The sequence below is a fragment of the Betaproteobacteria bacterium genome (genome assembly GCA_016194905.1).
In the GTDB taxonomy this organism is placed as follows: Bacteria; Pseudomonadota; Gammaproteobacteria; order Burkholderiales; family JACQAP01; genus JACQAP01.
On sequence record JACQAP010000014.1, the window covers coordinates 113,160 to 169,634 of the forward strand.

Genomic DNA, 56,475 nt, shown 5'->3' on the forward strand with positions numbered 1-56,475 from the left:
CGGCGCCTTGATCCGCGCTTCGGTGGCGCTGGGCGCACGTTGTGGCAATGGGTTGAGCGATGCGCAGCTCAATCAACTGGATCATTTCAGCAAGTTCATCGGACTCGCTTTCCAGGTGGTGGACGATGTGCTCGATGCGGATTCCAGCACCGCAACGCTGGGCAAGACCGCGGGCAAGGATGCGCGCAACAATAAACCTACCTACGTGAGCGCACTGGGTCTCGAGCGTGCGCGCGAACTTGCGAGGGAGTTGCGCGACAACGCTTTGCGCGCGCTGGAATCATTACCGGAAAACGGCGGGCGCCTGCGGCAGCTTGCCGACTTTGTTGTATTGAGAAAATTCTGACCATCGAGACAACCTGACCCTGGCCGCGCCCGACGCAATCCTACCTCATGTACGAACTGCTGAAGACCATCCAATCCCCCTCCGATTTGCGCGCACTCGAGCGCAAGCAATTGCCCGAACTTGCGCGCCAGTTGCGCGAATTCCTGATCGAATCGGTCGCAATGACCGGCGGGCATCTCTCCTCGAACCTGGGTACCGTGGAACTCACGGTGGCGCTGCACTTTGTGTTCAACACCCCGGAGGATCGGCTGGTATGGGACGTGGGGCATCAGACGTACGCGCACAAGATCCTGACCGGACGGCGTGAACGCATGTCGACGCTGCGCCAGTACGGCGGCATGGCCGGGTTCCCGCGCCGTGTAGAGAGCGAGTTCGATACTTTCGGCACCGCGCATTCGAGTACGTCGATCAGTGCTGCTCTGGGAATGGCAGTGGCCGCGCGCATGAAAGGAGAGGATCGACGGGTAGTGGCAATCATCGGCGACGGCGCCATGACCGCCGGAATGGCTTTCGAGGCATTGAACAACGCCGGCGCGATGGATACCAACCTTCTTGTGGTACTGAACGACAACGACATGTCGATCTCAGAAAACGTGGGCGCGCTGAACAACTATCTTGCCCGGCTGATATCCGGACGGTTTTACGCCGCGGCGTGGAAAACCGGTGAGAAGGTTCTCCGCGTGGTGCCACCGGTGCTGGAGCTTGCAAAGCGAGCGGAGGAGCACGTCAAGGGCATGGTTACGCCAGGCACGCTGTTCGAGGAATTCGGTTTCAACTATATCGGGCCGATCGATGGTCACAATCTCGATGCGCTGGTATCGACGCTGACCAACCTCAGAAAACTCGATGGCCCGCAGTTCCTGCACGTGGTCACGCGCAAGGGCAAGGGCTACGAACGGGCCGAAGGCGATCCGATCCTCTATCACGGGGTGACGAAGTTCGATCCCGGCGCAGGCATTACACCGAAGCCGGCAACCAAGCCGACTTACACCCAGATTTTCGGCGATTGGCTATGCGACATGGCAGCCCTGGATTCGCGTTTGATCGGCATCACGCCGGCGATGCGAGAAGGTTCGGGCATGGTGCGCTTTTCGCAGGAATATCCGGATCGGTATTTCGATGTCGGCATTGCCGAGCAGCACTCGCTGACATTTGCGGCCGGACTGGCTTGCGAAGGGGTGAAGCCGGTTGTCGCGATCTATTCGACTTTTCTGCAGCGCGCCTACGACCAACTCATTCACGACATCTGCATCCAGAACCTTCCGGTGCTGTTCGGGATCGACCGTGCCGGCCTGGTGGGGGCGGACGGTCCGACACACGCGGGCAGCTTCGATCTGACCTATCTGCGTTGTTTGCCGAACATGGTGGTCATGGCCCCATCGGACGAGAATGAATGCCGGCAGATGCTCTACACCGGATATCAGATCGATGCACCAGTCGCCGTGCGTTATCCGCGGGGCAGCGGACCCGGTGTGTCCATCCAGCAGGACATGGCGGCTCTGACTATGGGAAAAGGCGAGATACGGCGCCGCGGCAGCAAAGTGGCGATTCTGGCGTTTGGCGCATTACTCAAACCCTGCTTGGAGGCCGGCGAAAGGTTGGGCGCGACGGTGGCGAACATGCGCTTCGTGAAACCGCTCGACGAAGAACTGATCCGGGAACTTGCCCGGGACCACGAGCATCTGGTGACCGTGGAAGAGAACACCATCCTCGGCGGAGCCGGCAGCGGAGTCCTGGAGGTGATGGAGAAACAAGGACTGCAGAGGCCGACGTTGCAACTCGGGTTGCCCGATCGTTTCATCGATCAAGGTGATCCCGCAAAACTATTGAAGGATTGCGGGCTGGATGCCGAAGGAATTCATCAATCCATTGCGCGATTCATAGCTGAGTAGTTTACTCGGGTATTGACGGCAGCTATAATCGCCCCTATATACCTCGCTCCAGAGGAGCAACTCTTACATGAATTCCCCGGATAGCTTCGCGATTCCAGACGTGCAGGGCTCGACGGATACCCGCCGCCTCGCAATCGACAAGGTCGGCATCAAGGCCATTCGCCATCCCGTGCGCGTGGCGGACCGCGACGGTGGTGTCCAGCACACCATCGCGGCTTTCAACATGTACGTGGGGCTGCCGCACAATTTCAAGGGTACCCACATGTCGCGCTTCGTCGAGATTCTGAATTCCCACGAACGCGAAATTTCGGTCGAGTCCTTCGAGACGATGCTGCGCGACATGGTCAAGCGGCTGGAAGCCGAGTTCGGCCGCATTGAAATGACTTTTCCCTACTTCGTCAACAAGGCCGCTCCGGTGTCCGGGGTGAAGAGCCTGATGGATTACGAGATCACGTTTGCCGGCGAAGTGTCCGGCGACGGCTATTCGTTCACGATGAAAGTTGTGGTGCCGGTGACCAGCCTGTGCCCGTGTTCGAAAAAGATTTCCGAATATGGCGCGCACAATCAGCGCTCGCACGTGACGATCACGGCGCGTACCAACTCGCATGTCTGGATCGAGGAACTCGTGCGCATCGCCGAGCAGGAGTCCTCATGCGAACTGTACGGCCTGCTGAAGCGCCCGGACGAGAAGTACGTCACCGAGCGCGCTTACGACAATCCCAAGTTCGTCGAGGATCTGGTGCGCGATGTAGCGACTGCGCTGAACCAAGACAAGCGGATCGATGGCTACGTCGTGGAATCGGAGAACTTCGAGTCGATTCATAACCACTCGGCGTACGCGCAGATCGAAAAGAATCCGAAGGCAAGTTAGGCGCGCGTCCTGCTCAAACTGAAAGGGCCGCGTTGCGGCCCTTTCAATTTACGAAGCGAATCAAGTCACGCGGCTGCGGTACCAGTCCAGCGTTTGCCCGATTGCCTGGGCCAGCGGCGTCGGCTGCGCGCCGAATGTCGATTCGAACCGGCTCGAATCCATGACGAAATCGCGTTCGAACTGGTAAAGCATTTCCTGAAGTTCCCGGACGTTTTCGTCGAATCGCCCCAGCAAAGCGATCGCAAAACGCGGGGCTGTGCTCAGCTTCGTGCGCTTTCCGAGCTCGCCGTAAACTTTTTCCACAAAGCTGCGCGTAGCAATCGCCGGGGCGCTCGGCACATGCCAGGCTTTGCCCAATGCTTCTTCACGCTCCCCGAGCGTGACCAGCGCATTGCCGAAGTCGTCGATGAAAGTGTAGGTATGCAGGCGATCGGGATCGCCGATCGCTTGCGCGGACCTGCCGGCCAGCGCCCGTCCGAATACGCGGCTGCCCATCATTGCCGCGTCGGTGGCGAAAGGACCAAAAAAATCGGATCCACGTCCGATCGCGCCCCGGACCTTACCTGCGTTGTTTGCGCTCATCAGCGACCGGGCAATGCCGGCGCGAAGGCGGCCTTTCTTCGTTGCGGCGTTCAACGGCAGTTCCTCGGTCATCGGCCTGTCCACCGCGCCATAGGCGTAGAGATTGTCGGCGTAGACGAGCTTCGCCCCTGCGAATGCCGCGCCCTCGACGATACCCGCCGCAATCGACGGAAATTCCGTCCAGCGCGGGTAGGGCAGGCCGATGCAGTGATAGACCACCACCGCCCCTTCGCAGACTTCGCGCGTCCGCCCGGGATCGGCGGCATCGATGCCGCCGACTTCCGTGTGCAGATCCTTTTCGAACCTGACCCGGCTGGAGCGGTTGATCATGCGCACATGCTTGCCGCGGCGGCGCAGCTCGCGCATTACCGCCAGTCCGAGCGGCCCGGTGCCGAAGACCACATGCAGTTCGCTCACAGCGCGCGGATGGTGACCAGGTTGTCCTTTTCCTGCGCGGCACCAAGCGGATTTCGGAGCGGGCGTCCGAACTGCACCGCGTGGATTTCGAACGCGTCCCCGACCCGGGTTTCGATCTTCTTGGTGAAGCTGCCGGTGGCGGCGCCGAAAAAATGCACATGCATGTCGCCGGGCTGGCGGAAGTCGCGATATTTGAAGTGATGATGCTCGAGGTTGCCGATCGAGTGACACATGTTTTCTTCGCCGGACAACCAGTCCTCCGCCCAGATCTCCTTGCCGTCGCGCACCAGGCGTGCCCGCCCGTTAACCGAAGCGGGCAGCGCGCCGATGAGCAACTCCGGTCCGAATGAACATTGGCGCAGCTTCGAATGTGCGAGATAAAGATAGTTCTGGCGTTCCATGACGTGGTCCGCATATTCGTTTCCGAGGGCAAAGCCGACGCGCAACACTTCACCCCGATCGCCGATGATGTAGAGGCCGACGATTTCCACCTCTTCGCCGCCGTCGAGTGCGTAGACCGGCAATTCGAGATCTTGCTCGGGCGCGACCACGCAGCGGCCATCCCCCTTGTAGAACCATTCGGGCGCCGTGCCGATTTTCCCGGTCGCGGGCTTTCCGCCTTCCATGCCCCACTTGAACATCTTCATCGAATCGGTCAGTTCGGACTCGACCTTCTGCAATTTCGCGTGCATCGAATCGCGTGCGGCGGCGCTGCCGAGATGCGACAACCCCGTCCCGGTGATCAGGCAGCGGTAGAGGTCGGGATGATCGAGCGGCGGCAGCAATCGGCGCTCGTCGACGACCTCGTCGTAGTTGACGGTTTCCGGACCAATCTTCGCCTTTGCCGCGGATTCCAGCGAAGAGTTGCCACGCGCAGCGACGAGCGCCAGATCGTAAGTTCGTGTCACGCCCGCGAGCACACGCAAAATCTTGCCATCCTCGGACGCGGCTACCCGGCGGACGCCGGAACGGTCCTTGAATTGAACGAGTCTCAAGATGTTTCCCCCCTTGGTTTTATGGTCCCGGATGACAGCGCCGGAGACGGGGATGTTACGACGAAACAACCGGGACCGGCGCGTCGTTGTGCATGCCGGACGGCCGACCTATACTTTGTCGGCTTGTGGAGGAACGATGAAAGCAAAAACCAATGGCATCGAAATCAACTACTCGATCGAGGGACAGGGTCCATGGGTGGTGATGAGTCATTCACTTGCCTGCGATCGTTCGATGTGGGACGAGCAGGCGCAGCTATTGAAGTCGCACTATCGCGTGCTTCGCTTCGATACCCGCGGCCACGGCGGCAGCGATGCGCCGGATGGCGCGTATACGCTCGACATGCTTTCCGAGGACCTGCTCGGCCTGCTCGACGGACTTTCGTTGGAGGCCCCGCACTTCATCGGCTTGTCGATGGGCGGCATGATCGGCATGACGTTCGCACTCCGGCATCCCGGGCGCTTCCGTAGCCTGGTGTTATGCGATACGTCGAGCCGGATCCCGCCGGAGGCGGGATCCATATGGGAAGATCGCATCAAGATCGCCGCCGAGCAGGGCATGGAACCGCTGGTGGAACCCACGTTGCAGCGCTGGTTCACCGAGCCGTTCTACAAATCGAATAAACCGATGATGGGGCGCGTGGGCCAGATGATTCGCAACACCAGACCGTCGGGCTACATCGGCTGCTGCAGGGCTATCCCGAAAATCGATCTTACCGATCGGCTGGGCGCGATCAAATGTCCGGCGCAGATCATCGTCGGCGATCAGGACGTCGGCACACCGGTGGCCATGTCGCGTGCGATCCACGATGCGATTCCAGGATCCGAACTCGTCGTGATTCCGTCGGCGTCGCATTTGTCCAATCTCGAGCAGCCCGCCGCATTCAACAAGGCAATCGCCGGCTTCCTGGAGCGGCACTGACCGTCATCCCAGCGCAACGATTTCGCTGTCGCGCGGCCGCGAGTTGAAATACTGCACGAGTATCCGGTAGATACCCGCATCGAACGGGGTGTCGGTGCGAGTCCGCAGAATATCCCGCAGATTCATATCGGCATCGGCGGTGCCGAGATGCCGCCAGCGATCCAGGACATGAATCTCGGTTCGCCCAGTCATCGCATCGTGTTCGCGGATGCCGATCGGACCGGGGTGCGGCCAGTCGCGCATCCGCAGCGCATGCAATGCCTGCATCATGCGCATCGAGTGCGCGATCGCGGACTCCCGGCCGACGCAGAGGCCGCGACAGCGTTTGAGCTGATATCCGAGACAGGGCCCGGGTCCGGTTTGCAGGCCGGCACCGATGTGACACAACCCGTACTCGTCGACCGTCTTGCGCAATGCGTTGAGCGCAGTGCGCCGCGATCGGAACATACCGTGCAACCTGCACGTCCGGGATAGATCCAGGCCCGCGGTGTCGACCGGCATCGGGATCGACGGACCCTGGACCGGATCCCATTGCAACGCCCAGAGTTCCTCTTCGTGCCGCGGCTTGCTATTGTGCAGCGGCTGCAGCCGCTGCAACCATCGCATGTGCCGGATCTGCATGCCCAGCTCGCCTGCGGCTACATCCCATTCCACGCGGGCGATGTCTGCGGAAGACCGCCATGCGGGCCGCTTGTCGCCGCTGAAATGCGACAGCACACGTGCCCGTAAATTCGTGCTCTTGCCGACATGCAGGGCCACATTACTCTGCGAGTGGAATGCGTATACGCCGGGTGCATCCGGAATCCGGTCGGGCAGATCCGCCGGCAGGCCTGGTGGCAGTTGCGGCTTTTTCAACTGGTCCGCAACGGCTTTGTGGATTTCGGTCTCATCGAGATCCTGGTGGATGCGTTGCGTGAAATCCCAAAGCACGCGCGCGTCGGCCAGCGCGCGGTGCCGGTTGTCGCAGGCAAGTCCATGACGTTCGATAAGGCTGTCCAGGTTGTGCCGTCGCTCCTGCGGATACAAACGGCGTGACAGCCGCACGGTGCAGAGTACGTCGGGGGCGTATTTCAGTCCGACTCGCCGGAATTCGCTTTGCAGAAATCCAAAATCGAAGCGGGCGTTGTGGGCCACCAGCGTCTTGCCGGCCAGGCGCTGATACAAGTCCTGGGCAAGCTCCGCGAATGTCGGCGCCTTGGCCACCATCGCATCGGTGATGCCGGTCAGTGACTCGATCAAGGGCGGGATCGGTCGTTCCGGGTTCACCAGCGAGCTCCATTCGCCGATGCGGCGGCCCATGTCGACCTCGACCAGCCCGATCTCGGTGATGCGATCGGAATGCGCGGTGGCGCCGGTCGTTTCCAGGTCCAGGAAGATCAGCGCGCGGTCAAGCATTGCCGGAAAGAATTCGTATCTGCACAACCGCCGATTCTAAGATGGCTGGGGCCGGCACGTTGAAAAGCCGGCATCATCGCATGCTGCCGATGCAGCCATCTGTATAATATTCAGAAAAAATCATCAGGGGGAGTCCATGTCATCGCGTTGTCTGCCTTTTCTGCTGCTGGTCGTTGCCTTGCAAGCCTTCGCGAATTCCGAGGCGGAAGCGCCGGCAGGAGGCATTCTCGATTGCGAGCATCCTCCCAGGAATCTAACCCACGCCTTACCGAAACAGGTCGCCATGGCGGCCACCCTGATATGCACGCCTTCGGCACAAATGATTGTCGCCAGGGAAGGATGGGCATGGCGGTTCCCAGGCAGTTTTTTCGACCGGCCTTCGATTCCCGCCTACTCGCCGGTCGAGTCGCGCGCCGAGGCCGGCGGCCGTTACTTCACCGGCTTTAAAGCCACGGAGTTGTCGGATGGCGAAATCAAGAAGCTCCACGAAACGTTTGCCAAAACCCTGGCCACGTATACGGATGCGTCGCCGCCCGCGCGCATTGTCAAGCTCGTTGCCAGAAACGACCAAGGCCATCCGATGGACGCGTATTTCGGATTCAAGTCGCAGAGCGAAGGCTGGGTGGCGCTGTGTGCACCGGACTGCGCGCCGGAATTCTTTTTCCTGATCAACCGCCACGATTGACCGGAGGCAGAACATGAAGTTCTCAGTCGAACAAGTCCTGCCCGCCGATGCGGATCAGGCTACGCTGGTCGGACGCGCCTGGGTGCCGGGACGCAACGCCGGACCGAGCCCCGTGTTCGTTGCCGAGGCAGAAACCTGGGATCTGTCCCGCGTCGCTCCCACAGTCAGCGAATTGCTCAACCTGCAGGATCCGGTCGGGGTCGCGCTCGATGCGGTGAAGAGCGGCTGGGCGAAGCCCGTGGGGGCGATCGCCGATCTGATCGCCAATTCGCATGCGGACCGCCGTGATCCGGCGAAACCTTATCTGCTCACGCCCTGCGACCTGCAGGCGTTACGGGCGTGCGGCGTGACCTTCGTTTCCAGCATGATCGAGCGCGTCATCGAGGAGCACGCCAAGGGAGATCAGGACAAGGCCGATGAAATTCGCCGCTCCATCGGTGTGGAGATCGGTGCGGAAATAAAAACCATCAAGCCGGGGTCACCCGAGGCGAAGCGGGTCAAAGAGTCGCTGATCAAGCGCCATCTCTGGTCGCAATATCTGGAAGTCGGCATCGGGCCCGATGCAGAGGTATTCAACAAGTCGCAACCCATGTCCGCAGTCGGCGTGGGAGCGGAGATCGGCGTGCGCGCCGATTCTTCCTGGAATAACCCGGAGCCGGAAGTCGTGCTGGCGATCAACCGTGCGGGCCGGGTGGTCGGCGCTGCGCTGGGCAACGACGTCAACCTGCGCGATTTCGAGGGACGCAGCGCATTGCTGCTGGGCAAGGCGAAGGATAACAACGCCAGTTGTGCGATCGGCCCGTTCATCCGCCTGTTCGACCGCCACTACGGCATCGACGATCTGCGCCGCACGCACATCCGCATCGAGATTACCGGTCCCGAAGGATACAAGCTTTCCGGTGAAAGCCACCTCGCCAACATCAGCCGCGACCCGCTGGACCTTGCAAGCCAGGCGGTGAATCGCACGCACCAGTATCCCGACGGGACCATGCTGTTTCTCGGTACCCAGTTCGCGCCAGTGCAGGACCGCGACCAGCCTGGCAAGGGCTTCACGCACAAAATCGGCGACGTCGTTTCAATCCGCGCCGATGCTCTCGGCACGCTGGTGAACCGCGTCAATCATTGCGACAAGGTGGTGCCGTGGACCTACGGCGTGAGCGACCTGATGCGGAATCTGGCCGCGAGGGGACTGCTTTAGAGAAAGGCGGTTGAGCGGTTAACGAACGGGTTACAGCCAGTCTTTCATCCAGCGCGCGTAATCGTCGTTGCGCGTAAACCGCTTCATCAGTTCGTCGCTTGCCGTCGTTTCGATTTTCTCCGGCGGCATGCCTTCCCGCAATGCACGCAGCGTGTCATGTACCGCACGCACCGCTGCGGTAAACGGTTGATGCCCTTGCAGGCAGATGCGTACGCCGCGCTGCGCGAGCCAGTCGCGATCCATGAGCTCCTTGCCGGCTCCACCGAGGATCAACGGCAACTTCACTTCCGCCGCAATCGTGTCCAGATCGCTGCGGGACTTGACGCCGACCAGAAAAATCGCGTCCACGCCCGTCGCCCCGTAGGCCTTGGCGCGAGCAATGGTGTCGGCGATGGAAGTCATCGAAGGCGCGCTGGTTCGGCCGGCAATCACCAATCCCGGGTCCCGGCGCGCGGTAACCGCTGCGCGCATCTTGCCCACGCCTTCTTCGATGGAAACCAGGCGTGGCTTGCCGCCGCCGAAAGGAGCGGGCAGGTCCGTGTCCTCGATGGACAGTCCGGCCACGCCTGCCGTTTCGAGTTCTTCGACGGTGCGCATGACGTTCAGCGCGTTGCCATAGCCGTGGTCCGCGTCGCACAGCAACGGCAGGTTGCTCGCGCGACAGATGCGATGCGCCTGCTCTGCGAATTCGGTCAGCGTGAGAACAATGAGGTCCGGTGCCCCGAGCACGGTCATCGAGGCCACGGATCCGGCGAACATCCCGACCTCGAAGCCCAGGTCCTCGGCGATACGGGCTGAGATCGGATCGAACACTGACCCCGGATAGACGCACTTGTTGCCGGAAAGGTCCGAACGGAAACGCTCGCGGCGTGCTTGCCAACGCGACATGAATAAATCTCCCTTAGATTTACAGCCTACAGACTGTCCATGAACGCCACCATTTTTCTGCGCATCGCCGCATCGGGCAAGGCTCCGATGCCCGCCATCATGTTGTCGAGTAAATGGTTCGGTTTGGCGGTCGCGGGAATCACGCAGGTCACCGCGGGATGGCTGAGGATGTACTTCAGGAAAAACTGGCCCCAGGACTTGCAGTCGAACTCCTCCGCCCACGCCGGTACGTCCTTGCCGCGCACGCGGGAGAACAGGCTCGCCTGCGCGAACGGCCGATTGACGATCACGGCAATGCCGAGTTCGCGCGCGAGCGGCAGGATGCGTTCCTCGGCTTCGAGCTCCGCGATCGAATAGTTGAACTGTACGAAATCGAAATCTTTCGTTTTCATCAGGCGCTCCAGCTCGGCGTAGGCGCCGGAATGGTAATGCGTGATGCCGATGTAGCGGATGCGTTCGGCGTCCTTCCATTGCTTCAAGGTACCCAGATGCGTCTTCCAGTCGAGCAGGTTGTGAATCTGCATGAGATCCATGCGCGAGACTTTCATGCGCCGCAGAGATTCCTCCATCTGGCGGATACCGGCTTCCCGGCCGCTGGTCCAAACCTTGGTGGCCATGAACAGCCGTCCGGTGATGCCGAGCTCGGTGGCGAGATCGCCGACGACGGATTCGGACGGCCCGTACATCGGCGAGCTGTCGACCAGCTTGCCGCCTTGCTGCACGAACAGGCGCAGCACGTCCTTCAAGGGATCTCGCTCCGACGCGCCGCCGACGTCGAAGCTCTGGTAGGTGCCGAGGCCGACGATCGGCAGCATCTCGCCGCTCGCCGGAATCGGCCGTGCGGCCATGGCAGGGGCTTCAGCGAACGACCGGTGCATCGCTGCCGATAGCCCGGTCGTTGTCAACGCTTGCAGGACCAGGCGCCGCAGCGGGTTGCGCGGATTGTTCATCTGTTCTCCTCATGACTTCGCTCCGGTTGCGCAATTCGTCCTGGTTGCGCCCGAGCAGCCAGCCTGCGCCCGCCCATAGCAAGGCGATCGGCACGCCGGCGAATGCGATTCCGGCAAATCCCAGCCCGAGCATTCTGAGGCCTTCGAACAGCCAGCCGCTCGCCGCATCGCCGCCGCGAAATACGACAGTGTCAATGAAGTTCTTCGATTTGTATTTCTCTTCCCGGTTCAATACCGTGAACAGGATCTCGCGCGCTGGCCGCGTTATCGCGTATTCGCCGGCGCGCCTGATCACCTGGAATACGACCAGTACCATGAGCGTCGGCATCAATCCGATGGCGAAAAATCCCGCGATCGCCACGATCGGAAACAGCGTGAGCGCGAAGCCGACACCGAAACGACCGATCAGCCGGCCGACGACGAACAACTGGCAGATGAAGGTCAGCACGTTGACCGCGAAGTCGATTTTCGCGAACAGCGCCGTGCGTTCGCCGGAGGACGGGACTTCAACGGCGACGATATTGGCCTGATGAAAATAAAGGAAGGTGCCGAGCAGGGTGCCCAGTACGACGTACACGCAGATGCCGAGCAGATAAGGCGATTTCAGCGCGAGCGTGACGCCGCCAAAGATGCTGCCGCCGATCGCGTCTGCCGATTTTCCCATCGATGACGGGTGTGCCGCCGGATTGCGATCCGACCACGCCGTCAGGCGATAGATGCAAAGGACTGCGGCAAACAGCATGACGGCGGAAAGCGGCAGCAGATTCGCGGGGCCGATCGCCGGCGCCAGCGTTGCCGTGATGATCGGCCCGGCCAGCGCGCCGGTACTGCCACCCGCCGAAATGAAACCGTACAGCCGGCGCGCTTGTTCGTTACGGAACAGATCCGCCATGAAACTCCAGAACACCGACACCACGAACAGGTTGAATACGCTGACCCAGATGAAAAATGCCTGCGCGGTGCGCGCCGGCGCGATGCCCGACTCCAGCAGCACGTGGAACAGCAACAGGTTCGCGGCGAAGAACAGATAGACCATCGGCAGCAGTTTGCGGCGGGGAAACCGCGACGACACCCAGCCGAACAGCGGCACCGCGGCGACCATGGCGAGAAACGTTCCGGTGAACAGCCATTGCAGGTTTTCGACACCACCCTGGATGCCCATCTCGTCGCGGACCGGCCTGAGCACGTAGTAACTGCACAACAGCCAGAAAAAATACGCGAACGACCACAGCATCGCCGCGATTTCCTCCCGGCGGACTTGCACCAGACGATGCAGGGACGGTTGGAGGACGAAAGTGCTCATCGGCTGTGCCGCACTATCGTCATCACGGGGGCACTGGCGAGCGTCATACGTCGGGGCCGACGCCCCGGGGAAATCCCGCACTTTCCACATATTTTTGGCGTATCATGCGCGCGTGTTGAAGGTTTGCGCCTGGAATCATCGTATTGCCGCGCTAACCAGAGTGAAAGTGTTCGGTATTGGTCCTGCCATACGCGGTTCACCTGTAACTCCAACATCGGGTGGTCCCCGTTTTCGCAACTCTACAAGGAAACAAGATGGCAACCGGTACCGTCAAGTGGTTCAACGACTCGAAAGGTTACGGCTTCATCACCCCGGACGACGGCGGCGATGATCTGTTCGCGCATTTTTCGGCAATCAACATGCAAGGCTTCAAGACGCTCAAGGAAGGCCAGAAAGTCAGCTTCGAAGTGACAACCGGTCCGAAGGGCAAACAAGCTTCGAACATCCAGAGCGCGTAATTACTTCGCGCCGGGACAGGAAACCCGCTGCGGCGGGTTTTTTGTTGCCTGTGCCAGACCCGTCAATATAGAGTGCCGCTAACTTTACGGGCTCAAGCGATGCCGGTTTCCCTGCAGGATGTTCGCGATGCCGCGGCCGCCATTTCCGGTGCCGTACTCGATACCGCCTGCCTGCTGTCGCGCACGCTGTCCGGCATTGCCGGCGCACAGGTCTACCTCAAGTTCGAAAATCACCAGTTCACGGCGTCGTTCAAGGAACGCGGCGCGCTCAACAAGCTGCTGTCGCTCGATGCCGCGCAGCGCCAGGCCGGCGTGATAGCAGTCTCGGCCGGCAACCATGCGCAGGGCGTCGCCTATCACGCCAGGCTTCTGCACATTCCTGCGGTCATCGTGATGCCGCGCTTCACGCCGCACGTGAAGGTCGAGCAGACCCGTGCCTTCGGCGCGGAAGTCGTCCTGCATGGCGAGAATTTCGACGCAGCGAAGGCCTATGCGCTGCAAGTGACGGCGCAACGGCGGCTCACGCTGGTTCATCCCTACGACGACGAAAAGATCATGGCTGGCCAGGGCACGATTGCGCTGGAAATGCTCGACGCGCAGCCGGACCTCGATGTACTGATCGTGCCGGTCGGCGGCGGCGGCATGATCGCGGGCATGGCGAGCGCGGCAAAGGGCGTGAAGCCCGGCATCGAAGTGATCGGCGTGGAGACCTTGCGATTTCCATCCATGTACTCGGCATTGAAGGGATCGAAGCCGGAATTCGGCAGCAACACGATCGCCGACGGCATCGCGGTCAGGGAGCCGGGAAAGCTGACGCTCGAGATCGTCCGCAGGCAGGTTGACGACATCGTCCTGGTCGACGAGGGCGATATCGAAGAGGCGATGCTGCTGTTGCTGGAAATCGAAAAGACGGTTGTCGAAGGCGCCGGCGCAGCAGGACTCGCAGGTCTGCTCCGGAACCGAGAAAGACTTGCCGGAAAGAAAGTGGGTGTGGTGCTCTCCGGCGGGAACATCGATCCGCTCACGCTGGCCGACATCATCGAACGCGGCATGGTGCGCGCCGGCCGGTTGACGCGATTGCAGGTTCAGCTACGCGATCTGCCCGGCTCGCTGGCGAAAATCACCGCGGCTCTGGCCGAGGCCAACGCCAACATCGAGGAAGTCCACCACGAACGCGCTTTTACGCAACTGCCGGTGCAGTCCGCCGTGGTGGATTTCGTCCTGCAGACGCGGGGACACGATCATGTGCGACAGATCATTGTCGCGCTGGAAGCGGCGGGGTTCAAGGCCCGCCTTCACAACGCGGACTAGGGGCTAGGGGAAGAGCAGGGGCTAGGGACTAGGATGAAAGGCTTAGGACAGAGAAGCAACGCGCCTTCTGCTTTTGAATTATCTAGCCCCTAGTCCCTGGCGGAGCAGCCTCAGCCGCTCGCCAACGCCCTGTCCAGAAACTCCAGCCGGTCCTGTCCCCAGAATAATTCGTCCTTGTAGACGTAGGTCGGCGCGCCGAATACCTGGCGCGCGATGGCTTCATCGGTGAAGGCTTCGTAGCGTGACGCGGTTTCCTGTGCGTTCGCCTGCTTGAGCAATGCGCTGCTGTCCAGTCTGGCACCGCGAATGACAGCAGCGATTTCGGCTTCGTCGGCCATGTTCCTTTCTTCGGCCCAGCATCCACGCAGAAAGGCACCCGCCAGCCTCATGGCTTTATCCGCATCGCCGGCCGCAATGATGACCAGCGTCGCGAGCCTGGTGTCGTAAGGAAAATACTTCGGCTGGATATGCATCGGCACCCCGAGGTAGTCGCGCCAGCGCGCGAGTTCGACCAGGCGATAGGCTTGCCGCTGCGGTGGGCGTTTGGCAACCGGCAAGCCGCCGGACAGCGGAAAGATGCGCCCGTAGTCGACCGGCTTCGGCGCTACCGTGGCACCGTGGCGGCGGGCGATTTCCGTAAAGCGCCCATGGCCGAGATAAGTCCAGGGTGACACCGGGGAAAAGTAATAGTCGATGATCTTTGCCACGCGCAACTCCTCTTGCTATCGTTGTGGGTATTGGAGCGAAAGTGGCGGGGAGTTTACCATCGGCGCTTGCACAAGCGTTCCGGCTGCACTGCAGCATGCCGACGCGGCCGTCCGGTCGCAGGCGCGGATTCTGAACGGAGGAGAACAACAATGAAATGGTTGCGAGTGCTCGCGGGTTCGGCGGCATTGCTGTGCGCCTGTTCTGTCCAGGCGCAGGAAATCATATTGAAGGTGCACCATCCGCTGCCGTCGACTTCGACGGCCCACCAGAAAGTGCTGGAACCCTGGTGCGCGAAGCTCGCGCTGGAATCGAAGGACCGCATCAAGTGCCAGATCTATCCGTCGATGCAGCTCGGCGGTTCCGTGCCGCAGCTCTACGATCAGGTCAAGGATGGCGTAGTGGATGTCATCTGGACGGTCGTGGGTTATTCCGCGGGCCGCTTCCCGCTGGTGGAAGTCTTCGAATTGCCGTTCTGCATGAACAACGCCGAATCCGCCAGCAAGGCGCTGTGGGATTACGTGCAACAGTACGACGCGGATGAATTCAAGGACGTGCACCCAATCGCATTTCATCTGCACGGGGGCGGTGTCTTCCACATGATCAAGAAGCCGATCGTGCATCGTTCGGACTTGCGCGGAATGAAGGTGCGTGCACCGACGCGCCAGACGACGAAGATGCTGGCGGCCCTAGGGGCCACGCCGGTCGGTATGCCAGTTCCGCAGGTGCCGGAAGCGTTGCAGAAGGGCGTCATCGACGGCACGATCCTGCCCTACGAGGTGATGCCGGCGCTCAAGGTCGACGAGCTCACCAAGTACCACAGCGGACCCGAAGCGTCGCAGCCGATGATCTACAACTCGGTGTTCATCATCGCGATGAACAAGGCAAAGTACGAATCCCTGCCCGCCGACCTGAAGAAGGTGATCGACGCAAACAGCGGCATCGGCCTGTCGGCCCAGATCGGACGCTTGTTCGCGGAAGTCGAGGTCATCAACAAGCAGAAGATGACCGGCGGCATCATGAATGTCATCTCGAACGAAGAAATCGAGGAATGGAAGAAGGTTGTGCAGCCGGTGACGGAGGGCTGGGTTCAGGAAGCGAACAGCAAAGGCGCGGACGGCAAGGTGTTGCTCAAGGCGGCGCACGACCTGATCGCCAAGTATAGCAAGTAGACCAGCATGCCCGGCAGCCCGGCGGGGTCGCCGGGCGTGCCGTGATGCTCAGGCGTCGCCCCAGACTTCCCGGGCGGTCTCCACCACGAGGCGCAGCTTCGCGGCCTGGCTTTCGCGTACGATGTCGTTGCCGTGCACGGTGCTGGAAAAACCGCACTGCGGCGACAGGCAAAGCTGTTCCATCGGGACGTGGCGGGACGCCTCGTCGATGCGCCGCTTGAGCTGATCCTTCGATTCCAGTTCGCCGACCTTGGTGCTGATGAGCCCGAGCACGACGGTCTTGCCTTTCGGCACGAAACGCAGCGGCGCAAAACTTCCCGAACGCACGTCGTCGTATTCCAGGAAATAACCGTCCACGGCCAGTTCGTTGAACAACACTTCAGCCACCGGCTCGTAGCCGCCTTCGGCCGCCCACGCGCTGCGGAAGTTGCCGCGGCACAGATGTACGCACACGGTCATGTCCGCAGGCCGGTCGGCAATGGCGGCATTGATCAGCCGGGCGTAACGGCGCGGCAATTCATCCGGATCGTCGCCGCGCTGGCGCGCGCCTTCGCGCATTTTCGGATCGCACAGATAGGCGAGGTTGGTGTCGTCCATCTGCACATAGCGGCAGCCCGCGTCGCCGAGTGCTTTCAGTTCGGCGCGATAGCAGCCCGCCACGTCGTCGTAGAAAGCCGGTTCCAGTTCCGGATAGGCCTCCTTGCTGATGGCACCGCGGCCACCGCGGAAATGCAGCATGGTCGGCGACGGGATGGTGACCTTCGGCAACTGCTTCGTCGCGGACTTGAGGAATTCGAAGTCGGCGAGCTGGATCGGGCGAACGTGGCGCAGCGGGCCGGTGACGTGCATGACCGGCGGCGAGAAATCGACGTCGCCGCCGGCGCTGCGAAAGCTTACCGCGATGCCGCCTTTGGTTTCCACACCCTGCAATTGTTCCAGGAAATCGATGTGGAAATAAGTGCGCCGGAACTCGCCGTCGGTGACGCCCTTCAGACCCAGGTCTTCCTGGAAGCGCACGATGTCGCGGATCGCGGCGTCTTCGACCTTGCGCAATTCGGCGCGCGACAGGCTGCCGTTCTTGTTCTGCTCCCTTGCGTCGAGCAGCGCTTTCGGGCGCAGAAAGCTGCCGACGTGGTCGGCACGGAAGGGCGGCTCGGTTCGTTTCGTCGCGATTGGTCTGGACATGGCGGCCTCGGTTGGTTTCGTTACTTGACGCGTTCGAAACGCTGCACGCGTTTTCCCGTGTCGACGTCGCCGGTAAAGATGTTGCCGCGCGAATCGATCGCGATTGCATGCACCCAGTGGAATTCGCCGGCGTAGCGGCCCTGCCGGCCGAAGGCGCCGACTTCCTGTCCATTGCTTCGAAGCAGGATATGGATCTCATTGTTGGTGCCGTCGGCGACGAAGAGATATTTTTGCTCCGGATCCACCGATAACGCAATGTCCCACACCGAGCCGACGAAGCGCGTGTTCGGGTCCAGCACATACTCCGCCACGAAGCTGCCGTCCTTGCGGAAGACCTGAAAGCGGTTGTTGACCCGGTCGCAGACGTAGACCAGTCCGTCGTGTGAGATGCGAACGCAATGCACAGGATTGCGGAACTGTTTCGCAAGCGGCGCGCCGGGGTCGTACTTGCCGGGATCGGTGTCGTCGGGCTTGGTACCGTAGGCACCCCAGTGGCGCCGGTATTCGCCTGTGTGCGCGTCGAACACCACGATGCGCTTGTTGCCATAACCGTCGGCCACGTAGAGCTCGTGCGCCGTTTCGTCGACGACGGCGAGCGCCGGGCGGCCCAGATAGCGCGTGCTGTTGCTGCCTTCGGTATGACGCGCCTCGCCGATCTGTTTGACGAACTTACCCTCGCGCGTGAATTCGAGCACCTGGGCGTCGTTGTCCTTGTCGTTGCCGGCGATCCAGACATGATCGTTCGCATCGACGAAGATGCCGTGCTCGGTGCGCGGCCAGTCGTAGCCACTTCCGTCTCCGCCCCAGGCCTGCACGAGATTCCCCTCCGCGTCGAACTCCAGCACCGGCGGCGCGGGCTTGCAGCACTTGGATGTCGGCGGATCGACCGCGGCGCCGCGCTCGTCATCGGTCAGCGTGCGCGGCCGCTGATAGACCCAGACATGGTCATGACGATCGGTCGCGATTCCGCCGATCTGCCCGAAGATCCACTTGTTCGGCAGCGGCTTCGGCCAGAACGGATCGACGCGGAATTCAGGAATGTCCGCAGCCGCCACAGGCGTTGCGAGTAAAACGAACAATGCCGCAAGTGCCGCGGCGTAGCGAACTGGTTTCATTGCTCCTCCCTCGTTGGGAATCGGGGACAGGATTTTCCTGGCGAGTTCGTCAGGTCCGGCTCGATGTTCTGAGTCATATCAAGCGACCAGCGGGGCCGCAGAGTTTGTCGCGACCCGGTTTGCCACGATTCGGCAACGCCGGAGTGGATGGATGACAGGCGAAAGTCTACCATCGGCGTCCGAAAGCCGGCACACAAGGCCGGAAAAAACAAAATGAGTCTTGCAGTCATTTCTTCGTTGGCCTTGCACGTTGTGGTCGCGGTGGGCAGTATTCTGCCAGTGAACCTCGGCGTGCTGTTGATCACGCCTGCCGGCTGGCTGTAATACTCGCGTCATATCGGCGTGATCCAATGCGCGTCATCATGACGACGAGACGCATGTCCTGAATCAGGGCGCTGCCCCCGCCTCCCGGGTGAACCGATACCGGTCCATCTGGATCTCCGACATCCACCTGGGAACACCCGGCTGCCAGGCCGATTATCTGCTGGACTTCCTGCGGCACAACGAGTCCGATCATCTCTACCTGGTCGGCGACATCATCGACGGCTGGCAACTGAAGCGCGGCTGGTACTGGACGCAGGCCCACAACGACGTGGTGCAGAAAATCCTGCGCAAGGCGCGCAAGGGCACGAAAGTTCTCTACATCGCGGGCAACCACGACGAAGTCCTGCGCCAGTTCCTCGGGCTTGCATTCGGCGGCATAGAAATCTGCGACGAGGCGGTGCATACCCTGGCCGACGGCCGTCAATTCCTGGTGGTGCACGGCGATCTCTACGACGCGGTCGTCCAGCAGGCGAAATGGCTGGCGCTGCTCGGCGACCAGCTTTACACGCTCATCCTGGAACTGAACCGCTGGTTCAATCACATCCGCGCCAAACTCGGGTTCGGCTACTGGTCGCTTTCCCAATACCTGAAGCACAAGGCCAAGAACGCCGTGAACTTCATGACGGCCTTCGAAAACGCGGTTGTCCGCGAGGCGCGCAACCGGGGTTTCCATGGCGTGGTGTGCGGCCACATCCACAAGCCGCAGATCAAGACCATCGACGGCGTCGTCTACTGCAACGACGGCGACTGGGTGGAGAGCCTTTCCGCCCTGGTGGAAACCTTCGAAGGCGAACTGAAGATCGTCGAATGGCAGCGCCGCCTGCTGCCCGCCCCATTTACCCCATCCATCGAACACGAGGAGGAATCTCTCGCATGAAAGTCATGATCGTCACGGACGCCTGGTCGCCCCAGGTCAACGGCGTGGTCACCACGCTGGCCAAGATCAGCGAGGGACTGAACCAGCTCGGACACGAAACCCGTTTTGTCACTCCGCAACTGTTCAAATCGATTCCCTGCCCGACCTATCCGGAAATCCGCCTGAGCCTGCTACCCTATGCCGGCCTCAGCCGGGAGATCGAGGCCTTTGCGCCGGATGCCCTGCACATCGCCACCGAAGGCCCGCTCGGACTGGCCGCGCGGCGCTATTGCCTGAAACGGAACATCGCGTTCACCTCCGCCTTCCACACCCGTTTTGCGGAATATGTCCACGCCCGCATTCGCATCCCGGTCGATCTGACATACCGATGGCTGCGCAACTTTCATGCGCCCTCGCGCGCGCTGATGGTCCCCACGCCGAGCGTGCGGCGCGACCTGGAAGCCCGTGGCTTCACCAACACCGTAGCCTGGACGCGGGGCGTGGATACGCAGACGTTCTCCCCGGGCGCGCGCGATGCACTGGTGAATCGGCGTCCCATTTTCCTTTACGTGGGGCGCGTTGCGGTCGAAAAAAACATCGAGGCCTTCCTGAAGCTGGACCTGCCCGGCACCAAGTGGGTGGTGGGAGAAGGCCCGATGCGGGCACGCCTGCAGCGCCGCTATCCGCATGTGCACTTCGCCGGCATCATGACCGCCGCGGAACTGGCGCGCTACTACCGCGCCGCCGACGTGTTCGTCTTCCCCAGCCTGACCGACACCTTCGGGCTGGTGATGCTCGAATCGCTGGCCTGCGGCACGCCGGTCGCCGCATTCCCGGTGCTCGGGCCGGTGGACGTCATCGGCGAAAGCGGTGCCGGCATATTGCACGACGATCTCGCGACCGCCTGCATCCAGGCGCTGGATATTCCCCGTGAGAAGGCACGGCATTACGCAGAGCAATTTTCCTGGGGAAAATCCATCGACCAGTTCGTCCGGAACCTGACCCCCGCTACGGCTGCCTGACGACGCTCAGACACTACAGCGCACGTAACACGTAAAGGGGTCTACCATCGAAATCATGCGGCTGACGGTGTCCTGTCGGAGGCGTAGGATAAGTCTCCGACGGGGGTGTGGCTCATGGGGTCCGTGGCGGTCTCGGTGAGTGACGATGAGGAATAGTGGTCCAAGCTTGGAATATTGCATTATTTATACAGCATACCAAGCCTGACCCGCATTGCCCCACTCAGCATCGAACTCCAGAACCGGAGGCGCGGGCTTGCAGCACTTCGATGTCGGCGGATCGACCGCAGCGCCTTTTTCGTCATCAGTCAGTGTCCGCGGCCGCTGATAGACCCAGACATGGTCATGCCGATCGGTCGCAATGCCGCCGATCTGCCCGAAGATCCACTTGTTCGGCAGCGGCTTCGGCCAGAACGGATCGACGCGGAATTCAGGAATGTCCGCCGCCGCCACAGGCGTTGCGAGAAAAATAGTCAGGGCCGTGAGTGCTGCCAGCAAAACACGATGCCGCTGTTCCGTACGTTCCCTGCATGATCCTGAAGACCATGGGCGCATAGCTGATCAGCATGTGCGATTCAGGGGCTATCGAACTACCTCTTGCGCCTGAAGCAGAACGTCGGGAGGTATCCTGATCCCCAGTTCCCTGGCTGTGTTCAGGTTGATGGCCAGTTCAAACTGCGTTGGCTGCTCTATGGGCAGTTCCGCCGGGTTGGCGCCTTTGATGATCCTGTCAACGAACCCGGCGGCACGACGATATACCTCACGCAGATTAGGTCCGTAGGACATCAGGGCGCCCGCTTTGGTGTATTCGCTCCAGGCGGCCATGGTGGGTAGTCGAGCCTTGATAGCGAACCCTGCGATCCTTCCTCGTTGGCCCAGGGTGAGCGCGTCGGGAATGACAAAGATACCGTCGACACGGTTTCGGGTAATTTTGAGGCGCGTAATTTTGAGGAAAGCTTCGTCAAAGTCATCGGGAGTTCTGACAGCGACATACTCTGGCGTGATGTCCAGCTTCCGGGCCCCCGTCTGGGTCTCTTGCCAGTCAAGGCGCTCGCCGGGATGATTGGGATTCGAGAGCACCGCTACCCGGGATAATTTCGGAACGACCGCTTTGAGCAACTCGAGGCGTTTCCCGGCTAACTCGGAAGAAAGCAGGCTCAAGCCAGTGATGTTTCCGCCAGGATGCGCCATGCTTGCGACGAAGCCGGCCGCGACCGGGTCGCCGCTGTATCCCATCACGATCGGGATCCGCTGGGTGGCGTTCCTTGCCGCCGCAGTAGCTGCCCCGCCAACGGTGACGATCACGTCGACGTTGCGCCGGACGAGTTCGATTGCCAGGTTGGGGAGGCGGTCTGATTTCCCATCGGCGAACTGTGGCACCAGAACGATCGTCACTCCCTCGACATATCCCAGCTCGCGTAACCCTTCTTTGAATCCCTCGAAGTAGGGAGAGGACGGGGCGCTCGGGTCGAGGAAACCAATCTCCGGCAGTTTCCTGGGCTGCTGGGCCTCCGAGGCGGGAGAGCCCAGTACGAGGTGGAGAAAGACACAAATTGCCAGGGCAAGCGACGTGCGTTTCATCGTAGATCCCCCTTTGTGTCATTGCGTCGAAGGCAGCGTCGGAGATGCCTGTCGTGACCCGGTATGCCACGAACCGGCGCGCTGGAGTGGATGGATGGCTGCCGAAAGTCTACCATCGGCGTCGGGGAGCCGGCATACAAGGCCGGAAAAAACAAAATGAGTCTTGCCGTCATTTCTTTGTTCGCGCTGTTCGTCGTGGTCGCGGTGGGCAGTTTTCTGCCGGTGAACCTCGGCGTGCTTTCGATCGCGTTCGCGTGTCTGGTCGGCGTCGTACTTGGCGGGATGAAACTGCCGGCTGTGTTGGCGGGATTTCCGGCCGGACTTTTCCTGACGCTGATCGGCGTCACGCTGTTCTTCTCGCAGGCGCGCGTCAACGGCACGCTCGAACGCATGTCGGCAGTCGCGGTCGGGCTGGTGCAGGGCCGGGCCGGCGCGATTCCGATCGTGTTTTTCTTCCTGGCTTCGGGTTTCGCGTCGATCGGGCCGGGCAACATTGCCGCCGTCGCGCTGCTGGCGCCCCTGGCGATGATTGCCGCGGGGCGGGCGGGGGTGCCCCGCGTTCGCGATGGCGATCATGGTGTGCAGCGGCGCCAATGCCGGCGCGCTGTCGCCGTTTGCACCGAGGGGGATCATCGCCAACGGACTGATGACCAAAATAGGACTGGAAGGCGCGCAGTGGACCAACTACATCAGTCTGCTGGTTGCGCGATCGTTGGTCGGGTTCGCCGGCTATTTCATGTTCGGCGGCATCCGACTGCTGGCGACCGGAAACACGGCGGAGGCCGTGCAGCATATTGGTGACAACGTGGTGCCGTTCACCGGGCAGCAAAAACTTACGCTGGTAGTGATCGCGGCGTTGATCCTCTCGGTGCTGGTCTTCCATCTGGATATCACGATCGGTGCATTCACCGGCGTTGCAGTGCTGTCGCTTGCCAGGGCTGCCGATGAAAAGGAAGCGCTCAAGGCGATCCCCTGGAGCGTCGTGCTCATGGTCTGCGGCGTGACAGTGCTGATCGGCGTTGCGGAAAAGACCGGCGGGATGGAATTGCTGACGTCGATGCTGTCGTCGCTGTCCACGCAGCGAAGCATTACCGGTGTCATCGCGCTCGTCACCGGCGTGATTTCGGTTTACAGCAGTTCTTCGGGTGTGGTCCTGCCTGCTTTCCTGCCGACCATTCCGGGGCTGATCGAGAAGCTGGGCGGCGGCAATGCGCTGGCCATCGCCTCCTCGATCAACGTCGGTGCGCACCTTGTCGACATTTCACCGCTTTCCACGCTGGGCGCGCTGTGCATCGCCAACGCCGCACCCGATGTGGATCGCAGGCAGTTGTTCAACCAGATGCTGGCCTGGGGCCTGTCGATGTGTGTCGTCGGCGCGGTTATCTGCTACGTATTTTTCGGCCTGATGATGAAAAGCGCTTGATCGCAGAGATTCACAGGTGAGCGGGGAAGCATCATCCTGAAGCCTCGTCCAAAACAGCAGGGTTCGTGTGTCACCCCTCGGCTACAGGGAACGCAGAAAGTTGAGAACGTCCTGCTTCTGGTTCTCCCGGAGGTGATTGAAGCTCCTGATCACTGCGTTCGCTTCAGAGGCGTCACCGGCAAAGACGCTCCCGCTCTTGTGCGCCCGAATCGCCTCCAACAGATCCGACGTTCGTCCATCATGCAGGAAGAAAAGCCGTTGTCCCAGCCCCCACAGCGGGGCGGTCCGAAACTCTCTGGGGCCCGCCTGTCCCTGAGTGACCCCATCGGCCAGCCCCGGGCCCATGTCGTGGACCAGGAGGTCGGAAAAGAGATTCACGGCCTGGTTGCGTAGTGCGGCGACCGCGGCATTGCCGGTGTTGAGCGTCGGCGTATGGCAAAGCGCGCACCCGGTATCGCCGAACAGGTTTCGGCCTCTTGCGATTGAATCGACCCCTCCCGGCGTATCGGGCGAAGGCGCCGGCGGCGCCAGGAAACGCATCAAGAAGGCAAACTTTTCGATCGGACTGACGGCGTCAACAGGCGTCGCGCTGGCGGTGTCGGTGACGGTGTTGGGAACGGTCGCAAACTGGCAAGTCGGGGTTTCATCCCGCTCGGTTTGAAAGAGCTCGTTGCTGATACCCATTTCGACGTTGTACGCCTCGCCGGAGAACAGCAGGAGAGATTTGTTCTGGGCCTTCCATCCGAACCGGGCGACCGTGCCGTCATTGCCGTTGTTGTTCGCCTGACCGGAGATCGTATGGCCGGCGAGGATCATATTGGGCCGGCCGAAAATCTTGAGCGCTCTCTTCTTGGGGGCATCGTCGGCCTGGTTTGCAAGGATCACATTGTCCGGGATCTGCTCGACCAGGCCTGCGCCAAACACCGGAGTGGGAATCCGGAAGATCACGTTGCGGCGCGCGAGCTCCTTCTCGAAGTCCGGCTGCGCGAGCACACATCCCGGCGCGTTTGCCCGACCGGCAATGGTGAATAGATCGTGGACGCCGCCGTCCGGCGTTCCGTCAGGGTTCCTCACGAACCTCGCCTCGCGCACCGGCCCGTTTGCGGTGATGAATGACGGAACGCTGTTGGCCGCGCCGTTCAACTTGGCGAACGCAACCTGAGGATTCACCGGCGGGCTCGTCCCACCGACTGCCGGCTGCAGATGGCAACCGCTGCAGCTGCCAAGGTTCATCGTCGGTCCCAGGCCGTCGCCGACCTCTTCCTCTTCCGTGAACTCGTCCGTGCCGGCGTTGAAAAACGCGAGCTCGGTCTCGGTCAGTCCCGCGATGGGCGCGCCGGCGCCCGCGGCTCCGCCGCGCACCCCAGGATCCCGGGCTGCAGACGACGCATCGACCGGGGACGGAGCTTCAGCGCAACCAGCGCAGAAACAGACGGCCGCCAGCGTTGAAAGCAGTTGAAAAACAGACTCTTTCATAGCCACTCCTTCTTCGCCAGCAAACTGAACTCCGAGAAAGGAACCGAAATCGGTGCTTAGTCGACGCGCTACTTCGCTTGCCGAAGAGCCGGTCGCATAAGATGTCGATCACCAGCCAGATCGCGAGAAACGCGAAGCTCTCGAGCGCGAAGCTGTGGAACTTGTAGAGGAACTCGGCGATGACGATCGCCAGGAACAGGCCTGGCACTCGGGCGACGAAGAAACGATCACGGCGCAACGCACGCATTCGAGCATTGATTTCTCCTTTTGGCTGCAGGCATCGGGAGTGGCCGTGCAACGCGATCGAATCAAGGCGGGGATGCGTCGCATCGATGCCCCTGCTCAAATACGGGCGAACTAACCCGATGGCCCATACCGCGCCGAGTACCCTGGCCCGAGCGACCGATGAAACCGTGCTTGACCCCGGAGATACGCCGCGACGACACAATCCGCGAGTACGCCCCGTTCGACTACTGGCCGCATTGTGGGCGCCCGAATTCGTGCATGCAAGCCGTCCTTGGGTCAGTGGCCCGCCCGACTTCCGTAAGCGCTTCTTGGCTGCCGTCTCCTCGGCAAGCGCTTGTTCTATCCATTGACGATGAGCCCGCTGCAAGTTCTCCACTTTCGAAAATCCGCACAATGCGCTGAACTGCTGCAGGTCGATCACGGTGTAGCGCTTGGGTGGTTGTTGAATCTCGCGCTAGCCGCTGTGCGTCCTACAAGCTAATTCCTACAAGAAAAGCGAAGATCGGGAGAGGCCCTCTGCAGTAATCGAAGGTCTGTCGGAATTGTTCCGGCACTGTGACGGCATGGAACCTATCGCGTGGACCCGCCCCGGTTACTGCGGATCATGTACATTCACAGAACCTGGGCAGTGAGTCGAACGCCAAGTGCACGTGCCACTTTCAGTACCGTGTCGAAGCGTGGTTTCGCTCCGGGGGCGAGTGCCTTGTAAAGACTCTCGCGTCCGAGGCCCGCGTCCTTCGCTACCTGCGCCATGCCTCGTGCACGTGCCACATCGCCAAGTGCCAGCAGAAGGTCGGGATCTTCGGTTTCCAGGACCGCGGTCATGTACTCTGCGACCGCCGCATCGTCGGTGAGATAGCGCGCCGCGCGTTATGCCGGAACTAAAGTGGTGGTTGGCGCGAGGCATCGCTTCTCTCCTTGAAGCGTGCATTCCTGGTTCAAAATGGCCCCGCTAAGCGCCTGGGAAGACCCTGTTTTACGGTCTTATGTCACTGGATCAAAACGTTGCGGAGGTCCGACCTCGTTATCGTTACAATTTGACGCGGCTGAGCTTGGTGCCCTCGAGACCCAGCACGTAGTCTGCTCCGAACGCCATCGACGGCGTGTATGCACCCGGCGCAAGGCGGCCATCCATGACTTTCTGAGTGGCCTTGACGCCCGATTCGGCGGTCAGCGTGTAGCCTTCGCGCGTGCGCAGGCGCATCGCGACCTTGTTTCCGGCGTCATCCCAGGCTTCGCCGTAGATAACCATCTCGTCGCGGGCGCGCTGCTCGTCGGTCGGGCCTTTGACGCGCCTGGCAATCTGCGCCTTCATGAACACCTGCACGGGCGCGAGCCCGAGGATCCAGCGCATGAAGGCAGGCATTTTGATTCTCTTGATCTGCTTTTCCGGCACGCCTACGAAGACTTCGATGTTGGGAATCCCGGTCGAATAGTACGCGGTGGCGACGTCGCCCCACGGAATGGTGACTGCGGTTGACGATTGATCCTCCGTGAATCGGATGGTCTCGACCTTGTACGCGGCGGGAACCTTCACGATCCTGCCGTCCTTGCGGATTCTGCCACCCTCGGGCAACCCTTCGACCATGGTCTTGGCAGTGCCGGGACTGAGCTTGCCGTAACGCGACTTGAACGCGATCTTGAGATGGGTCGCCGACGGCAGCTCGCGTTTCAGCATGGCCGCCAGGCAATCCGTGGGAACCACGTCGAAGCCGACGCCGGGAATAGCAGCGATACCGGCGTCCCTGATTTCCTGATTGCGCGAGTGGATGTCCTCGAACACCGCGATTTCGCCGGTGATGTCGAGATAATGTGTCCCGGCGCGCAGGCACCCGGCGAGCATCTGCCCGCTGGTTGCGGAGAACGGGCCCGCGCAGTGCAGGACCGCTGCGACGCCTTCGAGGTTCGCTGCGACCTTCGCCGGATCGGCGAGATCGAAGATGCGCGATTCGTAGCCAAGTTCGCCGGCAAGCGCCCGGACGGATTCGGCGTGGCGGCCGGCAAGGATCGGATCGAGATTGAGATCTTTTGCAAGGCGTGCGGCGAGCTTGCCGGTGTAGCCGTTCGCGCCGTAGATCATCCACCTCTTGCGCATTCATTCCTTCCCGGCTTGCTGCGCCGTCGCATCGCGCGATGGTGTGGCATTAGGAGTGGGGTCCGCCCCACCCCGTGACCGGTGCGGCTTCAGTTCTGCGCAGGGAGATTCGTCGCCTGGCGCGCGACCAGCACCCAGCCGCTTCCCCGCTTGACCCACACATTCAAGTAGCGCAGATGAAGATTCCTGTTCTCTCCTTTGATCGTAGCGTCGACATGCACGATGCCGCTCACGAGTGCCGTATCGCCGTAGACGCGGATATCCCTGCCTTCACCCACCGCTTTGTTGACCTTCAGTTCGCCTAACGCATACATCGGCAGGTATTCCGATCTGGTCAATGAGTCCCCGCGGGCACGGTTGTAGAAGAAGTCGTCGGCGTAGATCGCGTAGAGCGTTGGCATGTCGGCATTCAGAATGGCTTGACCCCGCTGCTGCTCCAGCCGCTCGATATCGTCCGCGGTGTCCGCGGTTGCGGATGTCGGGACAAATGCGACTAACACCGCAAAAAAGAATCCGCTCAAGGCTGACTTGCTCATGGTCAATCCTCCCAATGATGGTTTTCTCCGAACCTTCCCGGACGCCACCCCGGCGTTGAAGCATCTCGCCAAAGTCTGCGTCCGCATCATCGTAGTCCCAAAGCGCCACTGCGGGCAGTCAATTCCAATTGAGCTATGAATCTGAGCGAGGAGGGGTACGGAGGGGTGCGCTTAAGACGCATTGTTGGCTCGACGTTGAATGGATTGAAATAGTCTTGCTCGTGCCTGGTTTATCTGGTGCACTTGGATATGGAATTCAGCCCATTACCTACTTCAAATCACGATCGCGATGGCGAACGTGGATCTACCGCAATGTTAATGTGCCGGTACGCCACTTCGCCTTCTTTTACATCGTCAGGTATCGAGATCTGCTGGCGTGAGACAACAATCGCATATCGATAGGCGGTTAGCTCCGTTCCGGCGAGCGCCCCTTGCGCGTAACGGCCCGCTTGCAAACGCGCTAGCTCAAAGCGTGACCTTGGATCGTCGGCGGGGCTCGCTCTCTTCCATTCCGTAAGTACGAACCCATCAACGTATCGTTGCTCGTTGGCAAGATTGCCCGCAGGCTCTTGAAACACGAGGTCTGTACGCGCGCCGACTGCGTCGACCTTAAATGCCCAAATGCCGTGGAGCAAGAGGTGCACAGCGCCGAGTTTCTCGCAGGCAACCTCACCCTCCTCAAATGCGGCTTGCCATTTCTCTCGAAATGTCGAATCGACAACTATCAAGCGCTGGAGATGCGCGAACGCTCGCTCCGAGCGAGCGCGGATGGACTCTTGTGCGTCAGACAGGAGAAATGATATTTCCGTCTCAAAGGCGGCGAGCACGACCAATGCCGCCCACACGCGCTCCTGGAATGCGTCCGGGCTGCCGTTCGCGTCCCGAGTCAACTCATCCGCGTTCCGTACGAACTCATCGATAGAAGCTAAGGCATTCGGAGGGAGTGAATGCTGGAATTGATCTCGGAACTGACGTATGGCCAAGAGAACAGCGATGCAATGTTCACGGAGACGCTTTGCCCTAGAGTAGGTATCGCTCGACCGAACAGCAAGAAACTGCGCGTGAAGCTGTCCGGCTTGCATTAAACCGAGGATGCGACTCGATAGCGCCTTCCATTGATCGGCATAGATCATGGATCGTTTCCGTTACCTAGTCATGGCGTATAACGTTCGCGTTAAACGGCGAGAGCAAGCGTGCGCAGCCGCGCTTGCGAGCGTCCGGTTTCGAACGCGTTGTCATGCCGCGGATGCAAGACGGGCGCCAGCATGTCAAGTTGTCTCAGAACTGGGTGATGCCCTAATTTGGTTTCCAACATGGGAAAGTCTCAACGATTATGGCGCCGACGAACCCGGATGCGTCCAGCTTACGGTCATCGGGAAACACCATCAAATCCTGCCCCATTTTCATTTTGACCGCTAACTCCAAGGCTGCGCCGGAAATATTTTCCGGAACACAGGGACGACCGCTTTGGGTTTTTCCGTCGGCGATGTTCATCCCCAAGTCAATCCCTTGGGTAATTCCCAGGACATAGAATCGGCATGCGGCTTTGCTTTCTGCATTAGAGCCGAGGCAAATCTGTTGAAGGTCACTAGCGGTCATTGCGTTATCTGCGGCAAAAGCGCTAGCTGATATGAGGAGCATACATATGTAGGCTGAAAACGTTACGAGTAACTTCATCGTTTAAGCTCCCAACTAAATTAGGACACTACCCAGAACTGCGGCATAACCCGTTAACCCAGAAGTCCTCTGCGTCCTTTGCGCCCTAAAAGGGTACTCCACGCTAGAAGGGTACCCCGACGTGCTATGCACGTAGGGTATTCGCGAGGGTATCTGCGCCCTTTGCGATGGGTGTAGAGGTTTAGGCAGCCGAAGGAAAACAAGCCGGGCCGATGGGTTCGAAGCTCTTGTAGGTCAGAATGAATTCCTGATGCCCGAGCATTTCGGACTTGGTCTGTTCGCCGTTGCAGACTCTCAAGATCAGGTCGTAGATCTCGCGGCCGACTTCGTCGAGCGTGGCGCGGCCTTCGAGGATGCGGCCGGCATCGACGTCCATGTCGTCGGACATGCGCTTGTAGGTATGCGGGTTGGCGCAGACCTTGATGACTGGCGCGATCGCGGAGCCGACTACCGAGCCGCGGCCGGTGGAGAACAGACTCAGGTGACTGCCGCAGGCCATGAGTTCCGCGATCTCGGCGTTGTCGCTGATGTTGGGAAAACCGAACAGTGGTTCGCCGTCCGGCACGACGTCGAGCAGATACAGTCCGCCGCGCATCGGCACGTCGCCCGGCTTGATGATGCCGGAGATTACGGACTGGCCTGACTTGGCGTAAGCGCCGAGGGACTTTTCCTCGATGGTGGTCAGGCCACCATCGGCGTTGCCCGGCCCGATGCTGGCATGGCCGTAGGTCGCGTAATACTTCGCGGCCTTCGCGACGGTCTTGACGATTTCTTCGCCGAGCGCCGGATTCTCCGCACGCTTCGCCATCCAGTGCTCCATGCCGATGAGTTCGCCGGTCTCTTCGAATATGCAAGTAGCGTTCTGCTCGACCAGGAAATCGAAAGCGCGACCCATCGCCGGATTCGCGGTCAACCCGCTGGTCGCATCCGAGCCGCCGCAGATCGTGCCGACGATCAGTTCGTCGAGCGTCATGTTCGTGCGCGGCGTGCTTTCGAGTTGCTTCAACGTCTGCTCGATCCACGCCTTGCCTTCGGCGATGGTCTTGCGCGTGCCGCCGGTGCTCTGGATTTCGATCAGTTTCACCGGGTGCCCGGATTTGCGCACGGTCTCCTGCAGCTTGCCCTTGTTGAAACCTTCGCAGCCCAGCGAAACCAGCAGCGCGCCGCCGACGTTCGGATGCGTGCACAGCTGCTCCATCATCTTGTGCGAATAGACGTTCGGGAAGCAGCCCGGGAAGCCGATCAGGTGCGCGCCCTGTTCGCGGAACGGGTAGTAGATCTCGCGCGAGACGTGATGCGCGCACTCGACCAGATAGGCAACGACGATGGTGTTGCGGATACCCTTGCGGCCGTCGGCCCGGAGATAGGCATTGATCATGATCAGTGCTCCTTGAAGAACTGGTGGCCCTCGTCGAGGGTGTAGGTCGGGATGTAGTCGCTGGTGAGGTTGTGGATGTGCATCGAATCGCCCGGCAGGATGTCCTGCGTCGCCACACCGATCGGCGCGCCGTATTTCGTGATGCGCTCGCCCTTTGCGACTTTCTTGAACGCGAACTTGTGGCCAACTTCCATCGCGGCCTTGACGGTCACCGTGACGCCCATGACCTGCAACGTTGTGCCCGCCGGGATGTCCGATTTCGCAATCGCGACGTTGTCACCGGGGGCGAGTACCAGGACTCGCGAATCGGTTTTTGTGTCGACCATGTTCACAACCTCAATATACATACTGGATTTAATGAGCACCACGAAGGCACGAAGACACAAAGAAGGGCGAGGAGGAATGAAAATATGAAGTCCATATGATGCTTCGGTCGTTCCACTCCAAAGGGTTTTCTTCGTGTCTTCGTGGTAAAAATTCCGGTTTGCCTTGAAATTATTTGCCCAATTTCGAAATCCGTCGCGTGACATCCTTGCGCTTGAGCACGGACGGCTGCAACTTGGTTCCGAGCCCTGGTCCCTTGGGCGCGGTAATGCAGCCGTTCTTCACCGGCGGCAGTTCGGTCACCAGCTTGCCGTACCAGTCATAGTAGAACGCCCGCACCATTTCCTGCACCAGCGTATTCGAGCAGTTCAGCGACAGGTGCACCGACGCGGTCAGCAGGATCGGGCCGGTGCAGTCGTGCGGTGCGACCGGCAGTTGATAGGCTTCCGCCATGGTGGCGATTTTCTTGGCCTCCGACAAGCCGCCGGTCCAGCCGACGTCCAGCATGCACACCGAGACGGCCTGCTTTTCGAACATCTCGCGGAAGCCCCAGCGCGTGCCGAGCGTTTCCGACGCAGTGACCCAGACGTTGGTGCGGTGCGCATAATCGGCAACGGCATCGATGTTGTTCATCTTGATCGGGTCTTCGTACCAGAACGGATCGAACTGCTCCAACGCTTCCGCGATGCGGATCGCGGCGGGGAGATTCCACATCGAATGGAATTCGACGTGGATGTCCATCTTGTCGCCGACGGCCTTGCGGATCTGCTCGAACGGGCGCATGGCCTTCTTCAGGTCGGCATTCGAGATGTAGCTGCCGTTGGAAGCTTCCGCGGCTTCGTCGAACGGCCAGATCTTCATGCCGGTGATGTTCATCTCCAGCAGCGACTTCGCCAGTTCGCCGGCATCGGTCTTGAACGCCATCAGATCTTCGTAAGGCCGGTTCTTCTTGTCGACTTTCGCCGGCAGGCCGAAGTTCGCGGTGCCTTGCGTCGGCTTGGCGCGCACGTACTGGTAACCGGCGCAGGTGTTGTACACCCGCACCTTGTCGCGCGAGGCGCCGCCGAGCAACTGGTAGATCGGCTGCCCGGTCACCTGGCCGAACAGATCCCATAGCGCGATGTCGATCGCCGAGGCCGCGCGCATTTCGACGCCGACGCTGTTGAAACCCAGATAGGTGTTCAGGAACTGCCGGCTGTGCTTGTCGATCTCAAGCGGATTCTTGCCGAGCAGGTAGGCCGCGCAGGTCTGATGGATATGTTCCGCGACCGGGGCGACCGCATAGAAGGTTTCGCCGAGGCCGACGATGCCTTCGTCGGTGTGGATGTGCACCCACAGTACATTCGGGAATTCCGCGAGGTTGATGGTTTCGACGGCTGTTATTTTCATCTTGTGGTCCTTCCTCCCTGACGTGACGCCGATTCTAGCAGCCGCCCGGGTCGAGATGATAGCCTGGCATATAGTAAGCCAGGCTACCATTTTGAGGTAGAATCCGCATCATGTTTCGCGAAGACCTGTCCCGCAATTTCGGCTTCATCCTGAACGATGTCGCCCGGCTGATGCGCACCACTTTCGACCGGCGCGTGAAGTCGCTCGGCCTGACGCGCTCGCAGTGGTGGGTGCTGAACCACTTGTTCCGCAATGACGGCGTGACCCAGTCCGAACTGGCCGACATCCTCGAAGTGAAGAAGGCGACGCTGGGCCGGCTGCTCGACCGCATGGAACAGAAGGGCTGGGTGCGCCGCGAGGGTCATGCCGGCGACCGCCGCGCCAAGCGCGTGTTCCTGACCGACGAAGTCGAACCCGCGATCAAGACCATGCGCGCGGCCGCAGCCGAAGTCCGGCGCGACGCCTTGTCCGGACTTTCGGCCTCGCAGCAAGAGCAGTTCGTCGACACGCTGCTCGCTATCAAGGGCAACTTGTCCAAACAGGACAACGGCGCGAACGGCAACGGCGCCAAGAAGCGCAAGCGCTGACATGTCCGAAGCAGCCAACAAAGCAGTGATCGTCGTGCATCGCGCAGTGCGCATCCTGCTGCTGGTCGTCGTGCCGCTGGTCGCGGTCGTGGCCGGTCTCTATGTTTATTCCACCGGCGGGCAGGAGGTCGAGACCGACAATGCCTACGTCAAGGCGAACATCGTTCCGATCAGCGCGGCGGTGACCGGCCGCGTGATCGAAGTCGTGGCGCGCGACAACCAGCCGGTCGAGGCCGGGGCCTTGCTGTTCCGGCTCGACCCCGTGCCCTATCAGATCGCCGTGGCGGGCGCGCGTGCGCAGATGGACGTGGTGCGAACCAATGTGCAGTCGCTGCGTGCCGAATACCGCGTCACGCTGCAGGACGCGGCAGAGGCCCGCAGTCGCATCGACTTTCTCGAGAAGCAGCTCGCGCGCCAGGAGTACCTCAAGGAAAAAGGCATGACCCGCGGCGATACCTACGACGAAGCGCGCCACAACGTCGAGGCAGCCAAGCGCCGGCTCGACAGCATTCGCGAAAAGACCAACCGCGTGATAGCGGAACTGTCGGGCAATCCGGATATGCCGGTCGAACGCCTTCCGCGTCATGCCGAGGCCCGCGCGGCCTACGACGCGGCCATGCTCGACCTGTCGCGCGCACTCATCAAGGCGCCGTTCGCGGGTGTGGTGAGCAACATGAAGTTGCAGGTCGGCGAATTCGTGGAGAAGGGCGCGCCGATGTTCAGCCTCATCGAAAGCGGGCCGCTCTGGATCGAGGCCAATTACAAGGAAACGCAGCTCACCTACATGACGGTCGGTCAGCCCGCAACGGTGGTAGCGGACGCGTATCCGGATCAGGAATGGCCGGCCAGCGTCGAGGCCATCGCGTCGGCCACCGGCGCCGAATTCGCCGTTCTGCCGCCGCAGAACGCGACCGGCAACTGGGTGAAAGTCGTGCAGCGTGTGCCAGTGCGCATCAAGGTCGAGCAGCCACCCGGAAAACCTCAGCTTCGCGCCGGCATGACGGTCACCGTGGCGGTGGACACCGGCCGGCCGCGCGGGCTGCCACGCGTCGTACAGAAACTCGTCGACAACGGCTGGCTGCCGCGCTTCCTCGTGCCGTCTTCCGTCATCGCAGGCATCCGCCGGTAACGTGACCGGTCCGTCGAAACATCCGACCCTGATCACCGCCTCGGTCGGGCTGGCGAGTTTCTTGTATTCGGTGGACTGGACCATTGCCGCCGTGGCGCTGCCGCACATGCAGGGCACGTTCTCGGCGACGCAGGATCAGATCGGCTGGGTCATCACCTCTTATATCGTCGCCTCCGCGCTCTCCATTCCCGCTGCCGGATGGTTGAGCCTGCGCTTCGGCCGCAAGCGCGTCTTCATGTGGGCGGTCGCCGTGTTCCTGGTCGCGTCGGTTGCGTGCGGCGCCGCCAATTCGCTGGCGGTGGAAGTCTTCGCGCGCATCGTGCAGGGGCTGGGCGGTGCCTTCCTGATCCCGTTGTCGCACGCCATCATCCTCGATACCTATCCGCCGGAAGAGCAGGGCAAGGCCATGGCGCTGTGGGGCATGGCCGCGGTGATGGGTTCTTTCGTCGGGCCCACGCTCGGCGGTTACGTCACCGAGTACCTGAGCTGGCGTTACATTTTCTACATCAATGTTCCCTTCGGCGTGCTCGCGCTGGCGGGTGCGGCGGCCTTCCTGCCCGAGACGGAGCGCGACCCCGAGCGCCGGCTCGACTGGTTCGGATTCCTGAGCCTGTCTCTGGGTATCGGGTCATTGCAACTGATGCTCGATCGCGGCGGGCAACTCGACTGGTTCGAATCCTGGGAGATCATCACCGAAGCCTGTCTCGCGGTGCTGGGCCTTTACATGTTCAACGTGCACTGCCTGACCGCCAAGCAGCCTTTCCTCGATCCGCGCCTGCTGGCGCAGCGCAATTTCTTCCTCGGCCTGGTATTCGCGTTCATCTATGGTTTCGTCACCACGCCGCCGATGGTGCTGATGCCTTCCTTCCTCGACCAGGTGCGCGGCTACCCGATCGACGCGATCGGTCTGTTGCAGGCGCCGCGCGGCATCGGTCTGTTCGCCGCGATGATCGTCGGCGGACGCATCACGGGGCGCATCGATCCGCGCAAGCTGATCGCGTTCGGCCTGCTGTGCCTTGCCTACTCGAGCTGGGAGATGTCGACCTGGACCGCCGACGTCGGCGTTTGGCCGTTGGTGTGGACGAATTTCATGCAGGGCATCGGCGGTGGCATCATCCTGGTGCCGATCCAGGTCATTGCGTTTCCGTCCCTGGAGCCGCATCGCCGCACCGAGGCCACCGCGGTCTACGGCCTGGTGCGCAGCATCGGTGCGAGCATCGGCGTGTCGGGCGCACTGGCCTTGTTCGTGCGCACCAGCAGCGTGATGCATGCGCAACTCGCCGAGCACGTCACGCCTTTCAACCGCGCGTTGCAGGCGCAAGGACACGAAGGGTGGAGCATGGCCACGACGCAGGCGCTGGCGCGGCTCGAACGCGAAGTCAGCTTGCAGTCCGCGATCATCGGCTTTACCGGCGATTTCTATTTGTTTGCTCTGATCGCGCTCGCGGCGCTGCCGCTGCTGCTGTTCATCGGCAGGCCGAAACTGCCGCGCAGCGCGGCGGACCGTGCCGAGGCGATGGTGATCGCGGAATAATGAGTCTGAGATTAAAGCAGCACCAACCGCAGCAGCTTCAGTCCCACACCCCTACGGATGCATGTGAGTGTTCCCTTGAGTGTTTCCCTTTAAGGACGCGGATACCCTCGCGAATACCCTACGTGCATAGCACGTCGGAATACCCTTCTAGCGTGGAGTACCCTTTTAGGACGCTGAGGAAAAGAAAATCGGGATAAATGACCGGTTAGCGAAATTTAACTTTAGCAGTCGCAACTTGAACTGACGACGAGTGTCCGGTTTTGGCAAGCGCCACTGTCGGCTTTCTAGAAGCGCGACCGTCGCTTCGCACCCGTAGCGGAAGTTCGCCGGTTCGGAAAGCAGCCGTTCAACGTTCGCGTTATGCGGCATTGGATTGCTTCGACTTTGCACCAATTCAAAATCTTCACGAGCAAACCGACGTTTCCAAAGTCACACAGAGATTTATCCTTCAAATTAATTTGGTACGCGACCCTTTACTGCGTTAGCCCGGGCACTATAGGTGATACGGCCAGTGGCATCTCCCGGCAGGCGCGCGCGCATCCGCGCTTTGAGATGCGCGAGTTCCTCGGATGCCATCGCTGCGAGCTTGGGACCGACGCTCGGCCCCCCGAGGATGGTCGTCCAGTAGTCGTCGAAATCGGCGAATGTCCGTTGCACGGTGATCTCCCGCGTTTCGACGGCATCCAAACCCGCGCCAGTCCACAAGTCCCGCATTGCGTCTATTCGAGACGCGCCAGGGCTCGGCGGTACCGGAACTGCAACGCCCAGCCCACGCATTTCAAGGTGCAACGCCTCGTAAGGAAAACCACCGCCAAACATGTCCCACGCGTAGGCTGTGACGGCGCCACCCGGGCAGACCACTCGTGCCATTTCGGCAACGCCCTTGGCCGGGTCGGGAACGAAGAAAATAACCAGCGGCATGACAGCCGCGTCGAACGTGTCGTCGGGGAAAGGCTGTGCCATTGCATCGCCCTGACGAAACTGTGCGACACGCGACGCGGGTCGTGTGCGAGCAAAGGCGAGCTGCCCCTCAGACGGGTCTATCCCCTGTACTAAGACTGGTGCACACCGCTCGACGAGCATTTCGGTAAAGGCGCCGTTGCCGCAGCCAACGTCGAGCCATCGCAACCCTGATTTTGGAGCAAGCCAGTCAAGGAAGGTTTCACCTGCAAGCTGGCTCCACTTCCCCATGTATCGTTCGTAGGCAGCCCCGTCGTCGAAGCGGATTTGGTCGGTCACAATTCGTGTTTTCCTCCGGCTGGACTACCTGCGAAAAGTGGTGCTATATCGCGGTGTCTCGTGCCGCATAACTCTTATTTATCCTGTACCACTGCAGGATAACAAGGCGCTGTTGGGATAACAGGGTCAAGTTGTTGGGATAACGCGGCAATGCAAGATAGCAAGGCATTTGTCATGTTTCCTTCATCTATCGGGGCCATTTTGTACAGAGAAAGGACCTTTGTCTGGCGCCGTTCAACTTCCGCTCTTGGCCGATCTTGGACTTTGTATGTTGGATGGCGTTGAATCGAATGAATTACATTCATTTCCGTCTGTTCATGGGTGACACCCAAACTATATTGCGATTGACGCTGCAGGTTTTAAAACCAAATTTTCAGCGTATAGTTCAAACTTCGCTGCGCATGGCTGTAATGACAGGCGAAAGAATCAAGTTCTATTCCACTGTGTATTTTAAGTAACAACAGAGAGGAGGCGACAACATGGCACAAGACAATTCATCTGTTCGTACCGGTTCCACCATGATGTTGATTGCTGCTCTGGCTTTCATTGGGTATGCCGTAGTCTTTTTTATCCGCAGTTTTACCAGTACTGGTTTTGAGCTTGGCGTAGAGACCTTGAATGGCGTAACCAAGGAACAGCTCAACGCTCTTAACCCTGCGGTGGTCTATTACATTAATCATCTGCACATTGCGACTGCTGGTTTCATTGCCGCCACCGGCATCGCCGTTGCAGCCCTCTCTTGGTGGGGGGTCCGCAAAGGAGAATGGTGGGCGTGGTGGGCCGCCGTAGTTTCCCCCGTGGCGGGCTTAGCCGTTGCTCTGCCGATGCATTACTTTGGTCACTTTTCCTATGACTGGGTGAGCCATCTGGGGCCAATCTATCTGGCAACGCTCCTATTTGTGATAGGGGCTCTGCAGGTCCTCCGAGGCTTTCTACAAAAAGGGGGCACGTAATGTTCTAACAGGGTCCCTACAGTTTCCAAATGCCCCGATGTCCGCAATCGGCCGGTCTGCGACTGTCGGCCGATGGGCGCTTTCAGCGCAATTAAGTTCTGCCGTAGCCAGCCTCCCGCTGACTGCGAATTGCGAGCACGAAGACCGTGTCGATCTGCTCGATGTAGCGGTACAAAGCTACGTAGCCACGGGCTCTGCGTCCGATGACCAACTCCCTCATGTCTGCGGATACGGGTCTTCCAATAAGCGGATTGTGTTGGAGTACGTCTATAGCCTGAATGATTTCCCTGACACGGCCAGGCGCCTCCTCAATAGCGTACTCCGAGAGGTGATCGAGGATGCGATCAAAGTCGTCCCGGATCTCAGGAGCCAACTCAATCCTGGCCATCCTCAGCGAGCCAGCTTCTTAGCCACCGGGCGCGTGACGGTTTTCCCCGCGATTCGATCTTCAAGATAGCTGCGCATTTTTTCCCAGGAAATCGTCTTACCGGAAGCTACGAGATCGGCATAGCGCTTTTCGGCAACGTCACGAAAGTCTGCGCGGCGTTCTGCCTGATCCGCCTTCTCTGCGATCGCCTCCAGAATGAAGCTATGCGCCGTAGTTCCGGCACGCTCAGCAGCGGCGGCAACGCGAGCCTTCAGATCCTCCGGTAGCCGGATCGTGGTCGTGGACATGTTTGGACTCCAACGCAAAATTGCAATGTAGCACAAACGTGCTACATCAGCAAAGATTCAGGTCATTGCGTGTTCCGCGAGCGGGAATTCGAGGCGGATTACCACGCCCGAACCGTCTTCGCGATTGAGTGCGCTTGCGCGAGCGCCGTGAAATTCGGCGATCAGGCGCACGATGTACAGGCCCAGGCCGAGATGCGGTTCTGCCTGCGTGTGCTCGTTGCGCACCGAGATCATCGATTCGAACAACCGGTCCTGCATGTCGGCGGGCAGCGGCGGGCCTGCATTGAACACGGACAGGCGCGCGCCCGACGCTAAAAGGGTACTCCACGCTAGAGGGGTACTCCGACGTGTTTCGCCCGTAGGGTATTCGCGTTGCAACTCGAACCGGATCGTGCTGTCCGGCGCACTGAACTCCACCGCATTGGCGGCGAGCTTGTCCAGCATCTGGGCAACCAGGTCGGGCGCGCCGTAGACCGTGAACGGACCGGGCCCCGCGTCGAAGACGATGTTGCGGTCCCGATGCGCGAGTCGGTATCCCTCGACGCAGCCCCGCACGACTTCGGCCAGGTCGAAATGTTCGCGCTCGACCGAGGCAAGCGATTGTTCCAGACGCGTCGCTTCGCTCATGCGCGTGAAAATGGTGGTAAGCCGGCCCAGGCCTTCCTCCGCGCGGTGAAGATAGACGCGTGCCTCGTCGGGCAGCTCGACCTGTTTCAGATTATCGAGAGAAGATCGGACCACCGCGACCGGTGTGCGCAATTCGTGCGACAGGCGGCCGGCCAGCGTTTCGAGATAGCCGGTGTATTGCTGCAGCCGCCGCAGGATGTCGGCGAAACTGCGGGACAGGTCGCCGAGTTCGTCTCCGGCATCGGAGCCGCCGACGGTGCCCAGCACGCGGCCGTGGGGATCGATAGAATTTTCGGTTTCATCCCGCAGGCGGCGGATGCGCAGCGACAGGCGCGTCGCAAAAATCAGGAGCGCGGCGGTGCCGCCGACATAGACCACGAGCAGGGCGGCGAACAGTTTTTCGAATGCGCGATTGCGCAGCGCCAGCACGTCGTTGGTCGTTTCCTCGATCAGCACAGCGCCGACGACTTTATCCTCCAGCCAAACCGGCTGCGCGGCCGAAAGCACGACCGCGCGTGAATCCGGCGTGAGCCGGCGGCGCGTGCCGGTCTGCCCCGCGAGCGCTTCGTCGATCTCGCGTCCTTCCAGGCGGTAGGTGCCGGGCGCGATGTCCTGGAAATCCTCATTCGGTTCCGACATCGCGAGCCGCAGGATCGGTCGAACCAGAACGTCGGCGGCGGCTTCCCAGAAGCGCGTGAACGGTTCCTGGTCGGGGTCGACTTGCGCGGGCGGCGCGCGCAGCGAGCCGGCCTGGGCGATGACGCGATGGTTGACGTCGAGCACCCAGATGCGCGAGCGCGCGCGTCCCAGCCTGCGCACCAATTCGCTGACTTCGGGAGACGGTACGATCACCGCACCGAGTCCCTGCTTGCTCGAGGTATCGGACGTGCCGATCGAACTGGCAGGCGATCCGGGATCATCGACATTGGCGACGGTGAATCCGAGGCGCGGTCCCACCAGCGAGCGCGGCAGGCGCAGTTCCATCAGGTATCCGCCCGGCACCAGGCGAAACATGGCCTGGATGCGCGTGTCGGGAATCTGCTCGCCGTCTGCCGTCAAAAGATAAACCGATGCCTTGCCTGTGCCGCGCGCATCGATGGCGAAGCGCAGGAATTCGTCGTCCGGCGTCACCACCGCCACTTCCAGATGATCGGCTGCCTGCAACGGATCCTTTTCAGGATCGCGCAGCACGACCCTGGCGTCCGACACTTCGAACAGTGCGTAGATGGCGTTACCGTGCCGGCCGATGCGATAGCGTGCAGCGAATGCACGAGACTCGGGATTGCCCGCGCCCGCTCCTACCGAATGGGGTGTCACCGATTGGCGGGCCCAGTCTTCGGTCAGGCCATCGACGACGATCGGCGCGGGAAGATTGTCGATTCTCAGATCGTTGCCCTGCGCCAGTGCAAAGGGATACACCTCGCCGCTCAGAAACAGGCTGGGCCGGTCGTTGAGCGCGGTTCCCACCGCTCGGGCGGTGGCGACGACGCCTTGTTCCTGCACCTTGAGCAGCAAATGTTCGAGCTCGCGCACGTAGAGAAACCCGAGCAGCGGGATCAGCAGCAGGATGCTTGCCGCGAGAAACAGTTTCAGGCGCAAGCCGGCGCGCAATCCCGGTCCGCGCTGCTCAGCGATCGCCATGCCAGCGGTAACCCAGGCCGTACACGCTCTGGATCGAATCGAAGGCGGCATCGAGCGCGGCGAACTTGCGGCGGATGCGCTTGATGTGGGACGTGATGGTGCTGTCGTCGACCGTCAGGCTTGCTTCGCGCATGAGCGCGTCGCGATCCTTGACGTGGCCCGGGAATTTGGCGAGCGCATGCACGATCCAGAATTCGGTCAGCGTGAGTTCCACCTGATGCTCCGCCCAGTGCGCTTCCATGCGCTTGAGGTTGAGCCTGAGTCGTCCGCGCTCGATCACGTCTTCGGCGGCCGGGGGCGCGCCCATGACTTCGATGCGCCGGAACAACGCCGCGATGCGAGCCAGCAGATGCGGCAGGCTGATGTCCTTGGTCAGGTAGTCGTCGGCGCCCATGCGCAGGCCGGACACGGTGTCGAGGTCGCCATCGCGCGCCGTCAGGAAAATGATCGGCAGCGTCGATGACATGGCGCGCAGCTCGCGGCAAAGCGCGAACCCGCCCTCGATTTCGTCCGCCAGCCCGATGTCGATCAGCGCGAGGTCCGGCAAGCGGATGCGCATCGCCTTGAGCGCTTCCGCACGATTGGCGAAGGCAGCGACTTCGTAGCCCTGGCGGCGGAGCACGTCCGCGTAGTTCTCGCGGATCGCGGGGTCGTCTTCGATAACGGCGATACGCCTGGCCATCCTGTTTTGATGCTCCTTGTCTCTGGCGCAGAACTATACCCGAGCACCGCTGCGCCGCGCGCGGTCAGGCGAAATGCCATTTTTTTGCCACATTTCGCCCGCAGCTTTCCCTTTCCCCGACCGGGTCCCGCCCCACACCGGCGCTTCAATGGCTTCCGTGCAGATCGCACTGAAGCTCTCCTGGAGGCGGACATGAAAATTTTCTCGAATCGCAGTTTGGTGGGACCGCAGACGCCGGCTTTTTCAATGGCCCGCGATGTCGTGCGCATTGTCATTGCAGCCGTGCTGGCGGGAACCGGTTTCGCGCTCCTGCTGGCATTGACCGTATTGTCGCTGACCGTGATCGCGCCGCCGGCGCAAGCCTCGGGCGCGCCGGTGCTGGCCTCCGCCGAACCAGACCAGGCAGCCGGACCGCCGACCGAGAAGCCCGGCGAGCAAACCAGTGGCAGTTTCCTGGTGCGCGTGCGCCCGTCCGGCCGGTTGATACGTTCTCCGGCCCTGAGTACCGACGTCAAAATCTCGGTGAGCGGCATGGTGGCACGGGCCGTCGTCGCGCAGCAGTTCAAGAACGATTCGCCGGACTGGATCGAGGGCGTCTACGTCTTTCCGCTGCCGGAAAACGCCGCAGTGGACCGGCTGCGCATGCAGGTGGGCGATCGCCAAATCGAAGGCCAGATTCGCGAGCGCGCGCAGGCGCGTGCCGAATACGAGGCGGCGCGCGATCGGGGCAGCCGGGCGTCGCTGGTGGAACAGGAACGTCCCAACATCTTCACCAGCAGCGTGGCGAACCTCGGACCGGGCGAGACGCTGACCGTGGAGATCGAATACCAGCAGACGCTGCGTTATGAAGACGCTGCCGTCAGCCTGCGGTTTCCGACCGTCGTCGCGCCTCGCTACATTCCGGGCAAGCCGCAATCGGAGGCGCCGCGCTTGGACACATCAAAGGGCTCCGGCTGGGCGGCGAATACGGACCAGGTGCCGGATGCATCGCGCATCACGCCGCCGGTCGTCGCGGAGGGTGAGCAGCCGCGCAACCCCGTCACGCTGCATGTCGAACTCGATGCCGGCTTTCCGGTGGGCGAGGTCAAGAGCCGCTATCACGCGGTCACCGTGGAGAAGCGGGACGACAACCGCTACGAAGTTTCCTTGGGCGTAGGTCCGTTTGCCGCCGACCGGGATTTCGAACTGGTGTGGCACCCGCTCGCGGGAGCGCAACCGCGCGGCAGCCTGTTTCGCGAAACCAAGGAGGGCGAAACACATTTGTTGCTGACGATTTTTCCGCCGGTCGGCAGCCAGGCCACCGAGAAGCGCCTGCCGCGCGAAGCGATCTACGTGATCGATACGTCCGGATCGATGCAGGGTGCATCGCTCGAACAGGCCAGGAAGGCATTGCATCTCGCCCTCCGGCAGCTCACCCGTGAAGACCGCTTCAACGTCATTCAATTCAATTCGGTGACGGACACATTGTTTGCCTCGCCGCGCGAAGCGAACGAAAAGAATCTCGAGGCGGCACGGCACTACGTCGACAAATTGCACGCCACCGGCGGCACCGAAATGGCGCCGGCATTGCGGGCGGCGCTCGATGCGCCGGCGAAGGAGGGTTTCCTGCGCCAGGTGGTGTTCATGACCGACGGCAGCGTCGGCAACGAGGACGAGCTGTTCAAGCTGATCCAGAAAAAACTCGGACGCAGCAGGCTGTTCACGGTGGGCATCGGATCCGCACCGAACAGCCACTTCATGACCAAGGCCGCGCAACTTGGCCGCGGCAGTTTCACCTACATCGGGGACATCGCCGAGGTCGGTGAAAAGATGGGCGCGCTGTTCGGCAAACTCGAACACCCGGTCCTGTCCGACATCGTCGTCGAATGGCCGGCCAGCGTCAGCGCCGAGGGCTATCCGCAAAAACTGCCCGATCTGTATCTCGGCGAACCGGTGGTGCTGAGTGCGCGCGCCGAAGGATTGTTGCGCGGCAAAGTCGTGGTGCGCGGGCAGTCAGGCGAACAGTCGTGGAGTTCGAAATTCGACCTGGGACAAGCGCACGACGGCAAGGGCATGGGCGTGATCTGGGCGCGGCGCAAGATCGAATCGCTGACCGATTCCCTGCAGGACGGCGCCAACAAGGAAAAGGTTCGCGAGGCGGTCGTGGACATTGCATTGAAACACCACCTGGTGACGCGCTATACCAGCCTCGTCGCCGTGGACGTGACGCCGGTGCGCCCCGAGGGAGAAGCACTCGATGCGCAGGCGGTGCCCGCCAATCTGCCGCAGGGCTGGAGCCATGAAGGCGTGTTCGGTTCGTTGCCGAAGACCGCCACGTCGGCAGGATTGCATCTCATCCTGGCGTTGCTGGCAGGCGCACTGGCCGTCCTCGTCTATGCGCGCAGGAAGGCAGTCTACGCACGGAGGAAGGTATGAAATCGCGCACGCACACGATGCTTTTTCTGGGACTGGTTTCCGTGTCCGTCTGGCAGGCTGGCGAAGCGGCGTACATCCATGCCAAGGCCTGGATGGCGCAGCGGCTGATTGCTTCGGCCTGGGACCGGTCTCTCGCGACCGGCGTCAGCGTGAAGCCCTGGCCGTGGGCCGATACCTACCCGGTTGCGCGTCTCGAAGCGCCGCGTCAGGGCGCTGCGCTGATGGTGCTGGCCGGTGCCAGCGGCCGCACGCTGGCCTTCGGTCCCGGTCATGTCGACGGCACTCCCTTGCCCGGCGAGCCGGGCAACGCCGTGGTCAGCGGCCATCGCGATACGCATTTCGCTTTTCTGCGCGAGTTGCGCTCCGGAGACACGCTGCTGGTGCATTCCGCCAGCGGCCGCGTGGCGCGTTACGTGGTCTCGGGCATCGAAGTCGTGCGCAACAAGGATATCCGTGTGCTGCTCGACGTGGGCGACGACCGCTTGACCCTGGTGACCTGCTATCCGTTCGACACCCCGGTTCCCGGCGGGACGTTGCGTTACGTCGTCGTCGCAACACGGCGCGACGCTGCCGTTACCCGCATATGAAAGCGTTTACTTCAAGAGCGTAGACGCAACAGCTTCAGCCGTAAGTGTTTCACCTTAAGGTCGCAAAGGAAGAGCAACAAAGGTCGCAAAGGAAACCGGAAGAAAGAAATGGGCATCGTGAATCACGGAGAAATATTGACCATGCATGCCAATGGTACCGGTTTGAACCATTGCATCATTGATTTTGCATTCCTTTGCGTCCTTTGCGTCCTCTGCGCCTCTGCGTTGAGATTTTTTTGCCTTTGAAGGCGGCGTGAGGCTAGCATGCCGTCTTTCGTCAGAATCGGACTACGCTCCATGCTGCAATCCAATCATGCCGTTCGTCCCCGCAGAAGCCTGTTGTTCGTGCCCGGCCTGCGTCCGGACCGTTTCGTCAAGGCACTGGATTCCGGCGCGGACATCGTCTGCATCGACATGGAAGATGCCGTTGCGCGCAGCCGCAAGGACGAAGGCCGTGCGCTGACGCTGCCGTTGTTCAAGACGAACACCCATCCCCATGTCGAGCAGATGGTGCGCATCAACGGCCTGTCCACGCCGGACGGACTGAAGGATCTCTCGGCTATCATCGAATCGGACGCGCCGCCGCCGGCGATCATGATTCCGAAGGTCCGGTCGGCTGAAGAAGTGCAGTTGATCGAAACGCTGCTGTCTTCGGGGCCGGCGCGCCAGATCCGCTTCTGCGTCATCATCGAAACCAATCAGGGGCTGGAGCGGGCGATCGAGATAGCGAAATCGTCTCCGCGCATCGACTCGATCATCCTCGGCGCCGTCGACATGTCCGCCGACCTGCGTTGCGAGAAATCCTGGGAGCCTTTGCTGTACGCGCGTTCGCGGCTGGTGCATGCGGCCGCGTCGGCCGGCATCGATCTGCTCGATGTCCCTTTCCTGAATCTCGAGGATGCGGAAGGTCTGCGGCAGGAAGCCACGGCCTGCGCGCGGCTCGGCTTCACCGGCAAGGCGTCGATCCACCCGAACCAGATCGCGATCATCCATGCCGCGTTCACGCCGGATGCGAAGGCCATCGAAAAGGCGCGCAAGGTCTGTGCCGCGTTCGAGCAGGACAGCACCGGCCTGGTCGTCGTGGACGGCGAGTTGATCGAGCTGCCGGTCGTGCGATCCATGTACCGCGTGCTGGCCATCGCCGAACGCCTTAAGAGCGCCGCCTAGGTCCTACTTCAAAACCCAACACAGCAGCTTCAGCTCCAAGTGTTCCCTTGAGTGTTTCACCTTAAGGCACGGAGGACACAGATACCCTCGCGAAGCGTGGAGTACCCCTTTAAGGCACGGAGAAAACCTGCAAAAAATATTGTGTGGATATATATCGCATGGAGTGCGTCCATCCAAATAGTCCATGCCGAGTATTTTGTATTTCTCTGTGACCTCTCCTGATTTTCTCTGTGTCCTAAAAGGGTACTCCGACGTGCTACGCACGTAGGGTATCCGTGTCGACGCTCTTAATGCCGGCCTTAGGCCAGCTAGTAAGCGGATGCTATGATGGTCCGGTCGTCCGCAATCCCGAAGCATTGCATCCATGGCGGGTTATTCCTGTACGGTCGGTGAACATCGCTATCGTTTTCCGGATCTGAAAACCCTGTTGGCGAAAGCCACGCCCGCGCGCTCGGGCGACCGGCTTGCCTGCCTTGCCGCAGACAGCGAAGAAGAGCGCGTTGCCGCCCAGATGGCACTGGCCGATGCGCCGCTGCGGACTTTCCTCGATGAGGCCGTCGTGCCTTACGAGAGCGACGAAGTCACCCGGCTCATCCTCGATTCGCATGACGTGGCCGCGTTTGCGCCGGTGGCTCATCTGACGGTGGGGGATTTCCGCGACTGGTTGCTCGACTACGGCACCGATTCGGCGAAACTCACTGCGCTGGCACCCGGCCTAACGCCGGAAATGACAGCCGCTGCTTCGAAAATCATGCGCATCCAGGATATGGTGCTGGTGGCGCGCAAGTGCCGCGTCATCGCGCGATTTCGCGATACGCTCGGTCTGGAGGGGCGGTTGTCGAACCGCCTGCAGCCGAATCATCCGACGGACGACCCCAAAGGTATCGCGGCAAGCATTCTCGACGGGCTGCTGTATGGTTGCGGTGACGCCGTGATCGGCATCAATCCCGCCACCGACAATGTCGATCAGGTGATCAGGCTTCTGGTGATGCTCGATGAAATCATCCAGACCTACCGGATTCCGACCCAGTCCTGCGTCCTGACCCACGTAACGAATGCGATGCAGGCAATCGAGCGGCGCGCACCGGTGGACCTGGTGTTCCAATCGATCGCCGGCACCGAAACGACCAATGCCAGCTTCGGATTCAACCTGGCCCTGCTTGCCGAAGCCAATCAGGCGGCGCGCCAACTCGGGCGAGGGACGGTGGGCGGCAACGTGATGTACTTCGAGACGGGGCAGGGCAGCGCACTCTCGGCAAACGGACACCACGGCGTCGATCAGCAGACTTGCGAAGCGCGTGCCTATGGTGTGGCGCGGGCGTTTTCGCCGATGCTGGTGAACAGCGTGGTCGGGTTCATCGGGCCCGAATATCTCAACGGCCGCGAGATCGTCCGCGCGGGCGTGGAAGACCATTTCTGCGGGAAACTGCTCGGCCTGCCGATGGGCATGGACGTGTGCTATACCAATCATGCGGACGCCGACCAGGACGACATGGATACGCTGCTCACGCTGCTCGGCACGGCCGGCTGTAATTTCATCATGGGCGTGCCGGGCGCCGACGACATCATGCTGAACTATCAAAGCACGTCCTTCCACGATGCGCTCTATCTGCGCCAGGTGCTGGGGCTGAGGCCTGCGCCCGAGTTCGAAGCCTGGCTTGTGAAGATGGGCATCTTCGAGGACGGCACGCGGCTTAAGCAGGTGACGGCGCAGCATCCGCTGCTGGGATTGGTGAAGTACTGAGCGATGTCGAAGACACCCCTCGGCCCGCCCGGCATCGCCCGTACCCAGAGGGACCCCTGGAATACCCTGGGCCATTTTACTCCGGCTCGCATCGGCCTCGGACGCGCCGGCGGTAGCATCCCGACGCGGCAGTTGCTCGATTTTCAATTGGCGCATGCGCGTGCGCGCGATGCGGTGCATCGCGAGTTCGATGTCGAGGCGTTGCGCGAGCAACTGGGCGCGAGGCAATTCGACTCCCTTGTACTCGCCAGTGCAGCGGGCGACCGGCACACGTTCATCCAGCGCCCGGACTTGGGACGCATCCTGGATGAGAAGTCAAAGACCTTGCTGGAGACCCGGCCGCACGCGCAAGCCTGGGACGCGGTGTTCGTGATCGCAGACGGTTTATCGGCGCTCGCGGTCCAGCGTCACGCCTTGCCGCTGATTGAAATGATGCAGGCCCATCTTGGAAGCGAAGGCTGGCGTGTTGCGCCGTGCTGTCTTGTCAGCCAGGGGCGGGTCGCGATCGGCGACGAGATCGGCGCGTTGCTGCCGGCGCAAATGAGCGTAATGCTGATCGGCGAGCGTCCCGGCCTGACTTCGCCCGACAGCCTGGGAGCGTATCTGACCTGGAATCCGCTGCCGGGCCGCAGCAACGCCGAGCGCAATTGCGTTTCCAATATCCGTCCGCAAGGCTTGAGTTACGCCGCGGCGGCATACAAACTGCTCCATCTGATGCGACAATCCCGCAGCAGGAAACTTTCCGGGCTGGCGCTGAAGGAAGATGTGGTGCTGCCCGGCGCATCCGAACTCCTGATGTTGTTTCCGGACGGAAACACCGCGTAAACATTCCGCCTCCCCGCTTGCCGCGAAACCATGTCTCAAGCTTCTTCACTTCGTGCTGTCCTCTATGCGCTCGGCGCCAACACCGGCATCCTGATCGCGAAAGGCACGGCCGCGGCCGTGACCGGTTCGAGCGCGATGCTGGCCGAGGCGATTCATTCGGCGGCCGATTGCGGCAACCAGGTTCTGCTGTTGCGCGGCATGAAGGAGGCGAAACGGGAACCGGATGCGAAACATCCGCTCGGTTACGGCAAAGTCGTCTATTTCTGGGCCTTCCTGGTGGCGGTGCTGCTGTTCACGCTCGGGGGGTTGTTCTCGGTCTACGAGGGCTGGCACAAACTGCATCAATCCGAGCCCATCTCCAATCCGGCGGTCGCGATCATCGTATTGGCGGTCTCGATCGTGCTGGAAGCCTTTTCGCTCGCCGGTTGCGTGCGCGAGATCCGCAGGGTGGCCGGCGGCAAGTCGCTGTGGAAATTTTTCCATGTGTCGCGCAACAGCGAACTCATCATCGTGCTGGGCGAGGATATCGCGGCGCTGGCCGGTCTGGCGCTGGCGCTGATCGCCATACTGCTGGCGCTGGCAACCGGCAAGCCGATGTTCGATGCGTTGGGCAGCATCGCCGTCGGCGTGTTGCTGATCTTCGTCGCTGTCCTGCTGTCGCTGGAAATCAAGGCCCTGATCACCGGCGAGAGTGCAGAAGCTGAAACGGAAAATGCGATTCGTGTCTTTCTCGCGGCGAGGAGCGAAGTGGCCGAAGTCTACAATCTGCTGACTCTGCAGATGGGCGAGGGCATCCTGCTTGCCGTCAAGGCGCGCATGAGGGAAACCGCCAGCGCAACGGCAATGGTCGATGCCATCAATCGCGTCGAAGCGGACCTGCGGATCGCATTCCCTGCAGTGCGCTGGTGTTTTTTCGAACCGGACAACAAGAATTAGGGGCTAGGGACTAGGGGTTAGGGGCTAGGGAAAAAGCAAGAAAAGCGCGAAGCCCCACCCCCTAGACCCTAACCCCTAGACCCTAACCCCTAGTCCCTAGCCCCTCGGTCGCTACGCGACCGGCTTGACGCGCCAAGCGAGCGCAATCGCAAGCAGCGTGGCACCCACCGCGATGAATCCCACCAGCCAGTAGCGCGTCAGGGTTCCATCGGCAGCGTGGCCGATCAGGGATCCTGCAAGAAAAGACGCGGCTCCCAATCCAAGCTGCTGGATCGCGGAGTTGATGCTCATGAAACCGCCGCGCAAGTGCGGTTGCACGCTGGAAATGACCAGTGCCATCGCCGGCACGAAACGTCCGGAGACGAACACCATGAAGATGACCGACGCGCAGATCGCGACCCACACTGGAACGGGAGGAAGGTTTGTGGTGATCAGCAGCGGGGCGATCGAAATCAGGCCGATGAGCGTGAATATCTGCCGCTTGCCGTGCCGGTCCGCCAGCTTGCCGATGTAGCGCGACGTGAAGGCGGTGGCGAGCCCGCCGAACAGATAGAGGTAGGGCAGGTCGGTCTCCTTCAGGCCGACATTGGCCACCATGTACGGCGCGATGAACGGAATCACAGAAAATCCCGCAAACATCAGCGCGAACATGAATACGAAGGCGCGCAGGTGATTGGCGGTGCCGAACACCGCTTTCATCTGATCCAGGGGCCGGTGGGATTCGCCCGCGACGATATGGCCGCGCATGGAGGGAAGAATTTTCCAGGTCAGGATCAGGACCAGCGTCGAGACGACGACGAGGAACAGGAAGGGTGCGCGCCAGGAGAAATGCGCGGCCAGAAACAATCCGATCGGAACGCCGATGATAGAAGACAGCGCGAACGCCGACATGATCATGCCGGTCGCGGCGCCCCGGCGTTGCTCGGGAACCGCGTCGCCGATGATGGAGTGTACGGTCGCACCCGCCACGCCGCCGAACGCCCCCGCGACAGCCCGCGCCGCGAGCAACGACCCGTAGCCGGGCGCGATACCGCACAACAGCGTCGACACGACGAAGCCCGCGTAGAGAAACAGCAGCGTTTTCCGACGATCGAAGCGGTCGGTGTAGAAGGCCACGGCCAGCGCTGCGACCGCTGCCGTAAGCGTGTAGGCCGAAACCAGGAGCCCGAACTGCTGCGGCGAGATGAGCATGACGCGCATCAATTGCGGGCCGAGCGGCATCATGATCATGAAGTCCATGATGTGGGTGAACTGGATCACGGCCAGGACCAGGACCAAGGAGCGCTCCCGGCCCACCTCACCCTCTCCCCCCGAAGGGCGGAGAGGGTGAGGAGATACAGTATTGGTTGTCATTGTCGTTCTTTAACTCGAGGCAGTCTGCCCTGTTTACGTTTTGTCGCGATACCAAATAAGGTACTCACAAAGCACCCTCTCCGCCTTCAGGGGGGAGAGGTGGTGGTCAGACCGAACTCGGCGGCCAGCAGTTCATACGATTTCGTCCGGCTCGCGTAATCGCCGGTGATGGTGACCACCATCAACTCGTCCGCGGCATAGGCGTCGGCGATTTCCAGCAGGCGTGTTTTCACCTTGTCCGGCGTGCCGATGATCGCGCGTGCCCGCTCGCGTTCGATGATCGCGCGGTCGCGTTCCGTATACGGATAGGCCTGCGCTGCCTCGACAGTCGCGATCGGCGCCTCGCGGCCGATCGCCATCAGCAGCCGGCGATGGTCGATGCTGGCGGCGAGCCGCTGTGCCTCGGCTTCGGTTTGCGCGCACAGCACGAACACGCAGACCATCGCGTAGGGTGCGGATTCGCGCAGAGACGCGCGAAAGTCCTTGCGATACGCACGGGCGACCGCATCGCCGCCGTGGGCGTTGATGAAATGCGCAAAGGCAAAGCGCAATCCCAGATAGGCGGCCAGCGCGCCGCTGTAATCGGAAGAGCCGAGCAGCCAGACCTCCGGCGAGCTCAGGCCGGACGGCATGGCCTGTACGGTCGCGTAGGGATGTTCTTCCGGCAGCGTGCGATCGAGCCAGCCGATGACTTCGATGACTTGTTGTGGAAAGCCGTCCATGTCGTCGAACGCGTGCGCATTCATCGCATTCGCGGTCATCCGGTCTCCGCCGGGCGCGCGTCCGATGCCGAGGTCGATGCGGTTCGGATGCAGCGCTTCGTGCATGCGGAACACTTCAGCGACTTTCAGCGGACTGTAGTAGGGCAGCATGACGCCGCCAGTGCCGACGCGGATGTTTAGCGTCGCGGCGGCAACGTGGCCCACGAGAATTTCCGGACAGGGGTCGGCGAGGCCGCGCATGTTGTGATGCTCCGCGAGCCAGTAGCGGTGGTAACCGAGCTGGTCGGCGCGTTGCGCCAGCACGACGGTCGCGCGCAGCGCATCGGCGGCGGAGCCGCCGCTGACGATCGGGGATTGGTCGAGGACGCTCAGCCTGACGGTCATGGACCGATCAAGCGGTACCGGAGGCGATGGCCGGGCGTCCGCCGCGCCGGATCGTGGCGAGCCAGAGGATCGCGATGGCCGTGACCGCAAGCAGCGGCAGCGCCGTGAGATTCAGCGTATTCCAGCCGAATCCGTAAAGAATGGCGCCCGATGTCAGCGAAGTCGAGCCCATGGTCAGGTAGATCAGCAAGTCGTTCATGCCCTGCGTCTTGGCTTTTTCGGCCGGCGTACAGGCCTCGGTCAGCAGGGTCGTGCCGCCGACGAACAGAAAACACCAGCCCACGCCGACGAGTACCATCGACGACCAGAACGCCGTCACCGTGGTGCTGGACATCGCGATTGCTATGGCGGCCAGGTTGAGCAGAAGGCCGGCGAACATGACCGGCAGCGCGCCGACGCGCGCAATCAGCCAGCCGGTGCCGAAAGCCGGTGCGAACATGGCGATGATGTGCCATTCGATCACCAGCATCGCGGCACCGTAGGGATGCGAGCACATTTGCATCGCCAGCGGCGTGGCCGCCATCAGCAGATTCATCACGCCATAGGCCGTGACGCCGCCCAGCGCGGCGACGATGAACACCGGCTGGCGCATGATCGTGAACAGCGGGCGCGTGCTGCCATGCCGTTCCTCGAGGGAAGGCCGCGGCAGATCCAGCCGCCGCAGGATCAGCATCGCGACGGCCGCCAGCACGACGAGCGACAGAAAAGTGCCGGCGAACAGGGTTTCCAGCAGACCCTTGGTGAGCTTGCTGCCTTCCGGCCCAAAGATGCCGCCGATGATGCCGCCGGCAAGCACCAGGGATATGGCCTTGCTGCGGGCACTCGCCGAAAGGCTGTCCGCCGCGGCAAACCGGTAGAAGCCGCCCGATCCGGTGTAGATGCCGGAGACCAGCGCCGCCAGGCAGAGCATCCAGAAGTTGTGCGCCAGCATGGCCGCGGTGGCCAGTGCGCCGCCGATCATGCCGAACAGGCAGCCGACCAGGAATCCGGCGCGGCGGCCGTGTCGTTTCATGAACAGCGAGATCGGCATGGTGGTGAGGCCGCCGCCGATGATGTAGGCGGTGGCCGGAATCGTGACCAGCATCTTGTTTGCGGCGAGCGTATCCGCGGCCAGCGTACCGATGGAAATCATCGTCGCGTTGTTCATGACCAGCAGGGCCTGGCATGCGGCGAGCGCGACGACGTTCCTGCGGTCGTTGTTCATGCGCGAAAAGGTCCGGCAACTACTTGAGCCGGATGTCGACGCCGTGGAACACGAATTTCCCGGTATTGACGAGCTTCGTGGTCTGGTCCTGCTGGCGCCATTTGAATCCCGCCGGCCGCATGTCGGCGCGTTCGCTGCCGGCCGGCGATTCCAGCGCAACGCTGCCGCCGGAGACCGACACCAGCATGCCGCAAGGCGCATAGAGTTCGGTGCTCTCGCCCGGATGCAGGACGATGCGCGTCACGAACACGCGTGCGTTATCGATCAGCAGGGTCTGGTTCGGTCCTTCCGCAACCGGGTCCGCCGTTCCACAGCCGCCGAGGATCTCGGTGTCGATGACGCGATAAGGCGTGCTGCCGGGGTTGCTGACGCGGTGCGCCTTCGGCTTGGCTCCATAGTCGATGAAATAGGTCTCGCCGATCGCACGCTCGCCGCGCCGCACCGGCTCCTTGCCCAGGTCTTGCGCGATGGTCGGGGAAGAGGAAATGTTCACGAACACGCCGTCGCTGCGATGCCAGTGATAGCGGGATTCGTAACCCGGTTCGAGTTCGACGTCGAAGAAGCGCACGTGCTCGTTCTCGAACTTGAGCTGGTGTCGCGGTTCCTGCTCGATGGGAATCGGTTCGTCCGCCGCCCCGGCCGGTGGAGCCAGCCACAGCAACAGGGCAAATTTACGCAGCATCGGGTGTCCTCGCCGATCAATAGTATTCGTAGCTCTTCTTCGGCACTTCAGCGGCGTCGAGGCGCTTGCGCTCCTTGAAATCCTGAGGACGATCCCACCAGGTGGCGCGGGCTTCTCTCTGCTTGTCGAGCACCTCGGGATGCTTCTTCAGGAAGTCGCGGATGAATTGCGTGGTTTCGGATTCGTAATTCTTCATGATAATTTTCTTTTAGACTGATGACGCTTCCAAACCGGTGGCCCTTTAAAAAAATATTTTGGCGGGGTTGTTCTGGAATTTTACGGGCCTGCCCCCACCTCATCCCCCAACCAGGCCCGTTTCCCTTTACCGATCAGGAGTTTCATAGTGTCCTCGAATCCAGTACCGCCGGTTGCCCGGCGCACGCCGGTCGTCTCCGAAGTCCACGGCGAACGCCGGGTAGACGACTATCATTGGCTGCGCAACAAGGGCAGCTGCCCCGTGAATGCCTATCTCAGGGCGGAGAACGCCTATACGGCGGCGATGATGAAGCCGTCGCAACGCCTGCAGGATACGCTGTATCGGGAAATGCTGGCGCGCATCAAGGAAACCGACGTCGAGGTGCCTTATCGCGACGGCGACTACTTCTACTATTCGCGCACCCGCAAGGGCAAGCAGTATCGCATCTTCTGCCGCCGCCGCGGCGGTGTAGACGCGCCTGAGCAGATCGTTCTCGACGCCAATCAGGCGGCGAAAGGGCACAGGTTCTATTCCCTGGGTGCGTTCGAAGTCAGCCCGGACGGAAATCTGCTGGCGTTTTCGTCGGACACCACGGGATTCCGCCAGTACACGCTGCAGTTGAAGGATCTGCGGAACGGCCGCGTTTTGCCAGACCGGATCGAAAAAGTGCGCTCGATCGCCTGGGCATCCGACAACCGCACGTTGTTCTATGTCAGGGAAGACGACGCCAAGCGCGCCCATCGCGTATATCGCCATGTCCTCGGCAGTCACGAAGACCAATTGATTTACGAGGAAACCGACGTGCGTTTTTCCGTTTCGGTTTCGCGCAGCAGGAGCAACGAATATCTGTTCCTGACGTCCCACAGCGCCACGACGTCCGAAGTGCGCAGCCTCCGGGCGGACGAGCCGCAGGCGAACCCGGCCCTGATTCTCGCGCGCACGCCGGAACACGAGTACTACGTCGACCATGGTCACGGATTGTTCTACATCGTGACCAACGACAAGGGGCGCAATTTTCGCCTGGTGACCGCGCCGGCGGACGATCCGTCGCCGTCTCGCTGGACGGAAGTCATCGCGCAACGCAACGACGTGATGCTGGACGGCGTGGAAGTCTTTGCGCGCCACCTGGTTGCGCACGAACGCGCAGGGGGTTTTCCGCGTCTGCGCGCGATCCGCCTGGCGGACCGAAGCGAGCACTTGATCGACATGCCCGAACCCGTGTACTCGGTCGGCGGTGGCGCGAACATGGAGTTCGACACCGACGTGTTCCGATTCCACTACGACTCCTACATCACGCCCGATTCCGAATACGACTATCACCTGGACAGCCGGCAAAGAACCTTGCTGAAACAGCGTGAGGTAAAACGCTACGATGCGTCGAAATATCGTTCGGAATTGCACTACGCCGTGGCCCGCGACGGAACGCGCATTCCGATATCGCTGGTCTACAGGATAGACCGGCGGCGCGAGGCTCCGCAGCCGCTGCTGCTATATGGATACGGCGCGTACGGCTATTCGCTCGATGTCGATTTCAGCTCCACCCGGCTTTCCCTGCTGGATCGGGGCGTGATCTTCGCGTGCGCGCATGTGCGGGGCGGCGGGGAGATGGGCAAGCACTGGCATGACGAGGGCCGCATGCTGCAAAAGATAAACACCTTTACCGATTTCATCGCCTGCGCGGAACACCTGGTCAGGGAGCACTACACCGAGCCGTCCAGGCTCGTGATCGAAGGCGGCAGCGCCGGCGGATTGCTGATGGGCGCGGTGACGAACCTGCGGCCCGAGTTGTTCCGCGCGGTGGTCGCGGAGGTGCCGTTCGTGGACGTGATCAACACCATGCTCGATGCGACCCTGCCGCTTACCACCGGCGAATACGAGGAGTGGGGCAATCCGAACGACAAGGCGTATTACGACACCATGTCTTCGTATTCGCCCTATGACGACCTGGCGAAAAAAAATTATCCGGCAATGCTGGTGGAGACTTCGCTGAACGACAGCCAGGTCATGTACTGGGAGCCGGCGAAATACGTGGCGAAGTTGCGCACACTGAAAACCGACGGCAATCCCCTGCTGTTGCGCGTGAACATGGACGCGGGCCATGGCGGCGCATCCGGGCGCTACGATTATCTCAAGGAAATCGCGTTTACCTACTCGTTCATCCTTGGCACGGTGGGCATCGTCCGCTGACCGGACGATATCGGCGGCGTTACTGGCCTTCGAAGGGGACGTAGCCCGGCTTGGCCTTGCATTTGGCCGGAATGCGCGAAGAGATCGCGGGGCGTTTCTCCGAGAAGGTATCCAGGAAAATCGTCGTCGGAACGTCGGCGGTCTTGTTGTTCACCCGATGTTCTCCGGGCGCCTTGAGATCGCCCTCGATCACGTCGCTCTCGTTGGGATAGGGGCCGGCGACCCACTCATACAGTCCGTAGCCGGCCTTCATTTGCAGAATGAAGAAGCCGCACTCGTTGTTCTTCCAGATGAC

The 56,475-nt window shown here is 61.3% G+C and carries 55 protein-coding genes (2 of these 55 running past the window's edge); 23 read left to right on the top strand and 32 right to left on the bottom strand.

Translation table 11 applies throughout. The features are described from left to right. The 3 genes from HY067_08820 to HY067_08830 form a co-directional block, all read left to right on the top strand. Positions 1-346, top strand: partial view of a polyprenyl synthetase family protein gene (locus HY067_08820; protein ID MBI3528060.1) — the 3' end only. 524 nt of this gene lie to the left of the window's left edge; only the last 346 of its 870 coding nucleotides appear in the window; its start codon lies beyond the left edge, outside the window; it ends in the stop codon at positions 344-346. Between the two features lie 47 nt (positions 347-393). Further along, positions 394-2,238 (top strand): 1-deoxy-D-xylulose-5-phosphate synthase, encoded by a 1,845-nt coding sequence (gene dxs, locus HY067_08825; protein MBI3528061.1) that lies wholly within the window; start codon positions 394-396, stop codon positions 2,236-2,238. A 67-nt stretch (positions 2,239-2,305) separates the two neighbouring features. Further along, on the top strand, positions 2,306-3,109 hold the full coding sequence (locus HY067_08830) for a GTP cyclohydrolase I FolE2 (protein ID MBI3528062.1): 804 nt from the start codon (positions 2,306-2,308) through the stop codon (positions 3,107-3,109). 60 nt (positions 3,110-3,169) lie between these two features. Here HY067_08830 and HY067_08835 read toward each other — a convergent pair whose 3' ends face one another. Continuing rightward, positions 3,170-4,108: an NAD-dependent epimerase/dehydratase family protein gene (locus HY067_08835; GenBank protein MBI3528063.1), complete on the bottom strand. Its 939-nt coding sequence runs from the start codon at positions 4,106-4,108 to the stop codon at positions 3,170-3,172. Beyond that, entirely contained in the window at positions 4,105-5,103 is a 999-nt protein-coding gene (locus HY067_08840; GenBank protein MBI3528064.1) for an FAH family protein, read from the bottom strand. Before HY067_08840 ends, HY067_08835 begins: the two co-directional genes overlap by 4 nt. Before the next feature lie 136 nt (positions 5,104-5,239). On the opposite strand from HY067_08840, the gene pcaD reads away from it, so the two are divergent. Continuing rightward, positions 5,240-6,022: a 3-oxoadipate enol-lactonase gene (gene pcaD / locus HY067_08845; GenBank protein MBI3528065.1), complete on the top strand. Its 783-nt coding sequence runs from the start codon at positions 5,240-5,242 to the stop codon at positions 6,020-6,022. A 3-nt stretch (positions 6,023-6,025) separates the two neighbouring features. Here the strand turns inward: pcaD and HY067_08850 are convergent, their stop codons facing one another. Then, positions 6,026-7,417, bottom strand: a complete 1,392-nt coding sequence (locus HY067_08850; GenBank protein ID MBI3528066.1) for a hypothetical protein — start codon at positions 7,415-7,417, stop codon at positions 6,026-6,028. 136 nt (positions 7,418-7,553) lie between these two features. Here HY067_08850 and HY067_08855 point away from each other — a divergent pair, with 136 nt between their 5' ends. Together HY067_08855 and HY067_08860 are read left to right on the top strand one after the other, a co-directional pair. Further along, entirely contained in the window at positions 7,554-8,102 is a 549-nt protein-coding gene (locus tag HY067_08855; protein ID MBI3528067.1) for a hypothetical protein, read from the top strand. Between the two features lie 13 nt (positions 8,103-8,115). Next, positions 8,116-9,300: a fumarylacetoacetate hydrolase family protein gene (locus HY067_08860; GenBank protein ID MBI3528068.1), complete on the top strand. Its 1,185-nt coding sequence runs from the start codon at positions 8,116-8,118 to the stop codon at positions 9,298-9,300. A gap of 30 nt (positions 9,301-9,330) precedes the next feature. On the opposite strand, the gene HY067_08865 is transcribed toward HY067_08860, so the two are convergent. Genes HY067_08865 through HY067_08875 form a run of 3 tightly spaced genes read right to left on the bottom strand, consistent with a single transcriptional unit; the run spans position 9,331 to position 12,441 of the window. After that, a complete protein-coding gene (locus HY067_08865; protein ID MBI3528069.1) occupies positions 9,331-10,188 on the bottom strand; it encodes an isocitrate lyase/PEP mutase family protein in 858 nt (285 codons plus the stop codon). A 26-nt stretch (positions 10,189-10,214) separates the two neighbouring features. Then, positions 10,215-11,138, bottom strand: a complete 924-nt coding sequence (locus HY067_08870) for an aldo/keto reductase (protein ID MBI3528070.1) — start codon at positions 11,136-11,138, stop codon at positions 10,215-10,217. After that, entirely contained in the window at positions 11,047-12,441 is a 1,395-nt protein-coding gene (locus HY067_08875; GenBank protein MBI3528071.1) for an MFS transporter, read from the bottom strand. Before HY067_08875 ends, HY067_08870 begins: the two co-directional genes overlap by 92 nt. A 254-nt stretch (positions 12,442-12,695) precedes the next feature. Here HY067_08875 and HY067_08880 point away from each other — a divergent pair, with 254 nt between their 5' ends. After that, on the top strand, positions 12,696-12,899 hold the full coding sequence (locus HY067_08880; protein ID MBI3528072.1) for a cold-shock protein: 204 nt from the start codon (positions 12,696-12,698) through the stop codon (positions 12,897-12,899). A gap of 99 nt (positions 12,900-12,998) precedes the next feature. Continuing rightward, positions 12,999-14,210 carry a threonine ammonia-lyase gene (locus HY067_08885; GenBank protein ID MBI3528073.1) on the top strand — a complete coding sequence of 404 codons (1,212 nt, stop codon included), beginning with the start codon at positions 12,999-13,001 and terminating at the stop codon, positions 14,208-14,210. A gap of 110 nt (positions 14,211-14,320) precedes the next feature. Here the strand turns inward: HY067_08885 and HY067_08890 are convergent, their stop codons facing one another. Continuing rightward, entirely contained in the window at positions 14,321-14,917 is a 597-nt protein-coding gene (locus HY067_08890) for a 2-hydroxychromene-2-carboxylate isomerase (GenBank protein ID MBI3528074.1), read from the bottom strand. A 150-nt stretch (positions 14,918-15,067) separates the two neighbouring features. Between HY067_08890 and HY067_08895 the strand changes: the two genes are divergently transcribed. Next, positions 15,068-16,087, top strand: a complete 1,020-nt coding sequence (locus HY067_08895) for a TRAP transporter substrate-binding protein (protein MBI3528075.1) — start codon at positions 15,068-15,070, stop codon at positions 16,085-16,087. A 48-nt stretch (positions 16,088-16,135) separates the two neighbouring features. On the opposite strand, the gene HY067_08900 is transcribed toward HY067_08895, so the two are convergent. After that, positions 16,136-17,272, bottom strand: a complete 1,137-nt coding sequence (locus HY067_08900; protein ID MBI3528076.1) for a 5-methyltetrahydropteroyltriglutamate--homocysteine S-methyltransferase — start codon at positions 17,270-17,272, stop codon at positions 16,136-16,138. A 20-nt stretch (positions 17,273-17,292) separates the two neighbouring features. Continuing rightward, positions 17,293-18,387: a hypothetical protein gene (locus tag HY067_08905; protein MBI3528077.1), complete on the bottom strand. Its 1,095-nt coding sequence runs from the start codon at positions 18,385-18,387 to the stop codon at positions 17,293-17,295. Positions 18,388-18,769: 382 nt separating this feature from the next. Between HY067_08905 and HY067_08910 the strand changes: the two genes are divergently transcribed. Then, on the top strand, positions 18,770-19,588 hold the full coding sequence (locus HY067_08910; GenBank protein ID MBI3528078.1) for a UDP-2,3-diacylglucosamine diphosphatase: 819 nt from the start codon (positions 18,770-18,772) through the stop codon (positions 19,586-19,588). Next, a complete protein-coding gene (locus tag HY067_08915) occupies positions 19,585-20,589 on the top strand; it encodes a glycosyltransferase family 1 protein (GenBank protein MBI3528079.1) in 1,005 nt (334 codons plus the stop codon). The genes HY067_08910 and HY067_08915 overlap by 4 nt, the downstream gene beginning before the upstream one ends. Before the next feature lie 183 nt (positions 20,590-20,772). Here HY067_08915 and HY067_08920 read toward each other — a convergent pair whose 3' ends face one another. Next, positions 20,773-21,084, bottom strand: a complete 312-nt coding sequence (locus HY067_08920) for a hypothetical protein (GenBank protein MBI3528080.1) — start codon at positions 21,082-21,084, stop codon at positions 20,773-20,775. Positions 21,085-21,168: 84 nt separating this feature from the next. Further along, positions 21,169-22,167, bottom strand: coding sequence for an ABC transporter substrate-binding protein (locus HY067_08925; protein MBI3528081.1), 999 nt, complete (start codon positions 22,165-22,167; stop codon positions 21,169-21,171). A gap of 156 nt (positions 22,168-22,323) precedes the next feature. Between HY067_08925 and HY067_08930 the strand changes: the two genes are divergently transcribed. Continuing rightward, complete coding sequence (locus HY067_08930) at positions 22,324-22,968, top strand: hypothetical protein (GenBank protein ID MBI3528082.1); 645 nt, start codon at positions 22,324-22,326, stop codon at positions 22,966-22,968. A 703-nt stretch (positions 22,969-23,671) separates the two neighbouring features. Here the strand turns inward: HY067_08930 and HY067_08935 are convergent. The 10 genes from HY067_08935 to HY067_08980 form a co-directional block, all read right to left on the bottom strand. Beyond that, entirely contained in the window at positions 23,672-24,733 is a 1,062-nt protein-coding gene (locus tag HY067_08935) for a hypothetical protein (GenBank protein ID MBI3528083.1), read from the bottom strand. Between the two features lie 265 nt (positions 24,734-24,998). After that, entirely contained in the window at positions 24,999-25,733 is a 735-nt protein-coding gene (locus tag HY067_08940) for a hypothetical protein (GenBank protein MBI3528084.1), read from the bottom strand. 191 nt (positions 25,734-25,924) lie between these two features. After that, positions 25,925-26,137: a putative addiction module antidote protein gene (locus HY067_08945; GenBank protein ID MBI3528085.1), complete on the bottom strand. Its 213-nt coding sequence runs from the start codon at positions 26,135-26,137 to the stop codon at positions 25,925-25,927. 205 nt (positions 26,138-26,342) lie between these two features. After that, positions 26,343-27,407, bottom strand: coding sequence for a saccharopine dehydrogenase NADP-binding domain-containing protein (locus HY067_08950; protein ID MBI3528086.1), 1,065 nt, complete (start codon positions 27,405-27,407; stop codon positions 26,343-26,345). 89 nt (positions 27,408-27,496) lie between these two features. After that, on the bottom strand, positions 27,497-27,943 hold the full coding sequence (locus HY067_08955; protein ID MBI3528087.1) for a nuclear transport factor 2 family protein: 447 nt from the start codon (positions 27,941-27,943) through the stop codon (positions 27,497-27,499). Positions 27,944-28,221: 278 nt separating this feature from the next. Next, positions 28,222-29,076, bottom strand: coding sequence for a hypothetical protein (locus tag HY067_08960; protein ID MBI3528088.1), 855 nt, complete (start codon positions 29,074-29,076; stop codon positions 28,222-28,224). Between the two features lie 163 nt (positions 29,077-29,239). Beyond that, complete coding sequence (locus tag HY067_08965) at positions 29,240-29,620, bottom strand: hypothetical protein (GenBank protein ID MBI3528089.1); 381 nt, start codon at positions 29,618-29,620, stop codon at positions 29,240-29,242. A gap of 181 nt (positions 29,621-29,801) precedes the next feature. Continuing rightward, complete coding sequence (locus HY067_08970; GenBank protein MBI3528090.1) at positions 29,802-30,998, bottom strand: UxaA family hydrolase; 1,197 nt, start codon at positions 30,996-30,998, stop codon at positions 29,802-29,804. A gap of 2 nt (positions 30,999-31,000) precedes the next feature. After that, entirely contained in the window at positions 31,001-31,324 is a 324-nt protein-coding gene (locus tag HY067_08975; GenBank protein MBI3528091.1) for a UxaA family hydrolase, read from the bottom strand. 169 nt (positions 31,325-31,493) lie between these two features. After that, positions 31,494-32,711, bottom strand: coding sequence for a mandelate racemase/muconate lactonizing enzyme family protein (locus HY067_08980; protein ID MBI3528092.1), 1,218 nt, complete (start codon positions 32,709-32,711; stop codon positions 31,494-31,496). Between the two features lie 110 nt (positions 32,712-32,821). On the opposite strand from HY067_08980, the gene HY067_08985 reads away from it, so the two are divergent. Genes HY067_08985 through HY067_08995 form a run of 3 tightly spaced genes read left to right on the top strand, consistent with a single transcriptional unit; the run spans position 32,822 to position 35,961 of the window. Continuing rightward, on the top strand, positions 32,822-33,298 hold the full coding sequence (locus HY067_08985) for a MarR family transcriptional regulator (protein ID MBI3528093.1): 477 nt from the start codon (positions 32,822-32,824) through the stop codon (positions 33,296-33,298). Between the two features lies 1 nt (position 33,299). Further along, on the top strand, positions 33,300-34,427 hold the full coding sequence (locus tag HY067_08990; GenBank protein MBI3528094.1) for an HlyD family secretion protein: 1,128 nt from the start codon (positions 33,300-33,302) through the stop codon (positions 34,425-34,427). Between the two features lies 1 nt (position 34,428). Next, positions 34,429-35,961, top strand: coding sequence for a DHA2 family efflux MFS transporter permease subunit (locus tag HY067_08995; protein MBI3528095.1), 1,533 nt, complete (start codon positions 34,429-34,431; stop codon positions 35,959-35,961). Between the two features lie 453 nt (positions 35,962-36,414). Here the strand turns inward: HY067_08995 and HY067_09000 are convergent, their stop codons facing one another. Continuing rightward, positions 36,415-37,203 carry a methyltransferase domain-containing protein gene (locus tag HY067_09000; protein MBI3528096.1) on the bottom strand — a complete coding sequence of 263 codons (789 nt, stop codon included), beginning with the start codon at positions 37,201-37,203 and terminating at the stop codon, positions 36,415-36,417. Between the two features lie 476 nt (positions 37,204-37,679). Here HY067_09000 and HY067_09005 point away from each other — a divergent pair, with 476 nt between their 5' ends. Next, entirely contained in the window at positions 37,680-38,153 is a 474-nt protein-coding gene (locus HY067_09005) for a hypothetical protein (protein ID MBI3528097.1), read from the top strand. A gap of 91 nt (positions 38,154-38,244) precedes the next feature. Here HY067_09005 and HY067_09010 read toward each other — a convergent pair whose 3' ends face one another. From HY067_09010 to pdsR, 4 genes are read right to left on the bottom strand one after another with little or no spacing between them, the layout of a single operon-like run. After that, a complete protein-coding gene (locus tag HY067_09010; protein ID MBI3528098.1) occupies positions 38,245-38,541 on the bottom strand; it encodes a type II toxin-antitoxin system RelE/ParE family toxin in 297 nt (98 codons plus the stop codon). Between the two features lie 2 nt (positions 38,542-38,543). Beyond that, the gene (locus HY067_09015; protein MBI3528099.1) at positions 38,544-38,828 is read right to left on the bottom strand and encodes a ribbon-helix-helix protein, CopG family; all 285 of its coding nucleotides are present in this window, start codon (positions 38,826-38,828) and stop codon (positions 38,544-38,546) included. Positions 38,829-38,885: 57 nt separating this feature from the next. Next, complete coding sequence (pdsS, locus tag HY067_09020; protein MBI3528100.1) at positions 38,886-41,096, bottom strand: proteobacterial dedicated sortase system histidine kinase; 2,211 nt, start codon at positions 41,094-41,096, stop codon at positions 38,886-38,888. Then, the gene (pdsR, locus tag HY067_09025) at positions 41,083-41,778 is read right to left on the bottom strand and encodes a proteobacterial dedicated sortase system response regulator (protein ID MBI3528101.1); all 696 of its coding nucleotides are present in this window, start codon (positions 41,776-41,778) and stop codon (positions 41,083-41,085) included. Before pdsR ends, pdsS begins: the two co-directional genes overlap by 14 nt. A gap of 192 nt (positions 41,779-41,970) precedes the next feature. Between pdsR and HY067_09030 the strand changes: the two genes are divergently transcribed. The 6 genes from HY067_09030 (at position 41,971) to HY067_09055 (ending at position 49,452) form a co-directional block, all read left to right on the top strand. Further along, positions 41,971-44,193: a marine proteobacterial sortase target protein gene (locus HY067_09030; protein MBI3528102.1), complete on the top strand. Its 2,223-nt coding sequence runs from the start codon at positions 41,971-41,973 to the stop codon at positions 44,191-44,193. Between the two features lie 17 nt (positions 44,194-44,210). Then, a complete protein-coding gene (locus HY067_09035) occupies positions 44,211-44,780 on the top strand; it encodes a class GN sortase (protein MBI3528103.1) in 570 nt (189 codons plus the stop codon). Positions 44,781-45,077: 297 nt separating this feature from the next. After that, positions 45,078-45,947: a CoA ester lyase gene (locus tag HY067_09040; protein ID MBI3528104.1), complete on the top strand. Its 870-nt coding sequence runs from the start codon at positions 45,078-45,080 to the stop codon at positions 45,945-45,947. A 364-nt stretch (positions 45,948-46,311) separates the two neighbouring features. Beyond that, positions 46,312-47,691 carry an ethanolamine ammonia-lyase subunit EutB gene (locus HY067_09045; protein ID MBI3528105.1) on the top strand — a complete coding sequence of 460 codons (1,380 nt, stop codon included), beginning with the start codon at positions 46,312-46,314 and terminating at the stop codon, positions 47,689-47,691. Between the two features lie 3 nt (positions 47,692-47,694). Beyond that, positions 47,695-48,516, top strand: a complete 822-nt coding sequence (eutC, locus tag HY067_09050; GenBank protein MBI3528106.1) for an ethanolamine ammonia-lyase subunit EutC — start codon at positions 47,695-47,697, stop codon at positions 48,514-48,516. A 30-nt stretch (positions 48,517-48,546) separates the two neighbouring features. Then, entirely contained in the window at positions 48,547-49,452 is a 906-nt protein-coding gene (locus HY067_09055; GenBank protein ID MBI3528107.1) for a cation diffusion facilitator family transporter, read from the top strand. Between the two features lie 111 nt (positions 49,453-49,563). On the opposite strand, the gene HY067_09060 is transcribed toward HY067_09055, so the two are convergent. From HY067_09060 to HY067_09080, 5 genes are all read right to left on the bottom strand, one after another. Next, positions 49,564-50,730: an MFS transporter gene (locus tag HY067_09060; protein MBI3528108.1), complete on the bottom strand. Its 1,167-nt coding sequence runs from the start codon at positions 50,728-50,730 to the stop codon at positions 49,564-49,566. A gap of 161 nt (positions 50,731-50,891) precedes the next feature. Next, positions 50,892-51,911, bottom strand: a complete 1,020-nt coding sequence (locus HY067_09065) for an LLM class flavin-dependent oxidoreductase (protein MBI3528109.1) — start codon at positions 51,909-51,911, stop codon at positions 50,892-50,894. Between the two features lie 7 nt (positions 51,912-51,918). Next, on the bottom strand, positions 51,919-53,115 hold the full coding sequence (locus tag HY067_09070) for an MFS transporter (GenBank protein ID MBI3528110.1): 1,197 nt from the start codon (positions 53,113-53,115) through the stop codon (positions 51,919-51,921). Between the two features lie 19 nt (positions 53,116-53,134). Continuing rightward, positions 53,135-53,797, bottom strand: a complete 663-nt coding sequence (locus tag HY067_09075) for a hypothetical protein (GenBank protein ID MBI3528111.1) — start codon at positions 53,795-53,797, stop codon at positions 53,135-53,137. Between the two features lie 16 nt (positions 53,798-53,813). Next, entirely contained in the window at positions 53,814-53,993 is a 180-nt protein-coding gene (locus tag HY067_09080) for a DUF3460 family protein (GenBank protein MBI3528112.1), read from the bottom strand. A 132-nt stretch (positions 53,994-54,125) separates the two neighbouring features. On the opposite strand from HY067_09080, the gene HY067_09085 reads away from it, so the two are divergent. Then, positions 54,126-56,180 (top strand): S9 family peptidase, encoded by a 2,055-nt coding sequence (locus HY067_09085; protein MBI3528113.1) that lies wholly within the window; start codon positions 54,126-54,128, stop codon positions 56,178-56,180. A 19-nt stretch (positions 56,181-56,199) separates the two neighbouring features. Here the strand turns inward: HY067_09085 and HY067_09090 are convergent, their stop codons facing one another. Continuing rightward, on the bottom strand, positions 56,200-56,475 hold the 3' portion of the coding sequence (locus HY067_09090; GenBank protein MBI3528114.1) for a hypothetical protein. 93 nt of this gene lie beyond the right edge of the window; 276 of the gene's 369 nt are visible here — the last part of the coding sequence; the start codon falls outside the window, past its right edge; it ends in the stop codon at positions 56,200-56,202.

Excerpts from the sequence above, each read along its gene's own strand:
- dxs (MBI3528061.1), top strand. The coding sequence starts at position 394 with ATGTACGAACTGCTGAAGACCATCCAATCCCCCTCCGATTTGCGCGCA.
- HY067_08830 (MBI3528062.1), top strand. The coding sequence starts at position 2,306 with ATGAATTCCCCGGATAGCTTCGCGATTCCAGACGTGCAGGGCTCGACG.
- pcaD (MBI3528065.1), top strand. The coding sequence starts at position 5,240 with ATGAAAGCAAAAACCAATGGCATCGAAATCAACTACTCGATCGAGGGA.
- HY067_08850 (MBI3528066.1), bottom strand. The coding sequence starts at position 7,417 with ATGCTTGACCGCGCGCTGATCTTCCTGGACCTGGAAACGACCGGCGCC.
- HY067_08855 (MBI3528067.1), top strand. The coding sequence starts at position 7,554 with ATGTCATCGCGTTGTCTGCCTTTTCTGCTGCTGGTCGTTGCCTTGCAA.
- HY067_08860 (MBI3528068.1), top strand. The coding sequence starts at position 8,116 with ATGAAGTTCTCAGTCGAACAAGTCCTGCCCGCCGATGCGGATCAGGCT.
- HY067_08865 (MBI3528069.1), bottom strand. The coding sequence starts at position 10,188 with ATGTCGCGTTGGCAAGCACGCCGCGAGCGTTTCCGTTCGGACCTTTCC.
- HY067_08870 (MBI3528070.1), bottom strand. The coding sequence starts at position 11,138 with ATGAACAATCCGCGCAACCCGCTGCGGCGCCTGGTCCTGCAAGCGTTG.
- HY067_08875 (MBI3528071.1), bottom strand. The coding sequence starts at position 12,441 with ATGAGCACTTTCGTCCTCCAACCGTCCCTGCATCGTCTGGTGCAAGTC.
- HY067_08880 (MBI3528072.1), top strand. The coding sequence starts at position 12,696 with ATGGCAACCGGTACCGTCAAGTGGTTCAACGACTCGAAAGGTTACGGC.
- HY067_08885 (MBI3528073.1), top strand. The coding sequence starts at position 12,999 with ATGCCGGTTTCCCTGCAGGATGTTCGCGATGCCGCGGCCGCCATTTCC.
- HY067_08895 (MBI3528075.1), top strand. The coding sequence starts at position 15,068 with ATGAAATGGTTGCGAGTGCTCGCGGGTTCGGCGGCATTGCTGTGCGCC.
- HY067_08900 (MBI3528076.1), bottom strand. The coding sequence starts at position 17,272 with ATGTCCAGACCAATCGCGACGAAACGAACCGAGCCGCCCTTCCGTGCC.
- HY067_08905 (MBI3528077.1), bottom strand. The coding sequence starts at position 18,387 with ATGAAACCAGTTCGCTACGCCGCGGCACTTGCGGCATTGTTCGTTTTA.
- HY067_08915 (MBI3528079.1), top strand. The coding sequence starts at position 19,585 with ATGAAAGTCATGATCGTCACGGACGCCTGGTCGCCCCAGGTCAACGGC.
- HY067_08925 (MBI3528081.1), bottom strand. The coding sequence starts at position 22,167 with ATGAAACGCACGTCGCTTGCCCTGGCAATTTGTGTCTTTCTCCACCTC.
- HY067_08930 (MBI3528082.1), top strand. The coding sequence starts at position 22,324 with ATGAGTCTTGCCGTCATTTCTTTGTTCGCGCTGTTCGTCGTGGTCGCG.
- HY067_08945 (MBI3528085.1), bottom strand. The coding sequence starts at position 26,137 with ATGACCGCGGTCCTGGAAACCGAAGATCCCGACCTTCTGCTGGCACTT.
- HY067_08950 (MBI3528086.1), bottom strand. The coding sequence starts at position 27,407 with ATGCGCAAGAGGTGGATGATCTACGGCGCGAACGGCTACACCGGCAAG.
- HY067_08955 (MBI3528087.1), bottom strand. The coding sequence starts at position 27,943 with ATGAGCAAGTCAGCCTTGAGCGGATTCTTTTTTGCGGTGTTAGTCGCA.
- HY067_08960 (MBI3528088.1), bottom strand. The coding sequence starts at position 29,076 with ATGATCTATGCCGATCAATGGAAGGCGCTATCGAGTCGCATCCTCGGT.
- HY067_08965 (MBI3528089.1), bottom strand. The coding sequence starts at position 29,620 with ATGAAGTTACTCGTAACGTTTTCAGCCTACATATGTATGCTCCTCATA.
- HY067_08970 (MBI3528090.1), bottom strand. The coding sequence starts at position 30,998 with ATGATCAATGCCTATCTCCGGGCCGACGGCCGCAAGGGTATCCGCAAC.
- HY067_08975 (MBI3528091.1), bottom strand. The coding sequence starts at position 31,324 with ATGGTCGACACAAAAACCGATTCGCGAGTCCTGGTACTCGCCCCCGGT.
- HY067_08980 (MBI3528092.1), bottom strand. The coding sequence starts at position 32,711 with ATGAAAATAACAGCCGTCGAAACCATCAACCTCGCGGAATTCCCGAAT.
- HY067_08985 (MBI3528093.1), top strand. The coding sequence starts at position 32,822 with ATGTTTCGCGAAGACCTGTCCCGCAATTTCGGCTTCATCCTGAACGAT.
- HY067_08990 (MBI3528094.1), top strand. The coding sequence starts at position 33,300 with ATGTCCGAAGCAGCCAACAAAGCAGTGATCGTCGTGCATCGCGCAGTG.
- HY067_09005 (MBI3528097.1), top strand. The coding sequence starts at position 37,680 with ATGGCACAAGACAATTCATCTGTTCGTACCGGTTCCACCATGATGTTG.
- HY067_09010 (MBI3528098.1), bottom strand. The coding sequence starts at position 38,541 with ATGGCCAGGATTGAGTTGGCTCCTGAGATCCGGGACGACTTTGATCGC.
- HY067_09015 (MBI3528099.1), bottom strand. The coding sequence starts at position 38,828 with ATGTCCACGACCACGATCCGGCTACCGGAGGATCTGAAGGCTCGCGTT.
- pdsS (MBI3528100.1), bottom strand. The coding sequence starts at position 41,096 with ATGGCGATCGCTGAGCAGCGCGGACCGGGATTGCGCGCCGGCTTGCGC.
- pdsR (MBI3528101.1), bottom strand. The coding sequence starts at position 41,778 with ATGGCCAGGCGTATCGCCGTTATCGAAGACGACCCCGCGATCCGCGAG.
- HY067_09030 (MBI3528102.1), top strand. The coding sequence starts at position 41,971 with ATGAAAATTTTCTCGAATCGCAGTTTGGTGGGACCGCAGACGCCGGCT.
- HY067_09035 (MBI3528103.1), top strand. The coding sequence starts at position 44,211 with ATGCTTTTTCTGGGACTGGTTTCCGTGTCCGTCTGGCAGGCTGGCGAA.
- HY067_09040 (MBI3528104.1), top strand. The coding sequence starts at position 45,078 with ATGCTGCAATCCAATCATGCCGTTCGTCCCCGCAGAAGCCTGTTGTTC.
- HY067_09045 (MBI3528105.1), top strand. The coding sequence starts at position 46,312 with ATGGCGGGTTATTCCTGTACGGTCGGTGAACATCGCTATCGTTTTCCG.
- eutC (MBI3528106.1), top strand. The coding sequence starts at position 47,695 with ATGTCGAAGACACCCCTCGGCCCGCCCGGCATCGCCCGTACCCAGAGG.
- HY067_09055 (MBI3528107.1), top strand. The coding sequence starts at position 48,547 with ATGTCTCAAGCTTCTTCACTTCGTGCTGTCCTCTATGCGCTCGGCGCC.
- HY067_09065 (MBI3528109.1), bottom strand. The coding sequence starts at position 51,911 with ATGACCGTCAGGCTGAGCGTCCTCGACCAATCCCCGATCGTCAGCGGC.
- HY067_09070 (MBI3528110.1), bottom strand. The coding sequence starts at position 53,115 with ATGAACAACGACCGCAGGAACGTCGTCGCGCTCGCCGCATGCCAGGCC.
- HY067_09075 (MBI3528111.1), bottom strand. The coding sequence starts at position 53,797 with ATGCTGCGTAAATTTGCCCTGTTGCTGTGGCTGGCTCCACCGGCCGGG.
- HY067_09080 (MBI3528112.1), bottom strand. The coding sequence starts at position 53,993 with ATGAAGAATTACGAATCCGAAACCACGCAATTCATCCGCGACTTCCTG.